This window comes from Frigoribacterium sp. CG_9.8, assembly GCF_015751965.1.
GTDB lineage: Bacteria > Actinomycetota > Actinomycetes > Actinomycetales > Microbacteriaceae > Lacisediminihabitans.
This window is the reverse complement of sequence record NZ_JADOVH010000005.1, coordinates 1-57671: the sequence shown is the minus strand read 5'-3', so window position 1 is coordinate 57671 and position 57671 is coordinate 1. Positions and strand designations below refer to the sequence as shown.

The following is a 57671-nucleotide window of genomic DNA, read 5'->3' as shown; positions in this document are numbered from 1 at the left end:
CGGAAGAGGCACGGCAATGGAAGCGACCGATCCTGTCTTCCCGATCGCGATCGCGGCTGAACTCGCGGGGATGCATCCGCAGACACTGCGTCAGTACGACCGCCTCGAGTTGGTGGTCCCCCAGCGCACCTCCGGGCTGTCCCGCCGGTATTCGATGCGGGATGTCATGCAGTTGCGCGAGATCGCGCGGCTGGGAACCGAGGGTGTGAGCCTCGAAGGCATCAAACGGATCCTGCAGCTCGAAAACCAGGTTGCTGCTCTCGCCGATCGCGTGCGGGAACTCGAGCACGTGCTCGCCGATGAGCTGCTGTCGCGCCCGGGCAACCGGGTCTTCGCCGGCGGAGGAACCGGCGAGGTGGTTTCACTGCGAGCCGGAACCCGTGCAAAGCGCAACACCCAACTCGTGGTCTGGCGACCACGTGACCACGACTGAGGCACCGATGAATACCGAGTATCCCCCCACAGTTATCACCGGAACACCGAGTGCAACGCGTGCCTGACATCGATCTGGATCGCCTGCGCCGCTGGCCCGACGTGGAGGCGCCCAACCTGTTTGCGGTGGATGCCAGCGATCGCCTCATTCTCGATGAGGCATCCGACACCGTCGCCTCAGCCCCGCCGGGCTCTGTCGTCGTGATCAACGACCATTACGGTGCGCTCGCGATCGGAGCTGCGGCACACCTCGGCGCGACCGCAGTGCGAGTGTTCCAGGATGCTCTCGTGGGAGAGGCCGCGCTGTCGGCGAATGCCCGCGGCGTCACGACCGAGGTCCGCAACTTACCGCTCGGCCGCGAGTTGCTCCTCGGCGCGACCGTCGTGCTGCTGCAGGTGCCGCGCTCGTTGGCCGAGCTCGACGAGATCGCGGGTGAGATCGTGCGCTGGGCCGATCCTGGCGTTGTCGTCTTCGCCGGTGGACGCATCAAGCACCTCTCCCTGACGATGAATGCTGTGCTGACGAAACACTTCGGCAGGCTGGATGTCTCGCTCGCGCGCCAGAAGTCCCGCGTGCTGATCGTCCGGGAGCCGCTCGCCGCAACCAGCGAGTCCTCGGTGCTCCAGTTCCCCGTTCGTGAATATCACGATGAGCTCGGGCTCTGGGTCTGCGCCCACGGCGCCGTTTTCGCAGGCGCAAAGCTCGATCTCGGTACCCGGCTACTGGTCTCCGTGCTCGATGGTGTGCGTGCCGATGCGGTGACAGCCATCGATCTCGGCAGCGGCACGGGCATCCTCGCGGCAACCCTTGCGCGGTCCCGGCCCACCCTCGCGGTAATTGCCACCGACCAGTCGGCCGCGGCAGTGGCATCCTCCCTCGCCACCATGCAGGCGAACGGCCTCTCCGACCGGGTCACCGTGGTGCGGGATGACGGCCTCAGGTCGCAGCCCGACGCGAGTGCAGACCTCATCGTGCTCAACCCGCCATTCCACGTGGGAGCGACAGTGCACACCGGACTCGCCGATCGCTTGTTCCGGGATGCGGCGCGCGTACTGCGTCCCGGGGGAGAGCTCTGGACCGTTTATAACTCGCACCTCGCCTATCGGCCGACCCTCGAGTCGGTGATCGGCTCTACCCGTGAGGTGGTGCGGAACACCAAGTTCACGGTCACGTCGTCCAGGAGACGCGTGCCCGCAGCACTACCGACGAGCGCGAGCGATCCCGACTCGCGTGGGGAAAGGTAACCCGAATGGCCAATCTGCAAGGCGCTTCCGCCGCTGATCAAGACCGGCAGACCGCTCTCGAGAAGTACGGTGTCGACCTCACCGCAATCGCGCGCACCGGCAAGCTCGACCCGGTGATCGGTCGGGATGCGGAGATTCGTCGGGTGAGCCAGGTGCTCACCCGACGCACCAAGAACAATCCCGTGCTGATCGGCGCGCCGGGCGTCGGAAAGACCGCGGTGGTCGAGGGGCTCGCCCAGCGCATCGTGGCCGGAGATGTGGCCGACTCTCTCAAGGGCAAGCGTCTGGTGTCACTCGACGTCGCATCCCTGGTCGCCGGTGCCAAGTACCGTGGCGAGTTCGAGGAGCGTCTCACGGCGGTACTCAAGGAGATCAACGACGCCGAAGGTGAGATCATCACCTTCGTCGACGAGCTTCACACGCTCATGGGTGCGGGCGGCGGTGAGGGCTCGGTTGCGGCATCCAACATGCTGAAGCCGATGCTCGCGCGTGGCGAGCTGCGTCTCATCGGCGCGACCACGCTGGATGAATACCGCCAATACATCGAGAAGGATGCTGCCCTCGAGCGGCGATTCCAGCAAGTGTTTGTTGGCGAGCCATCGGTCGAAGACACCATTGCCATCCTGCGCGGGCTCAAGGGCCGGTATGAGGCACACCATAAAGTGGCCATCGCGGACTCTGCGCTCGTGGCTGCCGCATCCCTCAGCAACCGCTATATCAGTGGACGTCAGCTCCCTGACAAAGCAATTGACCTCGTCGACGAGGCGGCAAGTCGACTCAAGATGGAGATCGATTCCTCTCCGGTGGAGATAGACCAGCTCAAGCGCGCGATCGACCGGATGAAGCTGACCGAGCTCGCCCTCAAGAAAGAGAAGGATGCCGCCTCGAAGGCGCGCCTCGAGAAGCTGCGCACCGAGATGGCCGAGAGGCAAGACAAGCTGGACGGCCTCAACGAGCGGTGGGCCGCAGAGAAGGCGTCACTGCAGGGCGTCGGAGACCTGCGGATGCGCCTCAACGACGCTCGGATCGGGCTTGATCGCGCCATGCGCGAGGGTCGCTACGAAGATGCCTCTCGCCTCGACTACGAGGTAATCAAGAAGATCGAGCGCGATATCGCCGCCGCCGAATCGGTGGAGACAACCGAACCGCGCATGGTGAACGAGCAGGTGACCGAGGAAGATATTGCGGCCGTCGTCGCGGCCTGGACCGGTATTCCGGTCGGTCGCCTCCTGCAGGGTGAGACCGAGAAGCTGCTCAATCTCGAGAATGAGCTCGGCAAGCGCCTCGTCGGTCAAAAGCCGGCGGTTCGTGCGGTGGCGGATGCGGTGCGCCGATCGCGCGCGGGGATCGCCGACATCGATCGGCCGACCGGATCGTTCCTGTTCCTCGGACCCACCGGCGTCGGTAAGACCGAGCTCGCTAAAGCCCTCGCCGAATTTCTTTTCGATGACGAGAAGGCGATGGTGCGCATCGACATGAGCGAGTACGGTGAGCGGCATTCGGTCGCACGGCTGCTCGGTGCCCCTCCCGGCTACATCGGCTATGAGCAGGGTGGCCAGCTCACCGAGGCGGTGCGTCGACGCCCCTATTCCGTCGTTCTCCTCGATGAGGTTGAAAAGGCGCACAGTGGCGTCTTCGACGTGTTGCTGCAGGTGCTCGACGACGGGCGGCTCACCGATGGCCAGGGTCGCACCGTGGACTTCCGCAACGTGATCCTCATCCTCACCTCTAATCTCGGTAGCCAGTACCTGGTCGACCAGACGCTGAGCGCGGAGGCGAAGGAGGATGCCGTCAACGCGATGGTGCGACAGGCCTTCAAGCCGGAGTTCCTCAACCGCCTCGACGACATCGTGATCTTCAGCGCCCTCTCCCGGGATGACCTCGCCCAGATCGTTGAGCTCTACATCGACCGGCTCACCCGGCGCCTGCAGGACCGCCGGCTCGACCTTGCGGTGACTCCGGATGCTCGCAGCTGGCTCGCCGAACGCGGCTACGACCCCAGCTACGGAGCGCGCCCGCTTCGCCGGCTGATGCAGCACGAGATCGACGACACCCTCGCAACGGCGCTGCTCAGCGGCGAGATCCGCGACGGGGACATCGTGGTGGTCGACCTCGACTCGGAGACCGACGCGCTCAGCATCCGCAGGGGGGATGCGCCGCCGATCGAATAGCGGCGCGCCCGTGTCTGTCTCACCCACGCGGTGTTCGCCTACACCCGATGTCCGTGTGCACTCGACCGGTGAATTACGCTGGATAGATGCGCGCAACAGTTATTCATGGCGAGGGTGACATCCGCCTCGAAGAGGTTCCAGACCCCCAGCTTTCCACCGGCGGAGACGCCATCGTCAAGGTCGTCGCGGCCTGTGTCTGCGGTTCGGACCTCTGGCCCTATCGGGGGGTGACCCCGACGAAGCATCCGCACCGCATCGGGCACGAGTTCGTGGGGGTCGTCACCCAAGTCGGGGCGGATGTCTCGAAGATCCGTGTCGGTGACTTTGTGATCGCGCCGTTCTACGACTGCGACATGACCTGCGTGAACTGCCTCAACGGCGTGAGCACCTCCTGCCTCGACGGCGGCTGGTGGGGCGCGGATGACCGCCTCGGCGGGTTCGCCGACGGTGCCCAGGGGGAGTTCGTGCGTGTGCCGCACGCTGACGGCACGCTTGTCGCCACTGCTATGCAGCCAACGCCGGACCAGATTCCCGGCCTTCTCACTCTTGCCGACGTGATGGGTACAGGACATCACGCGGCCCTCTCGGCGGGGGTAACCCATGGCGACTCCGTCGTAGTGGTGGGGGACGGCGCGGTCGGTCTCTGCGCGATCATCGCGGCGAAGAGGCTTGGCGCCACGCGCATCATCGCCATGTCCCGTCATGCCGACCGGCAGGCGCTGGCGACGGAGTTCGGAGCCACTGACATCGTCGAGGAACGCGGTGATGATGGTGTCGCCCGCGTCAAAGAGCTGCTCGGCGGCGTGGGAGCCGATCGTGTTCTGGAGTGCGTCGGAACCAAGGAATCGATGGACCAGGCGATCCGCTCTGCCCGTCCCGGAGGTCGGGTGGGTTATGTCGGTGTGCCCAATGGTGGGTCCGAGTTGCCGATTCGCACCCTCTTCGGCGCCAATATCGGTGTCGGCGGCGGTGTTGCGCCCGTGCGCAATTACATCGAGGAACTGCTGCCGGAGGTGCTCTCCGGAGCTATCAACCCCGGGCGGGTATTCGACCTCGAATTGCCGCTGGATGAGGTTGAGCAAGCCTATGCCGCAATGGACGATCGTCGCGCGGTGAAGGTGCTCCTGCGGCCATAGTCTCTCGCCGCGGGCCTGGTCGCTCGCCGTGGGCCTGGTTGACCATCTCCCGTTTTTACTACCACCCCCCTGTCGAAACAGGGTGGTGGTCGTAAAAATGGTAGGTGGTGGGGCGGATGCGGAGCAGGGTGGGGCGGATGCGGCGCGGCTACGCCCCCATTTCCTCCACGATTGCGGCGACGAATGCGTCCACGTCTGCTTCTGTGGTGTCGAACGCGGTCATCCAGCGCACTTCGTTTGCTGCCCGGTCCCAGTCGTAGAAGCGGAACTTCTCCTTCAACCGGTCTGACGACTCGTGGGGAAGCACGGCGAACACCGCGTTGGCGGTCGTCTTCTGGCTGAACGTGAGATTGTGGATGCGTCCTTGCGCAATTGCGTCGTCGAGAGTGCGACGTAAGTGGCCGGCCATTGCGTTGGCGTGGCTGGCTGAACGACGGTAGAGGTCGTCGGTCAGCAGTGCCACAAGCTGTGCAGAGACGAAGCGCATCTTCGATGACAGCTGCATGTTGAGCTTGCGCAGGAACATGAGGCCTTCGGTGATCTGCGGGTTCAGCACCACGATGGCCTCGCCGTAGAGAAGCCCGTTCTTGGTGCCGCCGAAGCTCAGGATGTCTACGCCAGCATCCGTTGTGAAGTCGCGAAAGGGCACCCCGAGCGCCGCGGCAGCGTTCGAGACGCGCGCGCCATCCATGTGCAGCACCATCCCCTTCGAGTGCACGTGCTCTGCAATGGCCCGCACCTCATCGACCGAGTACAGCGTGCCGAGCTCTGTCGTCTGTGTGATACTCACCGCGAGCGGTTGTGCGCGGTGCTCGTCACCCCAGCCCCAGGCCTCGCGGTCGATCAGCTCGACAGTGAGCTTGCCGTCGGGGGCCGGGACGGTGAGCAGTTTGAGGCCGCTGATGCGTTCGGGGGCGCCATTCTCGTCCGTGTGGATGTGCGCGGTCGCGGTGGCGATGACGGCACCCCACCGAGGCAAAACAGACGTCAGTGCCGTGACATTAGCGCCGGTCCCGTTGAAGACGGGGAAGGCCTCGGCCTGCTCGCCGAAGTGCTCCCTGATGACCTCCTGCAGGCGGGCCGTATAGACATCCTCACCGTAGGCGATCTGGTGGCCGCCATTGGCGTCTGCGATCGCGGCGATCACTTCGGGGTGGGCTCCCGCGTAGTTATCTGAGGCGAAGCCGCGGTAGTTCGTGTCATGAAGCGTGGTCATTACCCCAGTCTGCCACCCGCATGGTGTCCGTCCCCGCTGCTCAGCGGGCCAGCGCCTCGCGCAGCTTCACCCGGCCGCCCATCCGGAGCACCGCGTTCTCATAGATGCGTGCGCCGATCACAATGACGAATGCCGTCGAGACCAGGAGGATCGCCAGGGACAGCAGCGGCTCCCACCACTGGGCGGTACCGAGGAAGATGCGCATCGGCATGCCAACCGGAGCAGAAAACGGCACATATGACATGATGCCGAGCACAATCGGATTGTCGTTGAAGAGGATCACGAGCAGGTAGGGCACCATCACGAGCGTCGTGACCGGGGAGGTGACCGAGGCCATATCCTCCTGCCGGGAGACCAGGGACGCGGCGGCGGCGAACAGAGCAGCGAGCAGCACGAACCCGAAGGCGAAGAACACGATGAACCAGCTGATCGACGGGCCGAGGGCGCCGAGCAGTGCGGACTGCCCGGTGACTAACAACCCAACGCCGGAGAGGATCGCAATGAGCGCGATCTGGCCAAAGGCAAGGATGCTGTTGCCGAGAACCTTGCCCGCGAGCAGGGTGCGCACCGGGATTGCCGACATGAGGATCTCGACCACGCGTGTGGCCTTCTCCTCCACGACACTCTGCGCGATGGTGGACCCGAAGGTGACAGCCGACAAAAAGAACACGATCCCGAAGCCGAGCGAGACGATGTAGATCAGCAACGGATTCTGCTTGGAGGGCTCGAGCACGACGACATCGGGCGTCACGCTTACGGCGGCGACCACCGCAGCGGGAGGCGAGTCGCGAGCGATGACGGTGATGCCGAGCTTGGAGACCGAGGAGTTCGACACGATGGCCGCTTCGACGGCTCCCGAGCGCACCAGCTTCTCCGCTTCAGCGCGAGTGTCGACATCCGTTCTCGCAAACTGCGGCAGGTCGGGCAGCGCGTTGATCACCGAGCGCTGCACGGCGATCTTCGCCGGCTCCGCATTGGCGCTCACGATGCTGCCAATCACGATCGACGCCAGAACGGCAAGGAGCAGGATGCCCGTCGAAATGAGGAACGCCTTACTGCGAAGCCGCACCGTGATCTCGCGATTAGACACGAGAAGCGTGCTCTGCAGGAAAGTGGGGGCGGTGGTGCTCACTGGATGACCTCCCGGAAGATCTGGGCGAGGGATGGATGTCGCGGACCGAACCGCTGTACCGCACCGTCCGCGACGGCGCGTTTCAGAACGGACTGGGCGACGGCGGCATCCGCCGTCTCGAACAGCGCGTGGCCGCCGTCGAAGTCGATGACGGTGACACCGGGCGCCTCGCGGAGCCAGCCGAGATCTCCGTCGACGTCGAGTTCGTAGCGGTCGCGGCCGTATTCTTGCTGCAGCTGTCCGCGGGAGCCACTCGCGCGGATCTCGCCATTGGCGATGATCACGAGGTCATCGCAGAGGCGTTCGACGAGATCGAGCTGATGACTCGAAAACAGCACGGGGGCGCCGTCGGATGCGGCATCCCGCAGCACCGTGAGCACGGAATCCACTCCGAGGGGATCGAGTCCGGAGAACGGCTCGTCGAGTACAAGCACCTCGGGCTTGTGCACAAGGGCGGCGGCGATTTGCGCGCGCTGCTGGTTGCCGAGGGAGAGACTGTCGACGGTATCGTTTGACCGGGCGGCAAGGTCGAGACGCTCGAGCAGACTGGCCGTGCTCGCCGAGGCGTCACGCGCGGTCATGCCGTGAAGCCGACCAAAATAGCTGATCTGCTCGCCGACCTTCATCTTGGGATAGAGACCACGCTCTTCGGGCATATAGCCGAAAATGCGCCGGTCACTGGCGGTGAGCGCCGACCCACCAAGGCTGACCATTCCGGAGTCGGCGGACAACACCCCGAGAATAATGCGCATCGCCGTGGTCTTGCCCGCGCCGTTCGCACCGACGAAGCCGGTGATGCGGCCCTCCCCAACGCCAAAGCTCACCTCGCTCAGCGCGGTACGGCCGCCGTACGTCTTGGTTACCCTGTCGACCTGCAGCATCCTGATCCCGTCTCCTGTTACTTCAACCGTACGAGATGGCACCGCACCCGGCATCCCCCGCGAGAAGGGATTTCACACTCCACTGTGCAGAGGAGGCGCAGGCAGAGGAGGCGCAGGCGGAGAAGGTGCAGGCGGAGGAGGTGCGCTCAGCCGCGCACCACGATGCCGTGCTCGTAGGCGAAGACCACGGCGTGCACCCGATCGCGCAGCGTGAGCTTCTGCAGCACCTTGGAGACATGCGACTTGACCGTAGCCTCGCCAACGTAGAGCGCGATTGCGATCTCCGCATTGCTCATGCCCAGCGCGAGCAGCCCGAATACCTCGCGTTCCCGCCCGCTCAGGTCATCGAGTGCGGCGCTCGGCGTCGGCACCTCCGGTGCGCGGTCGGTGCACCGCTCGATCACTCGGCGGGTGACATCCGGAGCAAGCAGCGCGTCGCCCCGGCCGATGATCTGCACCGCTTCGATGAGTTTTTCCGGTGTCGAATTCTTGAGCAGAAAGCCGCTGGCCCCTGCCGTCAATGCATCGAAGAGGTAGTCGTCGCGATCAAAGGTGGTGAGGATGAGAACGCCGGTTCCGGGTGCCTGCACCGAGATGCGACGTGCGGCCTCGAGCCCGTCCATTACGGGCATCTGCACATCCATGCAGACGACATCGGGGCGGAGTTCGAGCACTCGATCCACGGCTTCTTCGCCGTTCCTGGCCTCACCGACGACAGTGATACCCGGTTCGCTCTGCAGAATCACGGAGAAGCCCGCGCGCACGAGGTCCTGGTCGTCAACGATGAGTACGCGCAACCCGCCTATCAATCCAGCTCACCGGTGGGGATGCGGGCGCGCACGAGGTACCCACCACGAGCGCGCGGGCCGATGTGGATGGTGCCGCCGACGGCATCCACTCGCTCGCGCATTCCCCGCTGGCCGAGCCCGGCACCACCGGCGTACGAAATGTTTGCGGAGCCGCTGTCGCCGATCTCGAGCTCGACCGCGTCGTCGAGGTAACGCAACCGGAGATCGATCTCGGCGCCAGGGCCCGCGTGTTTGAGAGTGTTCGTGATGGATTCCTGCGCGATCCGGTACAGGGTTACTTCGACGGTCGGTGGCACCGTGCGCTGAACGCCGACCGTGCGCGAACGCAGCGGTACGCCTGCCGCTCGGGCGTCCGCGGCCAGGCTTGAGATCTGGTCGATCCCGCGCGTGGTCGCACTATCGATGCCCGGGTGTTCGTCGTCACGCAGGATCGTGAGCATCCGATGGAGTTCGGCTACCGCGGTGCGGGCACTCGACTCGATCGAGCGCAGGGAGTGGGTGGCTCCCGCAGGATCCGTTTCCATGACCAGCCGGGCCGCACCCGCCTGTACGCCCATCACGGAGACGTGGTGCGCGACGATGTCATGCAGATCCCTGGCGATGCGCACGCGCTCGAGGGTGAGCGCCCGGTGCGCGTTGAGCTCACGCTCTGCGCTGCGTTCGGCCGTTCGATCGACGAGAGCCCGACGCTCGCGGGCAGCGGCCCAGGCTCGGTCGCCAAAGTAAAACGCGCTCCCGAAATAGAGCAGTGTGGTCACGATCTGCAGCAGGCCGATGGCGACGATCGGCGAGATGGCGCTGCTTCGGGTGAGGTTCGCGAGTGAGGTCGGGTCGGCCGCACTGGCGACGAGGGCGGTGAAGAGCCAGATGAACATTCCGATGACGATCACCACACGCACGATGGTGGCTCGCATCCGGTGACGTCCCCAGGCTCCGACCGTGTACATCGCAATGAACAGCGAGATGTTGGCGAAGAGCGCTTCCGGTACCGCAAAAATATGACCGAGTGCGAAGGCGCTGGAAACGACAATCGCGACCGCTTGCGGCCAGCGTCGACGCACGGCCAACGGCGCCGCGCAGATGACCACAAACAGGGAGCTGACCCAGATCGGAGCCGGATTTTTGACGTAGCCAGCGCTCTGCGTCAGCAGCACACTCACGGCGGTCGCCCCTAGCATGACTGCGGCGAGAACAACATCATGTCTGTGCTCTCGACGCGTAGGCGCCGGTCTACTCCAGGTGTGCTCCCCCGCGGTGCCACCTACCGGCTTCAGATCTGCCGGGCTCGGGGATTGCCGCGGTTGGCGCACGGTGGTTGGCTCGGTCACCCTGCCAACGCTAGTCCGTGCCGCCATCCGGGCAATCACTCGGGCAACCGCTCGGGCCACCGCCGTAGCCTCAGTCGCGCCCGGTTAACCCCGCCGTCGACTCGATCACATCAGCCATCTTCTTCGAGAGGGCCTCGTAGAACATCGACAGCGGAAACTCGTCGGGCAGCACCGCATCCGTGAATCCCTTGGGCGGGCCATCCAGCGGCAGGTCGCGGGTCGCCCAGAGCGAAGCGGGGTGCGGCGTGAGCGTTTTCGACACCAGCTCATAGGCCGCGAGCCAGTGGGCGGTCTTTGGCCGGTCGGTCGAACGCCAGTAGAGATCCTCGATCTCTCTCCCCAGTGCAATCACCGCCTGCGGAACATCCGCCCAATCGATGGTCAGTCGGGTATCCGTCCAGTGCAGCACGTGGTGCTGGTGCAGCCACGCAAATAGTAGCTGGCCGCCGACGCCGTCGTAATTGCGCACTCGGGAGCCGGTGATCGCGAAGCGGAAGATCCGGTCGAAGAGCACCGCGTACTGCACGAGCTTTGCGTGGTCGCGCGTCACGCCGTCGGTGTCTTCCGCAAGTTCCAGCCGAACCGCCTCGCGGTATGCCGTCAGATCGCAGCGCAGTTCCTCAAGTGAGTAAAGGAAATACGGCATCCGCTGCTTGATCATGAACGGATCGAACGGCAGGTCACCTCGCATATGGGTGCGGTCGTGAATGAGGTCCCACATCACGAAGGTCTCTTCGGCCAGGTGCTGGTCATCGAGCAATCGGGTCGCATCTGCGGGCAGATCGAGCTTCGTGATGGCGGATGCCTCCCGCACGACCCGCCGGAACCGTGCCGCTTCCCGGTCGGCGAAGATCGCGCCCCAGGTGAAGGTCGGCACGGCGCGCATGGCGATCGTCTCGGGGAACAGCACCGCCGAGTTCGTATCGTATCCGTCGGTGAAATCCACGAAACGAATAGGAACAAACATCGCGTTGGAATAGTCGCCGGCCTCCAGGGCTGCGACGAACTCCGGCCAGATCACCTCGACGAGCACGGCTTCGATCAGTCGATCGGTGCTGCCGTTCTGGGTGTACATCGGGAACACGACCAGGTGGCGCCGCCTATCCACGCGATCGCGCTGCGGCTGGAAAGCTGCGAGCGAGTCGAAGAAGTCGGGAATGAGGAATCCGTGATCCGCCCAGCGTTCGAAGTCGACCGCTGCAGCAGTGAGGTAGGCCGCATCGTGGGGGAACACCGGCGCGAACGCATGTAGGCCTTCAACGATCGTGGTGACCAGGGCACGGGCATCCGAATGATCTGTGCTGTTCGGGATGCTGCCGTCGTGCACCTGAAGCGGTCGCAGCGCCGAGACGGCGGCCTTGAGCCCGAGCCAGGGCTCCCGAGATTCGATGGGGGTGCCAGCGCCGTCTTCGAGAACCTCAGGCTCCCCGACTATCGCGCTGCGAATTGCTGATGCGGCGTGTGACATGGTTCGACCTCCGACCCCGACAGAATAAAGAAAAGGACGCTGGATGCGTCCTCTTCGAGATTAGCTGCACAATCGCGCCGTTTGGTTGTCCCGGGCGCGGAAAAGTTGCACATGAGCGGGGGTTCCACGCACGTCTCTTGCGGGCACTGCCCTACCGGAAAAAGACATCAGCGGACCGGTCATTCGGGCGACCGGTCCGCTGGATCGCCTGGGTAAGGGGCGAAATGACGTGAGATTCGCCGTCATCACTCGATTCGGGGAAATCAAGGGGGTAATCCGAGCGACGAAACCGCATCCGTACTTTCATACATGAGACAAAGTACCAGTATATTGGTCCTCCAAAAGGGGGACAGCTCCCCCCAGTTCGGGGCTTAATCGATATACCGTTTACTGGCTATCCGCGGCGGCCTCCAGCGCGGCAGTGGGTACGGAGATGAGGCCGAGCATCCGCAGCGCTCCCTGCGCCGCGGAGCGGTCGTGGTCGCAGGCCGCATCGATCAGTCGCTGTTGGGACTCGCTCAGAGCACGGAAGTCGATGAATTCCGGCAGGTATAGGCTGCCGAGCTGAACGAGGTGTACCACCGAGGTGATCCCGCGCACGAGCGCCGGATTAGCAGACAGGGTCACCAGGTGATGAAAAAATTTTGCATTGGCCATGGCGATCTTCTGCGGAAGCAACTCCGCAGTGTGCTGCTCTGTCAGCCCAGCATTTTGCTCCAGATCGGCTTGTGTACTCCGATCGAGCAGCCGGTTTGCGTATCCGAGGAAGAGCGCGTGATCGTCGCGCATCTCACTCAGCAGCTCCGGGGTGACGAGCGGCATCACCTCGTTGACCAGTGCGCTGTACAGGGCGACCCAGACGATCATTGCATCCGCCGTCTGTTTCGGGCTCACCAGGGCGACGCGGGTGAAGCGGCTCGCGGATGCCTCGACAATACCGATCTCGCGCAGGCGTTGAAGCGCTTCGCGCACCGGTGTGCGGGACACGCCGAGTTGCCCAGCGAGCTCCGAGTCGCTGATGCGCTGGCCGGGAAGTAAGCGCCCCTCGTGGACCGCGGACAGCACGCGATCAAACACGAGGTTCACCACCGCGCTCGTTGCGAAAGACGAGGCGTCTTCGTCGTCGGCTTCGATCATCGGAGGGTCACTCACCGTCTCGACCCTAGAGGAGCCAGCATGAGATCTACAGGGTACTTTTCTCCCGCGCCGCTCGCCCGCGCTGTTCGGCCGTGCCAGGAGGGCATCCCTAAAAAATCATGGGTCGATCGTCGTCGTCTTCCACGTCGAGACCGAGGTCGACGACCACGGGCACATGGTCGCTCGGCCCATCACCCTTGCGTTCGTTGCGGTGGATGCTCGCCGCTGTTACCAGTTGGGCGAAGGCGGACGATCCGAGTATGAAGTCGATGCGCATCCCCTCGTTGCGAGGGAAGCGGAGCTGCTGGTAGTCCCAGAAAGTGAATCCATCCGGCACACGGGGACGCACGACATCCGCCAGCCCGATCGTCTCGAACTGCGCGAAAGCCGCGCGTTCTCGGGCAGAGGTGTGGGTGCTGTGTGCGAAGTCCCACGCGGGCCAGACATCGGTATCGAGGGGGGCGACGTTCCAGTCGCCCATCAGCGCGAGCGGGGTGTCGGGATTCTCGGCAAGCCAGGTTGTCGTGTCGCCGGCGAGTTGCGATAGCCACTCCAGCTTGTAGTCGAGGTGCGGATCGTCGAGGCTGCGTCCGTTCGGCACGTAGAGACTCCACAGGCGCACGCCTTCCACCGTGACGGCCATTGCCCGGGCCTCGAGCGGTGGCCCACCCTCAACTTCGGTCTTGCTGAATCCGGGGGCGGAAGGGAATCCGAGCTGTACGTCGTCCATCGGCAGCCGACTGGCGAAGGCGACGCCGTTCCACTGGTTGAGCCCGTGCAGCTGTACCTCATAGCCCGCCTCTTCGAAGAGCTCGAACGGAAACTGATTCTCCCTGCACTTGATCTCCTGCATGCCGAGAACGTCGATGTCTTCCCGCCCGAGCCAGTCGACCACGCGGGCGGCCCGCGTTCGGATGGAGTTCACATTCCAGGTAGCAACACGCATGGGACCACTTTAATCGCTCGCCTCGGCCAGCAGGTTCGGCCAGCAGACTGTGCCTCCCGGAATCGGTTCAACAAAATCCGCCAAGTAAGATCGGGGCCGTGAACGACGCCAGGCAGCAGCTCATCGACTACATCTGTGAGGGAGCCGTGTTTCACGGCGACTTCACTCTCACGAGTGGCAAGAAAGCCACGTATTACGTGGACTTGCGCAAGGTGAGCCTCGATCACCGGGTCGCCCCACTCATCGGCCGGGTGATGCTCGACCTGATTGCGGATGTCGCGGATGTCGCCGCCGTCGGAGGAATGACCATGGGGGCTGACCCGATTGCGGCCGCCGTGCTGCACCAGGGCGCCGCCCGAGGGCTGTCTTACGACGCCTTTGTCGTGCGCAAGGAGCCGAAGGATCACGGCCGCGGTCGCCAGGTCGAGGGTCCGGATCTCACCGGCAAGCGCGTGATCGTGCTCGAAGACACCTCGACGACCGGGGGATCCCCACTCGCCGCAATCGAGGCGCTCAAGAAGGTGGGGGCAGAGATCGCCGCCGTTGCTGTCGTCGTCGACCGTGACACGGGAGCACGCGAGGTGATCGAGGCTGCAGGCTATCCGTATTTCGCTGCTATCGGTCTCTCTGACCTCGGCCTCTCGAAGTAGCACATCACCTCATGGCGGCGGGTAACGACACGGGACCTCACCCACTCACTTCACCCTTCGACTGGGGTCTTGGCAGTGCGGATATGCCGGATGCTGCCCCGCTCGTGCCCGCCATCCCCACCACGACTCCAGCGGTGTATCGCCCGGAGCCCTACTTCACCTCGGACTCGGACGGCCACTCAGACGACGACCCTGATGCCGACTCGGATGCCGACCCTGCGGCGTCCACCGACTCCTTCGCCGCCTCGTCGACTGCCCTGCCCATCGATTCACACACTGCCTCACCCATCGATTCACTCTTCGGCGAAACGCAGTTCAAGGACTACGAGGGCGAACCACTGGTAGGTCCGCCACCGCCGGGGCTCAATCCGTTTGCCGGAATTTTTGCGGGTGCGCCAGATGGCGCTGCGCTGTCGGCATCCACTGATTCCCCGGTCATTGACGAGCGCACCACCTCGACCGCATTACCGCGGCGCAGGCGACGTGCTGCGTTCTCGAAGAATGAGGGGCTGTTGTTCTGGCTTGCGGGTGGAGCGATCGCACTGCTTGTGCTGGTGGTGCTGTTTGTCATCGGCACGAAGATTGCCGAGGTGCCGACGACTGTCGGGGCCTCGACGAGCGCGACGCCGAACCTCTCGCCGTCAGTATCACCATCGGCAGCCTCGACCTCGGGCACAACCGGCCCGGTTGCTGTGGGAATCCACCTGTGGAGTGACTTGCGCGGGGGCGAATGTGTCGATCCGTACTCGAGTGCATTCGATCTCAGATTCACCGTGGTGGCCTGTGGCGCACCGCATCCGGCCCAGATGGTGTTCCGCGGCACCTTTCCCGGCGAGCAGAACGCGACATACCCCGGGCTCGAATCGCTTCAGTCCCAAATCAACCTGCTGTGCTCGGCACCCGGGGTGATCGACCTTCAGACTGCGGGTGCGTACAGCGATATTCAGTTTCAGGCGTCGTATGCCGCGACGTCTGACGAGTGGACCGCGGGTCAGCACGACTACTTCTGCTTCGTAAAACGCGCCGGCGGTGAGGCTATTACCGGCAGTGTGGCCGGCACACCGGTCAAGTAGTGTCGCTGGCCGCTGGCCGCGGTTGGACTGATCGCGCCGGGGGTGGATCGCGCGCGGGGGTCGGCGTACAGTCGGTTCAGATTTCGTCGGACTCGATCGGCTCTTGCTCGAGCAGGTCTGCGACGCTGTTGAGAATTTCATCCGGGCGAAATGGATATTTGTCGATCTCCGCCTGGTTGCTGATGCCGGTAAGCACGAGAATCGTGTGCAGCCCGGCCTCGATCCCGGCAATGATGTCGGTGTCCATGCGATCGCCGATCATGCCGGTGTTCTCCGAATGGGCGCCGATCTTATTCATGGCCGAGCGAAACATCATCGGGTTCGGCTTGCCAACAACGTAGGGCTCCCTGCCGGTGGCCTTCGTGATGAGAGCGGCGACGGCCCCGGTCGCCGGCAATGGTCCGTCGGCACTTGGGCCCGTGGCATCCGGATTCGTCACGATGAAGCGCGACCCGGCGACGATGAGTCGGATGGCCTTGGTGATCGCCTCAAAGGAGTAGTTGCGGGTCTCGCCGATCACCACGTAGTCGGGCGCGGTCTCGGTCATGATGAAACCGGCTTCGTGAAGCGCGGTCGTGATGCCAGCCTCGCCGATCACGAACGCCGAGCCGCCGGGCGCCTGCGAGGCGAGAAAATCGGCGGTGGCCAAGGCTGAGGTCCAAATGCGGTCCTCTGGCACGTCGAGCCCGGATGCCTTCAGTCGCGCGCTCAGGTCGCGCGGTGTGAAGATCGAGTTGTTGGTGAGCACGAGGTATGGCTTACCCTGGTCGCGCCACTGCTTGAGTAGATCCGATGCCCCGGGCACGGGATGATTCTCATGGACGAGAACGCCGTCCATGTCGGTGAGCCAGCATTCGATTTCACTGCGGTCCGTCATGGGGCAATAGTACCGAGCGCGAGTAGCCTCCTCATGAACGGCCTCCCAATGCTGAGGCTCGCAATGCTGAGCCTCCCGCTGCTGAGCCTCCCGCTGCTGAGCCGCGCAATGCTGAGGCTCCCGCTGCTGAGCCGAATAGGGTTTGGTGCTTTTGCCGCGCCGTGCTGGTGGCTGTGCCTACTCACCGCCGCGCTGCTGGGGTAGCGGCAGTCTCGATACGGCCGCTGTCGCCAGGCGTTAGCTGTGGGGCCCGATCAGTGCAGCGGCTACCCTGAAAGGCGTGCCAACAGAACCGCCAGCAGACCCGCCAGCAGACCCGCCAGCCCCGAGCGTCGAACTCACCACTTATGGCGTCGGCCCATGGAAAGGCCCGATGCCGACCGAGCCGTTCTACGATCCGGCGCTGCTCGAGAAGGGGGACTCGCGCAACGTCGTCGATCGTTACCGCTATTGGACGATGGAGGCGATCGTCGCGGATCTCGATCTCACGCGACATCCGTTCCATGTGGCGATCGAGAACTGGCAGCACGACATGAACATCGGATCGATCGTGCGCAGCGCCAACGCATTCGGCGCCGATACGGTGCACATCATCGGCCGCAAGCGCTGGAATAAGCGCGGCGCTATGGTCACCGACCGCTATCAGCATGTGATGTATCACCCGGATGTCTCGAGTTTCGCGCTCTGGGCGGCGGATGCTTCGCTGCCGGTGATTGCGGTCGACAATGTGCCCGGATCGGTGATCATCGAGACCTTCGAGTTTGCGCCAGCCTGCATCCTGCTGTTCGGGCAGGAGGGTCCGGGACTCAGCGAAGAGGCCATCACCTGCGCGACATCCATCGTCGAAATCAGCCAGTTCGGCTCCACCCGCAGCCTCAATGCATCCGCTGCTGCGGCAGTGGCCATGCACTCCTGGGTTGTGCAGCACGCGACATTCGGCTGAGGCTCCGGGCACGGGCAGCTTGACGCGAACTGGCTCGGGCTCGGGCACTGGCTCGGGCAGGTACTTGCGCAGACGCACGCGCATGCGCTTGCGCTCGGGCAGGCGCACGCGCTGATGAATGCACGTACTCACGGGATGCCCCGGCTTCGTGCGCCGGGGTGCCCGCCGCAGTGGTGCCCTCCATAGTGGTGCCCTCCACAATCGTGCATTCCGTAATCGTGCATTCCGTAATCGACGTGGTAATCGTTGCGACTTTGGCGCCTTAGAACCCGCAACGTCTACCAAGTCGATTTGTTGAGGAGTGCGGCGCGAGAGTACGCGGGTGGCCACGCGGGTGGGTGACCGGCCACACGCATCCGCTCGCCGTTACGCCCCGATCGGTGACGGACGCAGCTCCCGCAGGATGCGGAATCGGCCCTGACGCATCGCGCCGAGCACCGAGACCGCGAGTGAGCCCATCATCCAGAGCAGCAGTGGCAGGATCGATGACCAGACGCTCGCGCTCAGTCCGCCGTACATAAGCTGGCGGATCCCATCCACGGCATGACTCATCGGCAGCGCCTGGTGCAGAGCGGCGAGCGGACCGGGAAGGGTCTGCCACGGGAAAGTGCCGCCCGCGGTAACCAGCTGCACCACCATGAAGACGAGCGCGAGAAACTGCCCGACGCTGCCGAGCAGCACGTTGAGCGCCAATACGATGGCCGCGAAAGTCATCGCGACGAAGGCCATGAAGGCGACAAGCCCGATCGGGTTGGCCACCGGCAAGTGGAGGGCGAGCGTCACCAGGGCGAAGAGCGCGACCATCTGCACGATTCCGAGCAGCGCAGGGGTGAGCCATCCCGCCAGGGTGGTGCGGATGGGACGGCGCACGGCGGTCAGCGCCCGACGGGATAGCGGACGCACCAGCAGAAAAAGAGCATAGATGCCGATCCACGATGCCAGGGCAAGGAAGAAGGGAGCGAGCCCGGCGCCATAGTTGGCCGCCTGCGTGATGGCGCTGTGCTTCACGGAGACCGGGTTGGCGATGAGGTGCGCCGTGGCTTGTCTGCCGGCCAGGGTGGTTACCGGCACCTTCGTCACAGCGTCGAAGAGGGACGCCTCGAGGGTCGCGGATCCGCTCGCCAGCTCCGCAGCGCCAGTATTGAGAGCGGATGCCCCGCTCGAGAGCATGCCTGCCCCGCTCGACAGTTGCGCCGCCCCGGCCGCGGCGGAGTGCACCGCGGAGGCGAGAACCGGTGCAGATGAACTGAGCGCTGCCGTGCCGCTGGCAAGCTTGGCCGACCCTGCCGCAGCCGCCGTGAGGCGTGGCACCAGTTGCGTGCCGATGCCTGCGGAGACCTGCTCGGTGGCTGTGGCGAGCCCGGCGAGCTGGGCGGTGACCTGCGCGATCTCCGCCGGAGTCGCTCCCGCGAGCGTGAGAGCACCGATGATCCGTTGCTGCTCAGCGGACTGGGGCGCCAGGCTCGCCGCGACGGCCGCGCCCGACTTCAGCGCGCTGGCCGCTTGGGCTCCGGCCGCCAACCCACTCGCAAGCGATGCTGCTCCGCTGCTCAGCTGAGCGGCAGCGGATGGCAGGCCCGAAGCTGTAGCGTCGAGCTGCGCAAGACCGCTCGACAGTGACGCTGCCCCACCCGCGAGCGAGGAGCTACCCGAGCTCAGCGCTGCTGCACCGCTCGCGGCCGTGGCCGCGCCATCCGCCAGACTGCCCGCACCTTTGTCGGCTCTCACCAGACCGTCACGGATAGTGCCGCCCGCGCCAAGCAGTGAAACGGATGCTGCCGCCCCGACCTGCTTCGCGATCTCGACCCGCACGGCCTCAGCCGCCTGCTTCGCAATTGTGGTGGAGAGGTAGCTGTTGGTGTCGTCGGTGGTGAGCTGCAGTCGCGCTGACCGGGGAGTGTCGCCCGATGCTGAAGCGAGGCGGCTGGAGAAGTCAGAGGGGAAAGTGATGCCGAAGTCATAGGTGCCGTCCTTCACACCGGCGGTCGCCTGTGCCGCGGTCACCGTGATCCAGCCGAACCGTTTATCGCTCAGCAGGGACTTCGCAGCGGTCTCGCCATAGTTGATGGCGGTGCCGTCGACAGTGGTGCCGGTGTCTTCAACAACGAGTGCGGCTGGCACCTTGTCGAGGCTCGAATAGGGATCCTGGTTGCCCCAGAGGTAGAGGCCGCCGTAGACGAGAGGCACGGTCATGAGCGCGATGAGCGAGGCGATGCCCATTCGGCTCGAGGTGAGGCGTGCGAATTCGGCGCGGACGAGAGGGTAGATCTTCACGACGGAGCGCTTTCAGGAGAGAACGAGAGGGAGGGTTGGGCGGTTTCCGGTGCCGGTTCCGGCACTGGCTCCGGCACTGGTTCCGGTGCTGAGCCATCCCGGGCGCCGAGTGACACCAGAATCCCGGCCGTTGCATAGTCGGTGACGATGGCCACGGTTATGCCGCGCTCGGCGAGGGCCGCGAGCGGTCCGTACCACTGGGATGGCTCGCCGCCGTGGCGCTCCGGTGAGGTGACGATGAGGCCGTCAACTCCGTCGCGCAGCACGGCGAGCTCGCTGAGCAGGCGGATGCGATCCGCTGGCGGCAGCGCACGAACCGGCAGTGTCGCGTAGCCCGAGAGGCCATGATCGGCGAGGAAGGAACGCACTGCCCGGCCGGAGGTGGGCTGTCCGGCGAAGGAGAACTCCTCGGCCACGATCGTCTTGAGGGCGATGCCCGGTGTCGGCTCGGCAATGACCGGGGTGTCTACGAGCGCGGTGCGACGCCGCAACTGATCCGCATCATCGCGCCCATCTACGAGCACGCGCCCGGAGTCGCAGCGGAGACGTCCGGCCAGGAGCATCGACACCAGCATCGGTCGCTCATCCGTCTGCACGGCGACGACGACGGGCACCGGTCCGTCCACGATCAGGTCGAGGGCGGGAACTGCGGCACCCGGGCCGCGCCCGATGGCAGCCCGGTGCAGTTGAACGCGCATCAGCCCCGGCCCCGGGAAGTATCTTCGATGCTGGCGTTGCCCCCTGCGGCCTCCGGGTCAGCTGGCCAGTTCAGCTCCGAATGCCCATCGATGAATTCGCCGGCATCACGCCAGCCGAGGCCGATAGTCGCGAGTGTCATCAGCATGACAAGCCGCCCTCCCTCGCGGGTATCGAGCGGATGCGCCGTTGAGTCCTCGAGCACGACGAGAGCGGTGTGCTCGACCAGCCGGGCGAGTCGCTCGACCGGCAGATCACCGCGCATCGAGCCATCCGTCTGTCCCTCGATGATTGCGGTCCGAACGTTGGCGCGGATTGATCCGAGCGCTGCGGCGGTATGGAGCGCGAGCGGACCGCGCACAGCGACGACGGCCATCACGCGCACGCTCTCCACCTCGCGCCAGAGAGTCGATGCGATCAGGGCAAGACGCACCAGTGGATCGGGATGGGTCACCGACTCCACGGCGGATGCCACGCGGCGCGCACCCGCGGTCACGAGTTCGAGCTGCAACTCTTCCCGATTGGCGAAGTGCCCGTACACCGAGCGACGACTGAGGCCGGCCTCCGCTGCCACTGCTTCGAGGGACGCACCCGGGTCGAGATTGAACACGATCCGGGCGGCGGCGAGTAGCGATACGCGATTCGCTGCGGCATCGCGACGCGGAAGGCGTTTCGCAGGGGAACTCATTGCTTCAGTGTAATAATTTGCACAGGCGTGTGCAAGTTATGGCATGCGGTCCCGCAGAGCGATGCAGGCCAGAGTTCGCGCACGCGTGGACCCTGCGAAATCTCAGGAATTGGTAGGATTGGGGCTCATCCCCGTTAGACGTAAGGATTCGCCATGCCCGCGATTGTCTTGATCGGCGCCCAGTGGGGCGATGAGGGCAAGGGTAAGGCCACCGACCTTCTCGGTCCCCGCGTCGACTACGTCGTCAAGTTCAATGGCGGCAATAACGCCGGGCACACTGTCGTTGTCGGCACAGAGAAGTACGCCCTGCACCTTCTGCCGTCGGGGATCCTGAGTCCCGGTGTCATCCCGGTCATCGCCAACGGTGTTGTGGTCGACATTGCAGTGCTGTTCGAGGAGCTCGATGCCCTGAGCAGCCGCGGAGTGGATGTCTCGCGACTGCTGGTCAGCGCGAATGCCCACATCATCACGCAGTATCACCGCACCCTCGACAAGGTGACCGAACGCTTTCTCGGTAAGCGGCAGATCGGAACCACAGGCCGGGGAATCGGGCCGGCATACGCGGACAAGATCAATCGCGTCGGCATCCGCATCCAGGATCTGTTCGACGAGAACATTCTTCGCCAGAAGGTCGAAGGCGCCCTCGATGCCAAGAATCACCTGCTGGTGAAGATTTACAACCGTCGGGCGATCAGCGTCGATGAGATCGTCGATGATCTGCTGCAGTGCGCAGAGCGTCTTCGCCCAATGGTCGCCGATACCGGCCTGATCCTCAGCCAGGCTCTCGATGCCGGCAAGACGGTTCTATTCGAGGGCGGCCAGGCGACGATGCTGGATGTCGACCACGGAACGTACCCGTTCGTGACGTCGTCGAACTCGACCAGTGGCGGTGCGGCGACCGGATCGGGTGTCGCGGCCAACCGGATGCAGCGGGTCATCGCCGTCGTCAAGGCGTACACGACCCGAGTTGGGTCAGGACCGTTCCCCACCGAGCTGCACGAGGAACCGGGAGAATTCCTCCGAACGAATGGTGCCGAGTTCGGGACAACAACCGGGCGCCCGCGTCGTTGTGGCTGGTATGACGCCCCAGTCGCCCGCTACTCGGCACGCATCAACGGTGTCACCGACTTCGTGCTCACAAAGCTCGACGTGCTCACCGGGCTCGAAACGATCCCGGTCTGTGTTGCCTACGACATCGACGGTGTTCGCGTCGAGCAAGTGCCGGTGTCGCAGTCGGACTTCCACCACGCCGTCCCGATCTACGAGGAGTTCCCCGGCTGGACCGAAGACATCACGGGCGTGCGAATATTTGCGGACCTGCCGAAAAACGCGCAGGACTATGTGCTCGCGCTCGAAGCGATGAGTGGTGCGCGAATTTCCGCGATCGGGGTAGGTCCAGACCGCGAAGCCATAGTGGTGCGCCACGACCTCCTGACCTCCTGACCCCACATCCCCGTCCCCACGTCACCCCCACAGGTCAACTGTCAAAGAATGTCGTCCGGCACGCGATTAGGCGGCCTTCTTTGACAGCTGATCTGGGGTATTCCGGGGTCACACGACGCTGAAGCCCTCGGGCATTGGGCGGCGTCCCGTGAGCGCGAGCAGGACATCCTCACCCGATCCTCGACGAGAGGCCACTGCCGCGGCGAGAGTGACGGCATCCTCCACTGCAGAGTCGGGAAGGGAATGGGCGAGTCCGGTTGCCCGCGAGAGATCGATGGTGTGAACCACCAGCTCGAAGACCCGGGTTCGCAGATACTCGGGGAGCCGGATGCCCATTCCTCCGATTGACACGATGCGGTCTGACGGCTGCGACTCTATGACGTCAGTGGCCCGTTCAAGCGCCGACGAGACCTGTGCCACCGGATGCTCACCCAGCCACTCGCCGGCCTCAACACCGCGGGCGGCGACTGCCGAATCATCCGTGAACGCGAGGTAGGCGGTCGAGTAATAGGCCTCCGCTGTCGCGATCGTCACGTCTCCCGGCTCATCCTGCAGCAGGTAATTCTCCACGGTGAGGATGGCACGGGCGGTGTGTCCGGCGAGGCTACGCACCGTCCACGCCCCAAGTCCGGGCGCCGACCACTGATCATCGCTGATCTCGCCGAGCAGGTGCACGAACGCGCCGGCGGAGCTCAGGAATAGTGTGGTCTTGGTCACGCCTGCAATTATTCACCACTGATGGCCTTTCGAAATCGCACCTTTGCCCTGTCAGACTGGAGCGCATGACCGCGACCCGTCCCGAGGCCACCGATGTTTCCGGCCGATTCGTGCGCCTCGAGCGTTTGCGTCGCGAGCACCTCCCCGCGCTCGGAGCGGCGATCGGGCATCCCGTTGTCTTTGCCGGGGGTTTCGGTGGTGGGTCTGCCGCCTACCGTGATTCTCCAGCGGGCTTCATTGAGTGGGCCGAGAGCTTCTTCCGGTGGGACGACTGCAACCCCTATGCGATTTTCCTGGTGGGCGGGCCACACGATCGTGAGCTCGTGGGCACGACGACACTTGCGGACTTCGACCTGGCGCGCGAGGCCGCCCATCTTGGCTGGACCGCCTACGATCCGCGAGTCTGGGGTACCGCTGTGAACGCCGAGGTCAAGCTTCTGTTGCTCGGGATCGCCTTCGACTGCGGATTCGGCCGAGTAAAAATCCAAGCGGATGCCCTCAACGAGCGTTCGTGCGCGGCCATCGCTGGCCTCGGTGCAACCTTCGAGGGCATTGTGCGCCGGGATCTCCTTCGCGCCGACGGCAGCTGGCGCAACAGCGCGGTCTACTCCATAATCCGTGATGACTGGCCGCGGGTGCGAACCGGGCTCGAGCAGCGACTTGAGCGTCACGGGGATCGCCCGGTGCTCTTCCGCACGCGCTCGATGACGTAGCTCTCTTGTGCGCCGAGCCCATCCGCACGTGCTCGATGACGTAGGGCGGTGCTCGGATAACGCCCAGAATTAGATGGTCGGCTGAAGCCATGGAAATTTCATATACCGCAATCGCCCACGCTACCGGGGGTGGCCGCGACGGTCATGTTCGTTCGGAAGATGACCGGCTCGACTTCGACACCCGGCCACCGAAGGAACTCGGTGGCAGCGGTGAGGGCACGAATCCCGAACAACTCTTTGCTGCCGGATTCTCCGCCTGCTTCCTCAGCGCCATCCATGTCGTCGGGCGGTCGTTGCAGCTTGACACCAACGATTCGGCCGTCTCGGCAAGTGTAAGTATCGGCAATGACGGCTATGAGGGATTCGGTCTGGCCGTCGAGCTCGACATCTACACGCCCCGTGTACCGGCTGAGCGTCGCCAGGAAATCGCGGATGCCGCCCACCGGGTCTGCCCCTACTCCAACGCCACCCGGGGCAACATCGACGTTACGCTCACGTTGGTCGACTGAGCACGAGGCGCTGGCGGGTAGTCGCGGTCTCTGGCGGGTACCCTCGAATCATGCCTGACTCTCTCGATCCCGCCGCCCAGCTCTTGAGCCTTCGCCAGAGCATCGACAACGTAGACGCCGCTCTCGTGCATCTCCTCGCCGAGCGATTCAAGTTCACCCAGCAGGTGGGGCGGCTCAAGGCATCCAGTGGACTGCCGGCGGCGGACCCGGGGCGCGAACTCGAGCAGATCACCAAGCTCAAGGCGTTGGCATCCGAGTCGCATCTCGATCCCGCCTTCGGTGAAAAATTTCTCAACTTCATCATCGCCGAGGTCATCCACCAGCACGAGCAGATCGCCAGCACCGGAGCAATAGCCACTCAGGCCTGAGCCCAATCCCGCTCGATCCTCAGCTCAACTGTCAAAGAATGTCGCCTAACTGGTCGCCAGGCGACATTCTTTGACAGTTGAACTTGCAAGTTTGGAGTGGGACGGGGGTCAGCCGCGCCAGCCGGCCGCCGTCAGGGCCGTGTGCACTTTGCCTAGCAGGGTCGCGCGCGCCGCCATCAGCTGCTTGTCGACGCGGATGACCCGCCATCGCTCCTCCATCAGCCCGTCAAGACGCGCGATATCCACATGAAATTGATGTTCCTGGCGGTGCACAGCGCCGTCATACTCGAGCAGTACCCGGTATTCCGGGAAGGCGAGATCGCCATGTGCGATCAACGCCCCGAACCGGTTGTAGATTTTGTGGTTCACGACCGGCTCCGGAAAACCGGCTCGAATGACGATGAGTCGAAGCATCGTCTCGCGCGCCGAATCGGTGCGGGCCCGCAGGTGCAGCAGAGCTTCACGCAAATTGGTCACGCCGGGGCGGTGGCCCCAGGCGTCAATCGTCGACACTAATTCGGCCCTGGATGCGAGAGGATGCTCCCGCTGCAGGAGCCCGTCGCCCATCACGATCAACTCGTCCAGCTGGAGAACGGCCGCAAGCTGGCACCATGTGTCGACGGCGGAGCTCACCCGCAGACCGTCCGGTAACGTCTCGATCCGCGCACTCGGCATCAGCTGGTGACCACGGATGCCGCGGAGCCGGGGAAGACGTGCGGGCGCGAGCACCGCGACATCCAGAATTAATGGCAGATGACGCTCGGGCAGGCGAAGGCCGAGCAGGGTCGCGGCGGTCAGATGGCTGAAGAACTGGTCGGATGCTAGCCTGACGGCAAACGCATGGGCAAGGGTGCTGATGCTCGGAGTCACTGCCGTCGCCGCGGCCACCCGCACCGCGAAGAATGGCGCCGCGAGGTCCGATCCGCGCAGCCGTCGCTTTGTCACGCCAGCACTTACCGCCTCGGGCACTGTGAACACACGCTCAGACAGGCTCGGGGGAATAGCTCGGTGGCGCGACATCCCCCCACTGTGCCCGCTCCCGCAAAAATGCCGCCAAAACTATCCCCAGCCCTGCCGATCAACGGTCAAAGAGTGTCGCCTAACGCACTGTCAGGCGACACTCTTTGACCGTTGATCGGCAGGGTTTTGGGACTAGTGGCCTACTACTGGGCCGAAGTGCTCAGCTAGCGTGCCGCGGTGGGTGGCGCGCAACTCGTCGAGAGTGATGACGAAGTGGTCTTGCACGTCGAGAGTCGCGCCCGCAGGTGCGCCGCGTTCCGCATCCGTAGACGTAGATACAGACGTAGACGTAGACGCATCCGTAGACGTAGACGCAGACGTAGACGCATCCGTAGACGTAGATACAGACGTAGACGTAGACGCATCCGTAGACGCAGACGTAGACGTAGACGCAGACGTAGACGCATCCGCAGCCGCATCCGCAGACGCGCCGAAGCCGCCGCCATCCGTCACGCCGACGCGCAGGGCTGGCACACCGCGCCCCTCGCACAGCCCGATGAAGCGCACGTCGTCTTCGCGCGGCACCGAGACGATCGCTCGCGCACCCGACTCGCTGAACAGGGCGGCCGTCGCATCCACTCCGTCGCGCTCCATGAGCTCCGTGATCCACAGCCGGGCGCCTACACCGAAGCGCAGAATCGACTCGGAGACGGCCTGGATGAGCCCACCGTCTGAGAGGTCGTGCGCGGAGGCGATGATGTTCTGCTTCGAGCCCGACTTGATGAGCCCGGCGAGTGCCTGTTCGGCGGCGAAGTCCACGAGGGGCGGACGACCGCCGAGATGGGAGTGGATGACTCCCGCCCAGGCGGATCCGTCGAGCTCGTCGCGCGTGGTGCCGAGCAGGTAGATGTTGTTGCCCTCGTCCTGCCAGCCGCTCGGGATGCGGTCCGCGACATCGTTGATCACTCCGAGCACAGCCACGACCGGGGTCGGATGGATCGGCACGTCACCGGTCTGGTTGTAGAACGACACGTTGCCGCCGGTGACGGGAATCTCGAGCTCGAGGCATCCGTCCGCCAGCCCTTCGACGGCCTGCGAGAACTGCCACATCACCTCGGGGTTCTCCGGCGAGCCGAAGTTGAGGCAGTCGGAGACGGCGACCGGGGTTGCTCCGGTGACGGCCACATTGCGGAAGGCCTCAGCGAGGGCGAGTTGGGCCCCACGGTAGGGGTCGAGGTAGGCGTAACGGCCGTTGGCATCGGTGGCAACGGCGAATCCGAGGCCGCTGCCTTCGTCGATGCGCACCATGCCGCCGTCATCCGGGAACGAGAGCGCGGTGTTGCCCATGACATAGCGGTCGTACTGGTTGGTGATCCACTCTTTCGAGGCGAGGTTGCCGCTGCCGAGAAGAGCGATCGCCTGCTCCCTCAAGAGGGTGGATGTCGCGGCGCGGGCCAGCGACGATGACGAGTCTGCCTGCAGGGCATCCTGCCAGGTCGGGTAGGCGACTTCTCGCTCGTACACCGGGCCGTCGACCGCGACGGTGCGTGGCAGCACATTGACGATCTCTTCGCCGTGCCAGTGGATGATGAGGCGGCCGGTGTCGGTCACCTCGCCGAGTACGGAGGTCTCGACATCCCACTTCTCGACCACAGCGAGGAAACCGGCAAGCTTCTCGGGCGTCACGATCGCCATCATGCGCTCCTGGCTCTCGGACATCAGAATCCCTTCTGCCGTGAGGGTGGGGTCGCGAAGCAGCACCTTCTCGAGTTCGATGAACATTCCGCCGTCGCCGTTGGAGGCGAGCTCCGACGTGGCGCAGCTGATGCCGGCGGCCCCCAGATCCTGGATGCCCTCGACCAGCTCCTGCTGGAACAGCTCGAGGCAGCACTCGATGAGCACCTTTTCGGCGAAGGGGTCACCCACCTGCACGGCGGGTCGCTTGGTCGGGCCGCCCGCAGAGAAGGAGTCAGAGGCGAGGATGGATGCTCCGCCGATGCCATCTCCGCCGGTGCGGGCTCCGAACAGCACGACTTTGTTGCCCACGCCGCGGGCATTCGCGAGGTGCAGATCTTCATGGCGTAGCACTCCGACGGCAAGCGCGTTGACGAGCGGATTCGCCTGATAGACGGAGTCGAACCAGGTCTCCCCGCCGATATTCGGCAGGCCGAGGCAGTTGCCGTAAAACGAGATTCCGGCGACGACACCGTGCACGACACGGGCTGTGTCGGGGTCATCGATCGCGCCGAAGCGCAGCGCATCCATCACCGCGACCGGGCGCGCGCCCATCGAGATGATGTCGCGCACGATTCCCCCGACGCCGGTCGCGGCACCCTGGAATGGCTCGATGTAGGACGGATGGTTGTGGCTCTCGATCTTGAAGGTCACGGCCCAACCCTGGCCCACATCCACGACGCCCGCATTCTCGCCCATGCCCACCATGAGGTTGGTGCGCATCTTCTCGGTGGTCTTGTCGCCGAACTGCCGCAGATAGATTTTTGACGACTTGTAGGAGCAGTGCTCGCTCCACATCACCGAGTACATCGCGAGTTCACCGCTCGTTGGCCGCCGCCCGAGAATCTCGCGGATCGACAGGTACTCTGCCTCCTTGAGCCCGAGGGCCGCGTAGGGCTGCTCCCTGTGGGGAGTCACCTCGGCATTCGACACGGTGTCGGCGACGCTGGTCGAGCCAGCAGTGGCAGAAGTGGCGGCAGGAATTGCTGGGGTAGTCACGGGCGAAAGTGCTCCTGGGTCGAGGGAGTGCCGGATGTGACAATTCTACCGGGCGAGCGCTTTGGCGCGGCCCGTGCGGCATCCGCGAGACAGCAGCAGCAACAGAAAAAGTAACAGCAGCAACAGCAGCGGCACATGCACCCGCCACGCAGCCGCAGCCTCCCGGGAACCTAAACTGGGCAGGTGACCTCGATCGGCACGTCCACCGAATCCCCGGTGCGGCGCGCCGTCAGCTGGGGGCTGATCCCGGCCGTCATCCTGTGCTCGTCTGCCCTCTTTCTCTTCTCGCTGCGGATGCCGCTGATCGGTTACCCGATGGTCGCGATCGGGCTCGGCCTCGCCTGGCTTTTCGACCGGCGCGGTCTCACCGTCGGCATGGCGAAGGATTTTCTGCTCATCGCAATCGGCCTGGTGATCGTGAGTTCGATGTCGGTCAAGGCCGATATCGGCTGGGTCAACTTCTTCCTGCTCGGCTTCGTGCTGGCGTCTGCGGTTGCGGTGCCATACCTCATCTCGCGCTATGTTTTCCGGCAGCACATCATCCGGTTTCCGTGGAAGGGCATGTGGCCCTGGACGCCGCTGCAGTGGAGCTACCTTGTGCTCGTGCTCGCCCTCGGCTGGCTGATTCTGCCGTTCTACTTCATCACCTCAGGCGCCTACCTCAACTGGCCGGTCGTTACGGCACCGGATGAGATCGGCCGCCTGTTCGTCGGCGTCAACTTCGTGGGCACCTGGGACGAACTCTTCTTCATCTGCACGGTGTTCGTGCTGCTGAAACGCCACTTTCCCATGTGGCAGGCCAACCTGCTGCAGGCAATCGTCTTCGTGTCATTCCTGTGGGAGCTTGGCTACCAGTCGTGGGGGCCGCTGCTCACCATCCCGTTTGCGCTGCTGCAGGGCTACACCTTCACCATCACCCGATCGCTCACCTACGTGCTCGCCGTGCACCTGCTGTTCGACCTCGTGGTGTTTCTGGTGATCGTGCACGCGAGAAACCCCGGAATGATCCCGTTCTTCCTGGTCTGAACCGGCCTGGTCTGAACCAGCCTGGTCTGAACCGGCCTGGTCTGAACCGGCCTGGTCTGAACCAGCCTGGTCTGAACCGGCCTGGTCTGAACCGGCTCAGAGAAGCGCTCAGTGCGAACCGGGCGGCCCGACGATCAGCAGCACACTGAACACGACGACGACACCGCAGCCGACGATAGCGCCCAGGGCGAGCGGATGCCGCAGCAGCATCCGCAGGGCGCGATCGGGCAGGCGATGGTCGCGTGCGTCATCCGTCGCAGCCAGGCGGAACGCCCCCGCCAGTCGCCCGCTGCGCGTCAACCACAGCTCGACCGGGATCGTGGCGTAGGGAATCACTGCACTACCGATCGCCGTCGCGGCCACCTTCAGCGACCAGCGCTGGTTCAAGCCGACGATGAGGGCCGTTGCCGCATAGGCAAGAAAGACGAAGCCGTGAACGCCGCCGCCGACGCTCACCGCGATGTCGAGTTCGAGGGTCGCTCGAAGCACAAGGCCGGTGATCAGCAGCGTCCAGGTGATCGCCTCCGCGATCGCTAGTCCACGGAAGAGACTGAGCGGGGTGACGGTGGGCTGCGCGTGCGCGGGGGAGGTCACGACCAGCGTCAGGCGGCAGCAACCAGGGACGCGATTGCGCTCGCGAAGACGGCGAGCCCATCAGTGCCATTGCGCATGGCAAGGGCGGTGTCCGGGCCGAAACCCTCTTCGGTCGCGTGCTCCGGATGCGGCATCAAGCCGACGACATTGCCGCGGGCATTCGAGATGCCGGCGATGTCGTTCAGCGATCCGTTGGGGTTGACGCCGAGATAGCGGAAGACGACACGGCCCTCGCCCTCGAGCCGCGCGATCGTCGCGGCGTCGGCGATGAAGCCGCCCTCGCCATTTTTCAGCGGGATGGTGATCTCGGCCCCGGTGGGAAACTGGTTGGTCCAGGCCGTCGAGGTGTTCTCGACGCGAAGCTTCTGGTCGCGACAGATGAACCCGCCGTGGTCGTTGCGGATGAGTCCACCCTCGAGCAGGTGTGCCTCGGTGAGCATCTGGAACCCGTTGCAGATGCCGAGCACCGGCATCCCCTTGGCTGCCGCTTCGATGACCTCGGCCATGATCGGGGAGAGCGAGGCGATGGCGCCACAGCGCAGGTAGTCGCCGTAGCTGAAGCCGCCGGGCAGCACGATCGCGTCGACGCCCTCGAGCGAGTGCGAACCGTGCCAGAGAGCCACCGGGGTTGCGCCAGCGAGGCGCACCGCACGCTGGGCATCACGGTCGTCGAGCGAGCCGGGAAAAGTGATGACACCGATGGATGTCATGCGCTGGCGGGCGCGGGGTGCACCGAAATCGACACCACGTCTTCGATCACGGAGTTGGAGAACATGTCATCCGCGAGTTTCGTGACCTCGGCGAGCACGGCATCCGTTACTTCATCCACTGTCACCTCAAACCGCTTACCGATACGGACCCCGGAGATATCGGAGATTCCGAGGCGGTGCAGAGCGCCTGCGACGGCCTTGCCCTGGGGGTCGAGAAGCTCGGGCTTCGGCATGACCTCGACGACGATTACGGGCACGAGACACTCCAAGAGTTCGTCTGCGGGTGAATTTTTCCAGCCTACCGGAGTGCGCGGATCCGACCTCCCGCACAGCTCCCGTGCCGCAGTGACAGGTGATCGGTACGCTCGATGCATGTTCACCAAGAAGAAGGCCAGCCCTCCCGCACCCAGCGCTCGCCCTCCGATGCCACTGTGGAACGACAGCTTCGGACGTCTTGCGCAGCGCTCGGGGCAGGCGCTGCTCGTGCTCTCCATTGCGGTGATCATCGTGTTTGCCGCGACCAGGGTGCAGCTCGTGGTGGTGCCGGTGCTGATCGCGCTGATCGTGGCATCCGCGTTCCGTCCGGTGGTTCGCCTGCTGGAGAAGCGGATGCCGCGGGTCGCCGCCGCGATCATCTCGCTGCTTGCCGGGGTGCTCGCGTTTGGCGGAGTGATCACGATCGCGGTATTCCAGGTGCAGTCGCAATTCACCACGCTGCAAAAGTCGGTGAGCTCCGGCATCACCACCATCGCCGACTTCGTGCAGAACGGTCCGATCAGTTTCGATGCGAAGCAGATCAGTGCGGTGCAGAAGACCCTTGTCGACTTCGTCACGAGCGCGCAGTTCGGATCCGGCGCGCTGGCCGGGGTATCCACAGCGGCCGAGCTCGTCACGGGGGCGGTGCTCACGGTGATCGTTCTCTTTTACTTCATGAAGGACGGTCCGATGATCTGGGCATTCCTGATCACTCCGTTTCGGTCGGTCGTGCACGCCAAGCTCCGCCGTGCGGGAAACAGTGCAGTCGAGACCCTCGGAGGCTACGTGCGGGGAACGGCGATCATCGCGCTTGTCGACGCGGTCTTTATCGGGGTGGCCATGCTGATTCTTCAGGTGCCGCTGGCAATCCCGCTGGCGATTCTCGTGTTCATCGGTGCGTTCATCCCCCTCATCGGTGCGACGGTCACTGGAATCATTGCCGCACTGGTGACGCTGGTGACGAACGACCTGACCGCGGCGATCATCGTCGTGATCGTCGTGATCGCCGTCCAACAGCTCGAGGGCAACTTCCTGTCGCCGTACGTGATGGGCAAGTCGCTCAAACTGCACGGTCTCGTCGTGCTGCTGGCCCTCACCGCCGGCACGATTCTCGGCGGAATCTTCGGCACCCTCATCTCGGTACCCGCCGCGGCGGTCGCCTGGGTGATCATCAAACATTGGAATGACCGGATGGTGCCGGAACCCGGTACCGACACCGACACTGATCCCGCTACCGCCACCGCTAAGCGGGCGTCAGCCGCGGCGTGAGTACTGGCGGCGCAGCGGTGCAAGCAGGCTGAGCGGCACGGAGTCGAGCACAAACTCCGCCCATTCCCGGTATCCGGCCGGCCCGGGGTGGAACAGATCGGGAGACCAGAACGTCGGTGTGTATGGCGGGGGTTTTGGCAGGGCAAACACCTTATCCAGGCCACGCACGGCAGCGCGGGCGGCGTCGTCGAGGCTGGCGGCGTGCAGTGCGAGATTCCAGCGCAGTGGGCCTTTCAGGCTGCGGAAGCGGTCGAACCGGGGCATCAGCGAAACCAGGAGCAGGGCATCCGGGTTCGCGGAACGCAGGCGGTGAACGATCTCGCGAACGTCCCGCGCGAAGGCGCGACGGGAGCGCAACTCGAGTGCATCATTGGCGCCGATCGTGAGAAACACCACGTCGTAGCGGTTCGTCGTTGCTTCGTCGATGAACCGCGTGAGGATATCGCGTGCGGTCGCGCCGTTCTCACCAATGGCCTGCCAGGTCGTCCCGCGGTCGAACCGATCTCCGAACTCGCGAGCGAAGCTTCCCGGGAGCGCCTCGCTCTGGCTGTCGGCCCCGACCCCGGCTGCGGTCGAATCCCCGAGCACGAGCAGGCGGATCAGGTCGGCGCCCGGCAGCGATCCAGTCCAGGGAAGTTCGGCGTCCGGCAGGCGCGGGATGCTCGCGCGCGCCATTCGCGCCTGAACCAGCAAAACGGGGGCGAGCGGTATCGCGGCAGCCCGGCTCAGGAGGTTCGGGCGAAAATTCTTCACTCCACCGATGTTAGGCCGCTCATGCCAGACGGCCTGACAGTGTGGGATGCGGCGGCTCAGGAGGGTGCTGCGGTCACGCGGATCCCATTCGCCCAGGGGTCGTCAAAGCTGAGGGTCGGCCCGTCGTGACGGGTCGGGATGCCGTGGTGTGACATCCGCTCGCCGAGAGATCCGAGGTCGTCAGCTCCGGGTACGACGATATCGACCTGGCCGAGTCCGAGCGTGCGGCCGCGGCGACCGGCCCCTACGCTGTTCCAGATGTTCATCGCCATGTGGTGGTGGTAGCCGCCCGCGCTCACAAACAGGGCGGAGTCGCCGTACATGAGGGTCTGCTCGAAGCCGAGACGGTTTACGTAGAATTCCCGGGCTGAAGCGATATCGCCCACTGCGAGGTGCACGTGACCGACGACGGCCCCGCCGAAGTTCGGAGCGGTGACGGCGGCCTCGGTGAGGTGCTCTTGCAAGAAGACATTCGGGTCGAGAAACAGCGTGGACATCTCGACCTGGCCGTACACCCAGCCCCATTCTGCACGATCGCGGTCCCAGTAGAGCTCCACCCCGTTGCCCTCGGGGTCGGTGAAGTAGAAGGCCTTGCTCACGAGGTGGTCGGAGCTGCTGGTGAAAGTGCCGGGGGCTTTCGTCGCAACCGAATAGACGGATGCCGCGAGCGCGGCCTCCGAGTCGAACAGGATCGCCGTATGGAATAGCCCGGCATCGCGCGGACTCGCCTGAACGAGCTCGGGGGCCGCCCACAGGATGATCAACGGGGTCGTGCCGCGGCCGAGGGTCACGGTGTCGGCGGTGGAGGCCAGCACGTTGAGCGCCACCGCGTCACGGTAGTAGGCGGTCATCCCGTCGAGGTCGGCGACGAGCAGGGTCACGGACCCCATCGAGGTGTCGGCGGCGAGGAGGTCAGTTGCGGTCACTCCACCGATGTTAGGCCGCCCGCACTCGGCTAATTGCCAGAAAAAAGTCGCGGTCTGCTGCATCCGTTTGCCGGTGGAGGGGGGAAGTACTAGATAAGAGCATGATCACCATGCTTCGGAACTGGAGTAGAAAAATGAAAACTCGAATCATGGCCGGCGGAGTCGCCGGTGCCTTCATACTCGCCGCGCTCGCGGTGCCGATGTCCGCTTCTGCAGCCACCAACGCACAGCTGTCGGTACTGCACGGCATTCCCGGAGTCACCGTGGATGTCTGGGTGAATGGCAAACTCACCATCGACGACTTCAAGACCGGCACCCTCGCTGGCCCGCTCAGCCTGGCGCCGGCCACCTACTCGGTAGCAATCACGGCCTCCGATGCCACTTCTGCGACGGACAAGGTCGTCATCGGCCCGGTTGACCTTCCGCTCGCGGACGGGGGCAACTACACCGCAGTCGCGCATCTCACGACCGACAACAAGCCAACGGCGACGCTGTTCACCAACGACATCTCGAAGACGGCCGCTGGTGAAGGACGACTGACAGTGCGCCACGTAGCAGCGGCTCCAGCCGTTGACGTGCTTGCTGGCAGCACCCCGGTTATCGAGGGCCTCACCAACCCGAAGGAGCAGATCCTCAACCTCGCACCGGCCACCATTTCGGCCTCTGTCGTCGCTGCGGGAACCACCACACCTGCACTCATCGGGCCGGCTGACGTGCCCGTTGTCGAAGGCCAGAACACCATCGTCTACGCCTACGGAAGCCTCGAGGGAGAGAACCTCGCCGTGGCAGTACAGACTATCACCGGACTGCATACCCCGCCGACCGGCATCCCCGCCGGACAGACCGGTGAGGCAGCACGCGCCGAGTCCACACAGCAGACCCAGTCCGCAGTTGGCATCGGAGCACTCGGATTGCTTCTCGCCGCTGCCGCTGCTGCCGTCGTGGTAGTCGCTCGCCGAAACGCCGGGTCACGCGCCTAACGGCGTTTGATCGACACAGAATCACAGAGTGAAAATGACGGGAAGAGCCAGGCTCGGCGCCACACTTGCGGTGTGCCTGGCCCTCCCCGTGCTCGCTGGCTGCACAGCGGTCACGGGCACAGGGGTCGCGGGCACAGCGGCCCCACGCTCCACGGCATCGGCGACACCGCCACCCGCGGCATCCGTTCCCCGCATCCCGACAGCAGACGCCTCACTCACGGCCAATGCGGCGGCTGTGGTCGTGGCACCGGTGCGCATCCAGCTAGACCGGCTGGGAATCGACATGAAAGTAACCTCTGAAGGGCTCGATGCGGATGGCGCGATGGCCCTTCCACCCAACGCTGCCGACGCGGGATGGTACCGCTACAGTCCCGGGGTCAACTCTCGAGCGGGCGCCACTGTCATCGCGGCTCACATCGATTCCCGGGACGACGGGATCGGGCCGTTCAGCAGGCTCAGGAATGCAACCGCCGGAGACAGGCTCACACTCACCGGAGCGGATGGCTCGACGGTCGCCTACACGGTGACCGAACTGCGGCAGGTCGGCAAGATCGACGCCCCCATGGCCGAAGTCTTCGACACCGCGGGAGCTCCGCGACTCTCACTGGTGACCTGCGGCGGGAGCTACAACTCGAAGACGGGGCACTACGTCGACAACGTCATTGTCACGGCGACCCCGGTCGCAGCGGCAGCCTCTGGCAACTGATCTTTCGCGACCCGAGTGGCAAACGACTATCGTGGGTGGGAACAGGGTCTCCTCTCCGGGTGACCACACCCGATCGGCCGCCGGCAGGATTTTCGTGTCTGACCTGCTTCACAATCACGACGAGTCGTCTCTCGTCACCAGCTTCCAGGCGGGTGATGAACGCGCCTTGGCCACCGTGTACGAGCGTTGGGCACGACTGGTTTACGGCATGTCTCTGCGATCGCTCGGCAACTCTGCCGATGCCGAGGACGTGACCCAGAAGGTTTTCGTGGCCGTCTGGCTGGGTCGGGCGACTTTCGATCCGACCCGGTCCCGAATCTCGGCCTGGCTGGTGGGAATCACCAAGAACATGATTGCGGACGCTCACGAGCGGCGGGCGCGTGATCGTCGTGACCGGGAGGCACTCATCCAGAGTCTCGACCGTGAGGTGACCGACTGGCCTGACGATATGGCCGAACGGCTTGTGGTGGCGGATGCCCTTGCCGACCTCCCAGAGACACCACTGCGCATCATGAGACTTGCGTTCTACGATCGGCTTACGCACACGCAAATAGCCACGCGACTCGATCTGCCACTCGGCACGGTAAAGAGTCACATCCGCCGAAGTCTCGACCGGCTACGAACCAGATTGGAGGTGAGCGATAATGACTGACCAACCCGAACACAGTGACCCAGAGGTCCTGGCCATGATGGCGATGGGCGAGCCCGATATCTCGCTCACCGACGAGTTGCACGTACAGGGCTGCTCCGGATGCCTCGACGAACTCACCAGCCTGATGCGGGTGGCAACTCTCGCCCGCTCCGGTTCGCCCCTCGATCTTCCCCTCGATGTTCCGGGGCCGGCAGTCTGGGGATCCATCAGCCGCACCCTCGGCCTCTCACCCGATGTCATTCCGGCACCGTTCGAGGCCGCGGCAGCGCAGGCCATTGAGGAGAACACCGATGCGCCACTGGCGCCTCGTGCCGAATCATCCGCCGGGTCATCGACGCTGACCCACCATGTCGGCCGGCGCCGCCGTCGGTTGATTGCGCCGATTCTCGCCGGTGCACTCGCGGTCGTGGTGGCAACCGGGGCGATCCTGGTCGCGACCAACGTGCTCGCTCCACCGGTCGTCACCCCGAAGCCGACCATCTTGGCCCAAGCGCGCCTGAGCGCACTCCCCGATTGGACCGGCTCCTCTGGCGAAGCGATTCTCGAGAGCACGAGCTCAGGGCGACAGGTCGTCGTCACTCTTTCGGAGTCGCGGGATGCCCCGGGCTATCGCGAGGTCTGGTTGATCTCGAGCGACCTCACCAAGCTGATCAGCGTCGGCGTGCTCGTGGGCACTCGAGGCGTATTCACAATTCCTGCCGACGTGAATATCGCGGACTATCCCATCGTGGATATCTCGAACGAAAAACCCGACGGCAACCCAGCCCACTCGAGTGATTCGATCGTGCGCGGCACGCTGTAGCGGTCTGCGACCGCGCTGCCGCGTGTCAGCCATGCTCCACAACATTCGGGCGCGCGGCCGACGACCGAGGGCGCGGATTCGTCTCGCTTACCCGATCACGAACGGGTGAGCCTCTCGATCAACTCCCGGTAGCGGGCGGCGGTCTGCTCCACGATCTGTGGCGGGAGGGCCGGTGGCTCGCCAGTGGCATCCCAGTTCGCACTCAACCAGTCGCGCACTATCTGCTTATCGAAGCTCGCGAGCCGGTTCTCGCCACCGGCGGAATAGGCCTCGAAATCCCAGTACCGGGAACTGTCGCTCGTCAGCACCTCGTCCGCGAGGGTCATGACACCGGTGTCGCGGTTGGCACCGAATTCAAATTTGGTGTCGGCGAGGATCACGCCGCGATCGTCGGCGATGGCGGATGCCTGCGAAAACACCTCGAGGCTGAGATCACGCAGCGCCGTGGCGATTTTCGATCCCACCAGCTCGACCGTGCGCTCGAAGGGGATGTTCTCGTCATGCGCGCCGAGTGGCGCCTTCCAGGCCGGCGTGTAGATCGGCTCGGGAAGTCGATCCCCGTTGGTGAGGCCGGCCGGCAGGGCGACGCCGCAGACCGTCTGGTGCTCCCGGTATTCCAGCCAGCCGGAGCCTGCGAGGTATCCGCGCACCACGCACTCGATCGGGTACATGTCGAGGGTGCGCGCGAGCATCGCCCGGCCGGCGACGGCATCCGGAATCTTCTCGTGCACCGAATCGCCGCGCAGCTCATGGTCTGCGACGAGGTGATTGGGCACCCCGGCGAGCCGGTCGAACCACCACAGACTCAGTGTGGTGAGCAGCTCTCCCTTGCCCGGGATTCCGGGGGACAGCACGTGGTCGAAGGCGCTGACCCGGTCACTCGCGACCATCAGCACACGCTCGGCTCCGGCGAGGTCCGCGATCCCGGTCTCGATGTACAGGTCGCGCACCTTGCCGGAGTAGGCGTGAGTCCAGCCGTCTGCGGTCAGATCCGCGCTCATTCGGCGACCCGCAGCGCGATATCGGTGCGGTATTGGCCGCCCTCGAGGTCGATCGCCTCAAGCGCGCGATAGGCGCGGGATCGGGCCTGCCCAAAATCGCTGCCGGTGGCGACAACGCTGAGGACGCGTCCACCGGTCGCGACCAGGGAGCTTCCGGACAGTGCCGTCGCCGCGTGAGCCACTGTCACGCCCTGGATCGCCAGCGCGGCATCGATGCCAGTAATAGTGCGGCCGGTGACCGGGGTCTCGGGGTAGCCCTCACTCGCGAGCACCACGGTGACGGCGACATCGTCGGAGAACTGTGGGCGCGCCATCCCGCCGAGCGCTCCGGTCGCCGCGGCGAAGAGCAGTCCGCTGAGCGGCGTGATGAGCCGGGGGAGCACGACCTGCGTCTCGGGATCGCCGAAGCGGGCGTTGAACTCGATCACCCGCGTGCCTGCCTCGGTGATGATGAGTCCGCAATAGAGCAGCCCGATGAAGGGGGTCTGTTCGGCCGCAAGGGTGCGCACGGTCGGGATGGCGACGGTGTCGATCACCTCATCGACAAAACCGGCCGGGAGCCAGGGCAGGGGAGAATACGCGCCCATACCGCCGGTGTTCGGACCCTCGTCGTTGTCAGAGAGGCGCTTGTAATCCTGGGCGGGCTCGAGCGGGAGCACGTTATGGCCGTCGCTGAGCAGGAACAGGGAGACCTCCTGCCCGTCGAGGAACTCCTCGACGAGCACGCTGCCCTGCCCGATCCAAAATTCGGCGTGAGCGACTGCGGCATCCCGATCGGCAGTGACAAGTACGCCCTTACCCGCGGCAAGGCCGTCTGCTTTCACGACATAGGGGGCTCCGAACGCATCGATGGCTGCAATCGCCTGATCGAGGCTGCCGACCCGGGTCGCGCGGCCGGTCGGCACCCCTGCGACATCCATGATCCGCTTCGCGAAGGTCTTGCTGCCCTCGAGTTGGGCGGCGGCCTTACCCGGCCCAAAGACCGCGATGCCGCGCTGACGCAGGCGATCGGCGACGCCGGCAACGAGCGGTGCCTCCGGACCGATGATCACCAGCTCGATGTCATTCTCGAGCGCGAAGTCGGTGACCACGGCAGGATTCGCGGGGTCGAGAGCAATGACCTGCACTTCTGCGGCGATGCCCGCATTGCCGGGAGCCGCGATGATGTCGTGGTCGACATCCTCACGCAGCAGTGCGGTGATGATGGCATGCTCACGAGCACCGGAACCGAGGACGAGGATTCTCACGTGGCAAGCGTACCCACCCACCGCGGCGGCCGGAGGACTCGCATCCGGTGGCCTTCGCCACGCTTCGCCACGCTTCGCCACGCTTCGCCCGGCACACCCAGCATCACCCGGCAGACTGGGGCTATGGCCCACCGTCAGCGATCCGCCGAATCCGCCGCTCCGGTCGAGAAGCTCTGCGCCTCCTGCGGTCGCCGTATCGAGTGGCGTGCCAAGTGGGCACGCGACTGGGAGTCCGTGCGCTACTGTTCCGATGCCTGCCGACGCCGGGGTGTTACCGAGGAAGACCGGATGCTCGAAGCTGCGATCCTCGCACTGCTTGCCGCCCGCCCGGCCGGGGCAACCATCGTCGATTCGGATGCGGCCAAAGCCGTCGGCGAGGCGAACTGGGCTGAGCTCGCGGAGCCGGCCCGCCGCGCGGCACGCCGGCTTTTCGCGGCGGGGGAAATCGATATCCTGCAGTCAGGCACGGCCGTTGACGCTTCTACGGCGAAGGGCCCGCTCCACTTGAGGCGCCGCCGGCAGTAGAGCGAGGCCCGCGGTTAAGCGGGAGCGGCCGCCGTGCCAAGCTAAGCGGATGACTCCACGCCACACTCTCCTCGCGCTACTGGTCGTGGTGATCTGGGGTGTCAACTTCGTGGCCATCGATCTTGGTCTCACCGATGTGCCCCCGCTGCTCTTCCTCGCGATGCGTTTCATCCTCGTGGCCGTTCCCGCAGTCTTCTTCATCCGGCCTCCAGCGATCGGATGGCGCAATATCCTGTTGATCGGCGCCTTCCTGAGCCTTGGCCAGTTCACCCTGCTCTACCTCGCACTCGCGCTCGGCATGCCGCCCGGACTTGCTTCGCTGCTGCTGCAGACGCAGATCGTGTTCTCGGTGATCGTCTCCTCCCTGCTGCTTCGGGAGCATCCCACCAAACGTCAGGCCGTGGGAATCGTGATCGGCATGATCGGTCTGGCTGTGGTCGTCGTCGGTCACACCCGTTCTGCACCCTGGCTCCCGCTCGTGATCACCCTGCTCGCGGCACTCTCCTGGGCGATTGGCAACGTGCTGTCACGGCGGGCGCGTGCGGCATCCGGACTCGCGCTAGTGGTGTGGTCGGGACTGGTGGTTCCCATCCCCTCCTTGGCGCTTGCGCTTCTGGTAGACGGACCGCAGGCGGTGGGATTCTCGCTCGCCCACCTGTCGCTCGCCGCGATTCTCAGCACTGTGTACACGGCGGTCGCCGCATCCTTGGTGGCCTATACGATCTGGAACTCCCTGCTTGCTCGCTACCCGACCGGCGCGGTGGTGCCGTTCACCCTCCTCGTGCCGGTGATCGGCATCCTCGCTGCCTGGGTGGTGTTCGATGAGCGACCGGCTGGCAGCGAACTCATCGGCGGGGCGATCATGCTCGGCGGACTCGCAGCCGCTGTGCTCACCCGGCGTCCGCGGGCAATCAGTTTTGTGCCGGAGTGATACTGCATGAGCGATGCCGCGCGAATAACGCAGCGCGTGCGCAGTGCAGCGCGTGCGTAACGCAGCGCGTGACACCGGGATAGCGTAGAAGCATGGGCAAAGCACGCATTACGGATGCCGCTGGCCGCGACGCGGTGAAGCGCGCGCTCGCGACAGTGGCCGATCGCGACACCGAGGCTGCCGCCGCGCGCTACCTGCTGCAGGTGCTGGCGGATGGCGCCCCGGGCAACTCTGTCGAGGTGCGTGTTCCCCCCTTCGGCGCCGTGCAGTGCATCGCCGGTCCCGGCCACACACGAGGAACCCCGCCGAACGTGGTGGAGACGGATGCGCTCACCTGGCTCGCAATTGCCACCGGGGGCACTACATGGGCTGACGCCCTCGAGCACGGGCGGATCGCAGCATCCGGATCCCGTGCCGATCTCTCCGCCCACCTGCCGCTGCCCTGGGCTGGGGCGGTTACCCCGCAACCGTCTGGGACAATAGGGGCATGACCCCCGCCGCCGAGCCGCACCCCGAACCGGATACGGAGCCTGAGTCGGCGCAGCCTGGACCTGAGCAGCCTGGACCTGAGCAGCCTGAGTCGGCGCAGCCTGACCAGCTCGAACCCGCGGAAACCACTGTTGAGACCGAGGTCACCGTTCGTCGGATTCCCCGGTACTCGCGGTTTCTCATCATCGGGGCCGGGGTTGGGGCCATTGCCACCTTCATCCTCACCGCGTCATTTCCGTCGGATCCGTCGGTCGGGTTTGGCGCACTTTTCGGCTACTTTCTCCTCTTCGGAATGCCGGCTGGGGCGCTGATCGGCGCCATCATGGCGATTCTGCTCGACACTGTGCTCACCCGTCGCGCCCGCACCGGGATGGCCGAGCGCACCACGGTGGATCCGCTGCCCTATGACGACGAACCTGCCGATAGTGAGGCGCCCGAATCGTCCGCAGAAACCGGTAACCGGTAGTTTCAGTAATTGACTCAGATGCCTTGCTGCCCGAAACTGTCGGAGCGGGCACCGAACACTGCTCTGGCTCGCGCCCGTCATGGTCGCACGTCATGGTCGCCCTCGCCATCCGGTCCGGCCTCATCATCGCGGTGCTCACGGTTCGGGCAACTCGAAGATCCGCTGATGCCCACCTCGCTGAAGACCCAGCACCCTACAGACTCAGCGACCTGCAAGCCCAGCAGCTCGGCCCCACCTCAGCTGAGCTGCGTGTGCTCGACCCAGGCGAGGTATTCCGGGGACACAGTGCCGGTCACATAATCACCGGTGAAGCAGCTCATCTCGAGGGCCTTCACATTCGAGCCCTCGAGGATAGCCGCCTGCATATCTGCGACCTCCTGATAGATCAGGTAATCGGATCCCATCTCCAGCTTGATCTCGGGGATCTTGCGATTGTGGGCGATCAGCTCATGCCGGCTCGGCATGTTGATGCCGTAGACGTGGGGATACCGCACGGGAGGCGCAGCCGAAGTGAAGGTGACCTTGTTGGCGCCCGCCTCGCGGGCCATCTGCACGATCTCCTTCGAGGTCGTCCCGCGCACGATGGAGTCGTCGACGATCAGGATATTCTTGCCGCGAAACTCGGAACCCATGGCGTTGAGTTTCTGCTTCACCGACTTCTTCCGCTCGGCCTGGCCGGGCATGATGAACGTGCGGCCGATGTAGCGGTTCTTGTAGAAACCCTCGCGGTATTCGATCCCGAGCTTGCGGGCGACCTGCATCGCGGCCGGCCGGGAGGAGTCCGGAATGGGCATGACCACGTCGATGTCGCCGCGTGGCGTGTATTCGGCGATTGTGTCGGCGAGGCGGTTGCCGAGGCGAAGCCGCGCGTCGTATACCGAGATGCCGTTCATGATCGAGTCGGGGCGGGCGAGATAGACGTACTCGAATGAGCACGGCACAAGGGTGGGGTTCGTGGCACATTGGCGCGACGTCATCTCGCCGTCTAACGCGATGAAGACTGCCTCGCCCGGCGCGATGTCACGCACGAGCTCGTAGCCGCCACTCTCGAGTACGAGGGACTCGGATGCCACGATCCAGTCACTTCCGACGAATCCGCGTGCCCGCTTTCCGAGCACGAGAGGGCGGATACCGAAAGGATCCCGGAATGCGAGGAGACCGTATCCGGGAATCATCGCAATAGTGGCGTAGGAGCCCTCGACGCGCTCGTGTACCCGCTCGACGGCCGCGAAGATCTGATCGGGATCGAGGTCTGGCCCGGTCACCTGCTCCTGCAGTTCGTGCGCGAGCACATTGACCAGCAGCTCGGTGTCGGAATCGGTATTGAGGTGCCGACGGTCAACATGGAACAGCTCTTCGGTGAGCTCGCGCGTGTTGGTGAGGTTGCCGTTGTGCACGAGCACGATTCCGTAGGGGGCGTTCACGTAGAACGGCTGGGCCTCCTGCTCGTTGAAGGCGTTGCCTTTCGTGGCATAACGCACGTGCCCAAGCCCCATATTGCCTGGCAGGCTGCGCATGTCTCGGGTGCGAAACGCCTCGCGAACCTGGCCACGCGCCTTCACCATGTGGAAAGTACGCCCCTCAGCGGTGGCGATGCCGGTCGAGTCTTGGCCCCGGTGCTGCAAGAGCAGGAGGCTGTCATAGACCTGTTGGTTGGCGGGTTCCGAAGAAACGATGCCGACAATGCCGCACATTCTCGGTGAGTCTCCAGACCGTAGAGTTGGGGGTGATTTATCCCAGTCTTCCACGCTTTACGAACGGACGATGAATGGCTGACAAGTACGCGGAGGCAGGCGTCGATACGGCGGCCGGAGACCTCGCCGTCGAACTGATGAAGTCGGCGGTCTCGGCCACCCACGGATCACGCGTCGTCGGCGGCGTGGGAGGGTTCGCCGGACTCTTCGACGTGTCGTTCCTCACCTCTTTTCAGCGACCGCTGCTCGCGACATCCACCGACGGTGTCGGCACAAAGGTCGCGATCGCCCAGGCCATCGATAAGCACGACACGATCGGGATCGACCTGGTGGGCATGGTCGTCGACGACATCATCGTGGTCGGAGCAACGCCACTGTTCATGACCGACTACATTGCTTGCGGCAAGGTCGTGCCGTCTCGCATCGCGGACATCGTCGCCGGCATCGCGCGCGGCTGCAGCGAGACCGCGACCGCTCTGGTCGGCGGCGAGACCGCGGAGCATCCCGGACTTCTCGCACCGGATGACTACGACGTCGCCGGAGCCGCGACGGGCGCGGTCGAAGCTGGCGCGCAACTCGGTGCCCATCTCGTAGTGGATGGTGACGTAGTCATCGCCCTCGAATCATCCGGTCTGCACTCCAATGGCTTCTCGCTCGTGCGCCACATCGTGCGGCAGGCACAGGTCTCCTACCTCGATCGCTCCGCTGAGCTTGGCGGCCTCGTCGGTGAGGTGCTGCTCGAGCCCACCCGTCTGTATACGGTGCCACTGCTCGGTCTGCTTGCGGATGTCCCGGGCGTGGTGCATGCGCTCAGCCATGTGACCGGGGGTGGCATCGCCGCGAACCTCGCCCGCGTGCTGCCGGTCGGCAGCTGGGTCGAACTGGAGCGAAGCACCTGGTCGCCAGCGCCGGTGTTCCGGGTACTTACCGACTGGGGATCCCTCAGCCTGGAAGAGGCCGAGGGCACCTGGAACCTTGGCGTCGGCATGATTGCCGTGGTCGAGGCAGCGAGCGCTGGCACCGTCATCGCGCAGCTAGCCGCCAGCGGCATCCCCGCCTGGACTCTTGGTGTCGTGTCCACCGCGCCGCGGGACATCGCTGGCTTCGATGCCTCGCCGGTGCGGCCGGCAGATTCCTCGGCCCGCTCGGGACCGGCGGATTGGGTGCAGGGGGCTAAGGGCGTCGATGGCGGGGCCGTGCGCTTGGTGGGCCGTTACCGCGACTAACCCGGCGGGGCCCGTCCCTCCCCTCCCGCTTCTCGCCGTAATACCACCCCTGCCTTTTACGACCACCGTCGTGTCTGAACACGGCGGTGGTGAGAAAAAGGGGAGGTGGTCGGCGACCGGGGCCCTACGCGGTCTTGTTTTGGTCGGGCTCGTACTCGTCGTCAGTGATTTCTGACGTACCGGGGGAGTACGAACTCGCGCTGAACTCCGGCCACTTCTCGAGATCTTCCTCGAGTTTGGGGTCGACCGGGGCTCCCGTGACGGGATGGGTGAGCTCACGTTCGAGCGCGTTGTAGTTGGTGTCCGGGCTGAAGTACTTCAGCTCACGAGCCACCTTGGTGTGCTTTGCTTTTTGACGGCCGCGCCCCATGGCTTGACCCCCTCACGATTCTGATCCCGAACAAGCGGTGCCTTGACTGGCGAGCAGCTGCCCGGAATTGACCAAATAGGGAACTAAAATCTAAAGGCCAACTTTAGCATGCACGCGATGCCCGGCTGCCTCCGTTATGCGGCATCTCAGCGGCGGCTAACGTAGACGCGTGACATCTTCGCCTGGTTCTCCCTCAGTCGTCGTAATCGGCGCGGGACAAGCCGGACTATCCGTCTCCTTCTACCTCACCCGACTCGGGCTCGAACCGGGTTCTGATTTTGTTGTTCTCGACCGCGGTCCGGTCACCGGCGGCGCTTGGCAGCATCGCTGGGAGGCGCTTCGCATCGGCTCGGCACACCACATCAACGACCTGCCCGGCATGGATGAGTTGGGCATCAGTTTCGATTCCGCCGACCGCACCCAGCCGGCGAAGCATGTCGTGGCCGACTACTACGCCCGGTACGAAGCGCACTATGGACTCCAGGTGCGGCGACCGGTCGACGTGAAGCGGGTGTTCAATCGCGGTACCGACCTGGTGGTCGGATTCGAGATGAACGGCGGTATCGGAGCACTCGAAACAGACGTCGTCGTCAATGCGACCGGCACGTGGGGCTCGCCATTCGTACCCTGGTATCCGGGCCTCAACGATTTCGCCGGACGACACGTTCACACCACGCAGTACAGCTCGGCCGCCGACTTTGCGGGCCATAACGTCGTCGTCGTCGGCGGGGGAACCTCGGCAATCGGCTTCCTCCTCGAGTTGGAGGGTAACACCGAAAGCCTCACCTGGGTCTCGCGCCGACCGATTGAGTTTCTCGATGAGGGAGAGCTCAACATGGAGGACGGTGCACGAGCGGTCGCGGCCCAGGACGAAGCAGCGCGCAGCGGTCGAGCTCTGCCGAGCGTCGTGAGCGGCACCGGGGTGCCCCGAACTCGCCGTATCCAGGCTGGTATCGATCGGGGCACGCTGGTCGCCAAACCGATGTTCGCGTCGATCGAGCCGGATGGGGTGCGCTGGGCCGACGGGACATTCCAGCTCGCGGATGCGATTGTCTGGTCCACTGGGTTCCGTCCGGAGCTACGACACCTCGCTCCCCTCAAGCTGAGGGAGAAGGAGGGCGGAGTCAGCGTCGGCGGGGGATCGTCCTGGAAGGACGGTCGTATATTCTTCGCCGGGTATGGACCCCAGGCGAGCACGATCGGAGCGAACCGAGCCGGCCGGCAGATCGCTCGCCAGGTCGTCGCGCTGCTGTCGAACCTCTGACCTGCCCGCGCGAGGCTGACCCCTTCGCCACCAGTACCGCTACGGCTGGTACTGATTCAGCAGCAGAAACCAGTACACGATGAAGTAGGCCGCCATTGCAGCGCCGAGACCAAGCACGAGGTTGATGACGACGTTCGCAACCGCGGCGCGCCAGCGTCCCGAGAGGGCAAATTGCAGGGTCTCGACCGAGAAGGTGCTGAAGGTCGTGAGGCCGCCTGCAATACCGGTGAGGAGGATGAGGTGGAGGCCGCTATCGATGATGCCCCCGTCAGAAAGCGCCAGCACCCCGCCGCCGAGCAGGCACCCTGCCACGTTGACCACGAGCACTGCCCGGGGAAACCGAGTGGCGCGGATGAACGCGAGCGAGATGCCGTACCGGGCGAGGGCCCCGAGTGCACCGGAGGCGAGCACCGCGATCACCAGTGCCGGACTCACTCGTCCACCATGTCAATCTCCAGCGGTGCCTGCCTCGGCCGCCGTCCGAGGCTGAGCCCGAGGAGCGCGGCACCGAGGCCGAGCACGAGGGAGAGCGCGAGATACAGCACCGCGAGCATCCACGCGCCACGCTGCGCTTCGGACAACAGCGAGACGATGAGCGCTGAGAACGTAGTAAAGGAACCGATCAGGCCGGAGCCGAGGCCGACCTTGAGCCAGTTGGGAGTGTTCGACCGCCGCCAGAGCGTTGCGACCAGGGCACCGAGAGCGAACGATCCCACAACGTTGATGAGCAGGGTGCTGAGTGGAAAATCAGCGTCCCCGTGGGGGATCACGGTGTCGAGGGTGAGCCGGAGTCCGGTGCCGACCACCCCACCGGCGACCACAGCCACTGCCTCACGCCAGCCAGGCATGCGGACTACTTCTGGGTCGAGGAGGAGTTCCTCGCCGCGGACTTCTTCGCAGCTGACTCCCGGGCGAGGCGTGCGGCACGGTCCACCTGGCTCTCGGCACGTCCTCCGCCGAAGAGGACGCCCGCTTTCGGGGCCGCAGGCGCGGCTGGCGGAAGGGGCTTGCGCAGCAGGGGACGCCGGGGTTCGCCACGCCGGGATTCGCCGGGATACGGGCGATACGAGCGGGTATACAGGTTGCGTGATGAGTCGAGTAGCCACGGCACCAGCGCGATCGTGACACCGTGCACGAGCATCAGCTTCTGGCGGATGCGGCGGGCCTTGTGGTTATGCAGCAGGTTCTCCCACCAGTGGCCCACGATGTACTGCGGCGTGTAGACCGTGATGACCTCGGAGCCGACTTCGATCCGACGCGCCTTGATATATGCAGTCAGGGGCATGCTGATATCGCGGTAGGGAGAGGGCACGATGCGCAACGGCACCTGGATGTTCATCTCGTCCCACTGCTTCGACAGCTGCTCAGAGGCCCGGTCGTCGATGTTGATATGCACCGCTTCGATGCTCTCGTGACGCGCGGCGATGGCGTAGTCGAGCGCCTTGAGGGTCGGCTTCTGCATCGTGCCGACGAGCACGACCGCGTGGTCACCGGTGGCGCCGAACGTGGTGGTGGAGTCCACTTCGATATCTTTGGCCACCTTGGCGTAGTACCGATTGATCCGAAGCATCAATATGAAAAGAACAGGCATGATTGCGAACACCAGCCAGGCGCCGTGGGTGAACTTGGTGATCGTGACCACGATCAGCACGATGCCGGTGAAAGTCGCACCGGTGGCGTTGATCGCCCGGCTGCGCCAGACCTGGCGGCGTTCGCTCTGTGACAGCGTCGCGGTGCCGTCGCGCAGCATCCGGGTCCAGTGCACCACCATGCCGATCTGGCCGAGGGTGAAGGAGACGAAGACGCCAATGATGTAGAGCTGGATGAGCTGAGTGAGGTTGGCACGATAGACGACCAGAAGGAATATCGCCGCGCCGCTGAGCACGAGTACCCCATTGGAGTAGACGAGGCGGTCACCTCGGGTCTGGAGTGATTTGGGCGCGTAGGAATCCCGAGCGAGTACCGAGCCGAGCAGGGGGAACCCATTGAAGGCGGTGTTGGCGGCAAGCAGCAGCACCAGTGCAGTTGTGCCCTGGATCACGTAGAACATGAAGTATCCAGCCCCGGGGAAGGTGGCAGCCGCGATCTGTGAGATCACACTGGTCTGGGGCGCGGTCGTGCAGTTTTCAAAACCGATGAGGTCACACGCCGACTCTGCGTAGTGCACCTTACTGATCAGCGCGAGAGTCGTGATCCCAATGAAGAGCACGATCGCGATGGAGCCCATCAGCACGAGAGTGCGCTGCGCGTTTTTGACCTTCGGGCGGCGGAACGCTGGCACGCCATTGGCGACAGCCTCGACACCGGTGAGGGCGGAACATCCGCTGGCAAAAGCCCGCAGCAGCAGCAGGATGAAGGCGATCTGGGTGAGGCTCGCCGGATCCTTGACGGTGAACTCCGAAGATGCCGCGATCGGGGCGTCGCCGAGCGCTGCGCGGGTGAGCCCGACCCCGATCATCAGGGCAGTGCTTCCGACGAAGAGGTAGGTCGGCAGTGCGAATGCCCGGCTCGATTCTGCGACTCCGCGCAGGTTGATCGCGGCGAGTAGCACCACGAATCCGACCGCTAGTTCGACCCGATAGGCGTTGAGCGCAGGGAATGCGGAGATGATGTTGTCGACCCCGGAGGCGACGGACACCGTGACGGTGAGGATGTAGTCAACCAGCAGTGCGGATGCGACGACCAGCCCGGCCTTCTCACCGAGGTTCTTGTGTGCGACCTCGTAGTCACCGCCGCCGGAGGGATAGGCCTTGATCAACTGGCGGTAGGAGGTGACAACCACGATGAGTAGCAGCACGACAGCGGCGGCAACCCAGGGTGCGAAACTGAGGAAGGCGAGGCCGCCAAGGGTGAGGATCAGCAGCAGTTCCTGCGGCGCGTAGGCCACTGATGACAGCGCGTCGCTCGCGAAAATGGGCAGCGCGAGCCGCTTCGGGAGCAGCTGGCCCTCCAGTTTCTCGGAGGCCAGCGGTTCACCGATCAGCCAACGCTTCGGCGACCGAACTTCGGTATTCACGATGTGCGACACTACACCGGAACCGCGCGCCCGTCGAAAACTGTTTCCGTCACATCCGCCGCACCATCTCGCGTTTTTACGACCGCCGTCGTGTGTTGACAGGGGGGTGGTCGTGAAAACGGGAGGTGGATGTTCGCGTCGGCACGGTCAGCAGCGGGATCGTCAGGTTCACCATCGGACCGATGAGCAGCGCGAACAGCAGCGTGCCGATACCGACGTTTCCACCGAGCAACCAGCCAATGGCCAGTACCGTCAGCTCGATCGACGTACGCACGATCCACAGGCGCCAGCCCCAGCGGCGGTGGATTCCCGTCATAAGACCATCGCGAGGGCCGGGTCCGAATCGCGCACCAATATAGAGGCCTGTCGCGACGGCGAGCAGTGCAAGTCCGCCGGCGAAGAACACCACCTGCTCCCACAGCTGCTGTGCCACCGGTAGTAGCCAGAGGCCGAACTGGGCACTTGGCCCGATCAGCAGCACGTTGAGCAGTGTGCCGAGGCCGGGTTTTTGGCGGATGGGGATCCAGAGCAGCAGCACAAGAAGTCCAACGATATTCGTGATGAGACCGAACGGTAGCCCGGTCTGCCGCGCGATGCCCTGCGTGAGGACATCCCAGGGCGAGACACCGATGCCGGCCTGCACCATCAGCGCGATCGCGACCCCGTATAGGAATAAACCTATGAGCAGCTGCGGCACACGGCGGATCATCATGGGTCAATCCTCGCTGAAGTGGTGTGGCTGAAAGAATGGACGTTACTCCCTCGAGAGTATGCAGACCCCCAGAGAGCCCTGAGACAATTCGAGGGAGCACATGGTCGTGCGCTTTTTCCTGCCACCGCTCCTGAGAGACTTCCCCGTGCATCTGTTTTCAGTTTTCAGCCTGCGCAACCGCGCCCTCATCGCGCTGGTCACCATCGTGATCGGAATCTTCGGTGGTCTGGCCCTCACCTCGTTCAAGCAGGAGCTGATCCCCTCCCTCTCGCTGCCCTCGGTGTTCATCGTCACCTCCTACCCCGGCGCATCCCCCGACGTGGTGAACACCGACATCAGCACTCCGATCGAGAGCGCGCTTCAGGGCATCGAAAATCTCGATTCGACCACGGCAACATCCAATACCTCGGCATCGACCGTCACCGCGTCATTCGCATACGGCACCGACATAGCCACCTCGGAGCAGAAGGTGCAGCTCGCCCTCGACCGAATTAAGACGCGATTGCCCTCGAGCGTCACGCCGCAGGTCATCACCTTCAGCCTGAGCGATTTACCGGTCATCCAACTCGCGGTAACCAGCGACATGGACGCCAACACCCTCGCCTCCAAACTCTCCACCCTCACCGTGACGAACCTGAAGCAGCTGAAGGGGGTCAGCGACGTGAGCCTGCTCGGGGCGGCATCCCAGCGGGTGACGATCACTCCGGATGCTGCCAAACTGACGGCCGGTGGCCTCAGCATCCAGTCGATCAAGACTGCGCTCACGGCCAATGGCACGCTGCTGGCGAGCGGATCGATCACCGAAGACAGCAAGACACTCACGGTTCAGTCCGGTTCCCGCATCGCCACCACCGATGAGATCGCGGCCCTCCCACTGCTCGGTTCCCGGGCGCTCACCGCCCCGACGATTGCGGATGTCGCCACCGTTGCCGTCGTCAACGATCCGACCAGCGGCTACTCGAGCGTCAATAGCAAACCTGCCGTCACCCTCAACATCACGAAGTCCGCCATCGGCAACACGGTGACGGTGTCTCAGATTGTGCGCGACGATATCCCGAATCTCGAGAGGCAGCTCGGGTCTAACACGAAGTTCACCGTCGTCGCCGATCAGGCGCCCTCGATCACCCAGTCGATCGACAGCCTTGCGCAAGAGGGACTGCTCGGCCTCATCTTCGCCGTGATCATCATTCTGGTCTTCCTGTTTTCCGTGCGCTCGACCCTCGTGACGGCGATCTCGATCCCGGTCTCGGTGCTGATCACCTTCATCGGAATGCAGGCCGCGGGCTACACCCTCAACGTCATCACCCTCGCGGCGCTGACGATCGCGATTGGTCGAGTCGTGGACGACTCCATCGTCGTGATCGAGAACATCAAACGGCACATCGGTCTCGGCGAGGAGAAGCTGCCAGCCATCCTGACCGCCGTGCGCGAGGTCTCCACAGCCGTGACCGCCTCCACGATCACCACGGTCGCAGTGTTTCTGCCGATCGCGCTCGTCGGTGGGCTCACCGGAGAGCTGTTCCGCCCCTTCGCCCTCACGGTGACGATGGCGCTGCTCGCGTCGCTGTTCGTGTCCCTCACGATCGTGCCGGTGCTCGCCTACTGGTTCCTTGGGAGCAAGAAGGTCGCGCACAAACATTCCGGGGATGTCGCTGTCGAGCAGGTCACGCAGGTCACGCGGGTCGAGCAGGTCGAGCAGGTCACGCGTCTGCAGAAGGTCTACCTTCCGGTCATCCGCTGGACCCTCAAATCCCCTGCGATCGTGCTCGTCGCCGCGCTCGTGCTCCTGGCGGGTAGCGGGCTGCTTGCGACAAGCCTCAAGACCAATTTCATCGGCAATACCGGGCAGAACACGCTCACGGTGACCCAGACACTTCCCCTGGGTACCAGCCTGGAGACCCAGGATGCCGCGTCGAAGGAGGTCGAGGCCACCCTGAGCAAGATCACGGGTGTCGACACCGTACTGCTCACCATCGGATCCGGCGGTAGCGCGCTTCGAGCGGCATTCTCCGGTTCGGGATCGAGCATCTTTTCCGTCACCACCGACCCGGCCGCCGACCAGGCAAAGCTGCAGGCGACCGTCGCATCCGAGCTGAAGACGATCACCGGCAAGGGTGAGCTCGCGGTCGCTTCCGCCCAGGGCGGTTTCACCTCGTCTGACATCCAGGTCAACATCACTGCTGGCAGCGATGCGGATCTGCGCGCGGCATCCGACGCCATTCTCGCCACGGTGAAAGACCTCGCCGTCGTTTCGCGCGCATCGAGCAACCTGTCGGCCTCACTGCCATACATCGCGGTGCAGATCGACCGGGCGAAGGCGGCAGCGGCCGGGCTGAGCGAGGTGCAGGTCGGTGGCATCGTCACCCAGGCGATGAACCCGAGCGCCACCGGAAACGTGGTCATCGACGGCAAGACCCTGTCTATCTACGTGAACAACACGAACGCTCCGACAACCACGGACGAGTTGAAAGCATTCTCGATTCCCACGGTGGCCGGCATCGTGCCGCTCAGTGATCTCGCCACAGTCTCCACGGTGAACGGACCCTCGAGCATCACCACTATCAAGGGGCTGCGCAGCGCTACCATCACCGTCACGCCAGCGACGGATAACACGGGGAGTGCCTCAGCAATCGTGACGGCCGCTGTGGCCAAGGCGAGCATGCCGGCGAGTGCCACCGCGACGCTCGGCGGAGTGACCACCCAGCAAAGCGACTCGTTCAGACAGCTCGGACTCGCACTGCTCGCCGCAATCCTGGTCGTCTATGTCGTAATGGTGGCCACGTTCAAGAGCCTCAGGCAGCCACTGCTGCTGCTCGCATCCATTCCGTTCGCAGCGACCGGCGCAATCGTGCTCCAGGTGGTCTCCGGGGTGCCGCTCGGTGTCGCATCGCTGATCGGGGTGCTCATGCTGATCGGAATCGTCGTGACGAACGCCATCGTGCTCGTGGATCTGATCAACCAGTACCGCACACGCGGAATGAGGGTGACCGAGGCGATCATCAACGGTGCCTCCCGCCGTCTCCGGCCGATCCTCATGACCGCCCTCGCGACGATCTTCGCTCTGTTGCCCCTCGGTATCGGGCTCACCGGCAAGGGTGGGTTCATCTCGCAGCCGCTCGCGATCGTCGTGATCGGTGGGCTCGTGTCATCCACTCTCCTCACGCTGATCGTGCTGCCGGTGCTCTATTACCTGGTCGAGGGTGCGAAGGAACGCCGCACGGATCGTCGCGCGGCGAAGGCGGCACTGCCGGCGGTGGCTGGCACGCAAAGCTAGGCTCGTCGGATGGCCACCCCCGATTTCGTGCTCGCTCTGCGCGAGAAGATCGGGCACGATGAGCTCTGGCTGCCGGGTGTGACTGCCGTCGTGTTGCGTGGTGTCGGGGGTTCGGGAGGTGCTGAGGGTCCTGAGGTGCTGTTGGTGCGGCGCGCTGACAGCGGCGCCTGGACGCCAGTAACCGGCATCGTGGACCCCGGTGAGGAACCCGCCGTCGCTGCTGAGCGCGAGGTGCTTGAGGAGGCGGATGTTGTCGCGCACGCTGAGTCGCTGTCTTGGGTCAAGGTGATCGATCCCGTGACCTATCCCAATGGTGACCGGTCGCGATATCTCGACTTGGTCTTCCGCTGCAGTTGGGTATCGGGGGAGCCGTTTCCGGCCGATGGCGAGAACACCGAGGCCGCGTGGTTTTCGCTGGACGCCCTGCCGGAGCTGTCCGATGACATGGGCGCACGCATCCGGAGTGCAGTTGATGGTGCCGAGGCTGCTCGTTTCGAGCGTTGACGCTCCTCGTGCACACATTGGTACCAAATTGATGCGCTTTCGGCGGGCATCCTGTAACATGGCCGGGTCGGCTCTTGACATCGCGAGATAAACGCGAATGGGTTTGTAAGTCTTTTGGGCCGGTTTCCCTCAGTTCTCGCCATAAGAGAATGCCTCCAGCTACTCCCTGGAATACGTGGGAACAATCACGTATGTGAAACGGTCCTGGCCAAAGACTGCCCGGGTTCCAGCAGAAGCACTGCTTGTTGGCAGTGCACTGCCATGCAATTAAACACAACCCGGAAATACCACCATGCCTTTCGATAAAAAAGCGGCCTCAGGCCGACCTGTCAAGAAGTACAACTCCGCCGGGCCCGCCAAAAACGGGAGCCGAAGCGAGGGCCACCGCGGGTTTCATAACGACGCCCCGGTGAAGAAGCGCTGGAATGCTGATGAGCGCGCCTCGCGCACCGGTGACCGCCCGGCCGGCGCTGAGCGTCCGGCATCCACAGATCGCCGTCCGAACTGGACCCCGACCACCGAGCGTCCGGCTCGGCCCTCTTACGGCGACCGCCCGCAGCGTACCGAGCGCCCGTCCTACGGCGAGCGCACTGAGCGTCCCTCCTATAACGATCGTCCGGCTCGCCCGTCGTACAACACCACCGACCGCCCGGCCCGTCCGGCCTATAACGACCGTCCGGCTCGCACGGAGCGTCCGGCCTATAACGACCGACCGGCTCGCACCGACCGCCCGGCACAATCTGATCGCTCGTATAACGACCGACCGGCTCGCACCGAGCGTCCGGTCTATAACGATCGGCCGGCTCGCACGGAGCGTCCGGCCTATAACGACCGACCGGCCCGCACGGATCGTCCGGCGCAGTCTGATCGCTCGTATAACGACCGTCCGGCTCGCACCGACCGCCCGGTCTATAACGACCGTCCGGCTCGCACCGATCGTCCGGCACAGTCTGATCGCTCGTATGGTGACCGTCCGGCTCGCACGGAGCGTCCGGCCTACAACGACCGTCCGGCTCGCTCCTATGACGACCGCGCACCCCGCCGAGACAGCGACTATTACCCGGCCAAGAACGACGCGAAGTCGATGGCTTTTGCTGCTCACGAAGATGTCGTGCTCGAGCGTCTCGAGGCCCAAGTCATTACCGCGGGCGACGCGGCCGGTGTCACCTGGAAAGACCTCGGCATCGGCGACAACATGTCGCGCCAGCTCGTGCTGATGGGTGCAGAGACACCGTTCCCGATCCAAGCCGCCACCATCCCCGATGTCCTCGCTGGCAAGGATGTTCTCGGCCGCGGTAAGACCGGATCCGGCAAGACGATCGCTTTCGGCGCTCCTCTCGTCGAGCGCCTCATGGAGAACATGGGTGGCGCCGGACGTAAGCCGGGCCGCAAGCCCCGCGCGCTAATCCTGGCCCCGACTCGTGAGCTCGCCATGCAGATCGACCGCACGGTGCAGCCGATCGCCCGCAGCGTCGGACTGTTCACCACGACAATTGTCGGTGGCGTTCCGCAGTACAAGCAGGTCTCCACCCTCCAGCGCGGAGTTGACATCGTCATCGCCACCCCCGGTCGCGTCGAGGACTTGATCGAACAGGGTCGTCTCGACCTGAGCGAGGTCTTCGTCACGGTGCTCGACGAGGCCGATCACATGTGCGACCTCGGCTTCCTCGAGCCGGTTCAGCGCATCCTGGAATCCACGAAGAAGGGCGGCCAAAAGCTGCTGTTCTCCGCAACGCTCGACAAGGGTGTCGCTACCCTCGTCAAGCAGTTCCTCAAGGAACCGGCCGTGCACGAGGTCGCAGGTGAAGACCAGGCCTCCTCCACGATTGACCACCGCGTTCTGCTCATTGAGCAGCGCGACAAGACCCGCATCATCGAGGAGCTCTCTGCTGGTGAGGGCAAGACACTGATTTTTGCCCGCACCCGCGCGTTCGCCGAGCAGTTGGCCGACCAGCTCGAGGATGCCGGCATCCCGGCCACCTCGCTACATGGTGACCTGAACCAGTCCCGTCGCACGCGCAACCTCCAACTGTTGACCAGCGGTCGGGTCAATGTGCTTGTGGCGACGGATGTCGCGGCCCGCGGCATCCACGTCGATGACATCTCCCTCGTGATCCAGGCCGACGCGCCCGACGAATACAAGACCTACCTGCACCGCTCCGGCCGAACTGGCCGTGCGGGCAAGGCCGGAACCGTCGTGACACTGATCTCGAAGGCGCGTCGCCGTCGAATGGACGAGTTGCTCGGCCGCGCCGAGATCACGGCATCGATGGTGAACGCCGCTCCCGGTGATCGCGTGATCGAGGAGCTTGCCGCGCTGTAGCAATCCGCTCTGACGGAGGGCGTCCATCCGGATCGGCTGGGCGCCCTACGTCGTAAATATCGCACACGGCGGTGAGCACGTCGGCGAAGATTGCCGCATGCCGTTCTTCCATTTCTTTGCATCTCGATCTGCCGCCTCACTGCGTGCGGTGACGGCTGCAACGGCGCTCGCAACAGTCCTTATCGTGGTTTTTACCTGGCTCCCGCCCGATCAGCCACCTGCTGCAGCGGTGCCGGTGCCGGTGCTTGATTTGCCTGTCGCGACGGGCGCGGTTTTCGATCCCGGCTACATCCTTTCCGACGAGGTTCTCTCCGATTCGCGATCGATGACCGAACTGCAAGTGCAGGCCTTCATCGCCGAACGGGCACCTGGCTGCGCATTCACCAGCGCCACCATCTGCCTTCGTGCGTATAGCTCCGAATTGCCCGCCCGACCAGCCTCAGATGGCGGCCAGTGTGCGGCTATCGAGGGTGAATCCCGCGTGCTCGCCAGTCGGATCGTGTTTCGGGTGGCCCGGGCGTGCCAGATTAACCCGCAGGTGCTGTTGGTGATGCTTCAGAAGGAGCAGGGGCTCATCACCACGGTGTCACCGACTGACCGTGCCTACCGGGTCGCAATGGGATACGGATGCCCCGATTCTGCGGCGTGCGACACGGAGTTCTACGGCTTCGCCTCCCAGGTCTATCGAGCGGCACAACAGCTGCGTAACTATCTGCTGGATCCCGGATACTGGCGCTACCGGGTTGGACCGGTCGCGGTTCAGTTCAGCCCGCGCTCCACGTGTGGGGCGGCAGTAGTGAATATCCGCAACCCTGCGACGGCAGCCCTCTACAACTACACGCCGTACCAGCCAAATGCTGCTGCTCTCGCGAATCCGCGCGGGCAGGGCGACGCGTGCTCGTCATATGGCAACCGCAACTTCTGGGTCTTCTTCACCGAGTGGTTCGGCTCGCCCACCACAAGCTGAGTAATTTCGCGACTCTCCTGCGCGCCAGGCCGCGTCTTCGCCCCGGTGTGTCGCGAAACACGATGGACCTGGAGCACCCCTAGTGAGAGGGGGTACCTCTTCTAGTCCTGAGGGTGTCAGTAAAAAAAATGGGGGTCAGTTGACCGGGCGGTCCTCATCCTGGATTCGGCCTGTTCTGGCCTAATTTTACGATGGGAAGACCGCTCCAATCTGCATTTTCTGAATGGCCGCTCGCTCGAAATGGGGGGTACGGACTGCTTTCTCGGTGAAACCCACTACGAACGAGTGGGGGAAAAAAAGACTGATCACGCCAACGTTGGGTGCTAGCTTCATCAGACATGAGGCGCTCCTTAGGTGTTCTTCCCACGGAGGTTGTGTGCGTGGCGTGAGTTGAAAAGGTGAGGACCTCCGGTATCGATATGGGTTACGACACTCATTCGATCA

At 64.5% G+C, this 57671-nt stretch carries 56 protein-coding genes; 28 read left to right on the top strand and 28 right to left on the bottom strand.

The window, feature by feature from the left end:
- Nucleotides 1–16: 16 nt before the first annotated feature.
- The 4 genes from IWX88_RS10985 (at nt 17) to IWX88_RS10970 (ending at nt 4984) form a co-directional block, all read left to right on the top strand.
- Complete coding sequence (locus IWX88_RS10985; protein ID WP_196830277.1) at nt 17–433, top strand: heat shock protein transcriptional repressor HspR; 417 nt, start codon at nt 17–19, stop codon at nt 431–433.
- Nucleotides 434–492: 59 nt separating this feature from the next.
- A complete protein-coding gene (locus tag IWX88_RS10980; protein WP_370568322.1) occupies nt 493–1677 on the top strand; it encodes a class I SAM-dependent methyltransferase in 1185 nt (394 codons plus the stop codon).
- 5 nt (nt 1678–1682) lie between these two features.
- On the top strand, nt 1683–3848 hold the full coding sequence (locus IWX88_RS10975) for an ATP-dependent Clp protease ATP-binding subunit (protein ID WP_196830275.1): 2166 nt from the start codon (nt 1683–1685) through the stop codon (nt 3846–3848).
- 86 nt (nt 3849–3934) lie between these two features.
- Complete coding sequence (locus tag IWX88_RS10970; protein WP_196830274.1) at nt 3935–4984, top strand: zinc-dependent alcohol dehydrogenase family protein; 1050 nt, start codon at nt 3935–3937, stop codon at nt 4982–4984.
- Between the two features lie 148 nt (nt 4985–5132).
- On the opposite strand, the gene IWX88_RS10965 is transcribed toward IWX88_RS10970, so the two are convergent.
- From IWX88_RS10965 to IWX88_RS10930, 8 genes are all read right to left on the bottom strand, one after another.
- Complete coding sequence (locus tag IWX88_RS10965) at nt 5133–6200, bottom strand: low specificity L-threonine aldolase (RefSeq protein ID WP_196830273.1); 1068 nt, start codon at nt 6198–6200, stop codon at nt 5133–5135.
- Between the two features lie 40 nt (nt 6201–6240).
- Entirely contained in the window at nt 6241–7332 is a 1092-nt protein-coding gene (locus IWX88_RS10960) for an ABC transporter permease (protein ID WP_196830272.1), read from the bottom strand.
- Entirely contained in the window at nt 7329–8213 is an 885-nt protein-coding gene (locus IWX88_RS10955) for an ABC transporter ATP-binding protein (RefSeq protein ID WP_196830271.1), read from the bottom strand. Before IWX88_RS10955 ends, IWX88_RS10960 begins: the two co-directional genes overlap by 4 nt.
- A gap of 146 nt (nt 8214–8359) precedes the next feature.
- Entirely contained in the window at nt 8360–9019 is a 660-nt protein-coding gene (locus IWX88_RS10950; RefSeq protein ID WP_370568343.1) for a response regulator, read from the bottom strand.
- Complete coding sequence (locus IWX88_RS10945) at nt 9019–10182, bottom strand: sensor histidine kinase (protein WP_196830266.1); 1164 nt, start codon at nt 10180–10182, stop codon at nt 9019–9021. Before IWX88_RS10945 ends, IWX88_RS10950 begins: the two co-directional genes overlap by 1 nt.
- A gap of 238 nt (nt 10183–10420) precedes the next feature.
- Nucleotides 10421–11818, bottom strand: coding sequence for a DUF6421 family protein (locus IWX88_RS10940; RefSeq protein WP_196830263.1), 1398 nt, complete (start codon nt 11816–11818; stop codon nt 10421–10423).
- 387 nt (nt 11819–12205) lie between these two features.
- A complete protein-coding gene (locus tag IWX88_RS10935) occupies nt 12206–12970 on the bottom strand; it encodes a GntR family transcriptional regulator (protein WP_196830261.1) in 765 nt (254 codons plus the stop codon).
- Between the two features lie 94 nt (nt 12971–13064).
- Nucleotides 13065–13901 carry an exodeoxyribonuclease III gene (locus IWX88_RS10930; protein WP_196830258.1) on the bottom strand — a complete coding sequence of 279 codons (837 nt, stop codon included), beginning with the start codon at nt 13899–13901 and terminating at the stop codon, nt 13065–13067.
- Between the two features lie 98 nt (nt 13902–13999).
- Here IWX88_RS10930 and pyrE point away from each other — a divergent pair, with 98 nt between their 5' ends.
- A complete protein-coding gene (gene pyrE, locus IWX88_RS10925) occupies nt 14000–14551 on the top strand; it encodes an orotate phosphoribosyltransferase (RefSeq protein ID WP_196830256.1) in 552 nt (183 codons plus the stop codon).
- 11 nt (nt 14552–14562) lie between these two features.
- A complete protein-coding gene (locus IWX88_RS10920; protein ID WP_196830254.1) occupies nt 14563–15624 on the top strand; it encodes a hypothetical protein in 1062 nt (353 codons plus the stop codon).
- 76 nt (nt 15625–15700) lie between these two features.
- On the opposite strand, the gene IWX88_RS10915 is transcribed toward IWX88_RS10920, so the two are convergent.
- Entirely contained in the window at nt 15701–16501 is an 801-nt protein-coding gene (locus IWX88_RS10915; RefSeq protein ID WP_196830252.1) for an HAD-IIA family hydrolase, read from the bottom strand.
- Between the two features lie 33 nt (nt 16502–16534).
- Between IWX88_RS10915 and IWX88_RS10910 the strand changes: the two genes are divergently transcribed.
- Nucleotides 16535–16705, top strand: coding sequence for a hypothetical protein (locus IWX88_RS10910; protein ID WP_196830250.1), 171 nt, complete (start codon nt 16535–16537; stop codon nt 16703–16705).
- 76 nt (nt 16706–16781) lie between these two features.
- Entirely contained in the window at nt 16782–17444 is a 663-nt protein-coding gene (locus IWX88_RS10905) for a TrmH family RNA methyltransferase (protein ID WP_370568321.1), read from the top strand.
- Between the two features lie 366 nt (nt 17445–17810).
- On the opposite strand, the gene IWX88_RS14280 is transcribed toward IWX88_RS10905, so the two are convergent.
- Genes IWX88_RS14280 through IWX88_RS10890 form a run of 3 tightly spaced genes read right to left on the bottom strand, consistent with a single transcriptional unit; the run spans nt 17811 to nt 21102 of the window.
- Entirely contained in the window at nt 17811–19718 is a 1908-nt protein-coding gene (locus IWX88_RS14280) for a YhgE/Pip family protein (protein ID WP_196830247.1), read from the bottom strand.
- Entirely contained in the window at nt 19715–20416 is a 702-nt protein-coding gene (locus IWX88_RS10895; RefSeq protein WP_196830245.1) for a hypothetical protein, read from the bottom strand. Before IWX88_RS10895 ends, IWX88_RS14280 begins: the two co-directional genes overlap by 4 nt.
- The gene (locus IWX88_RS10890) at nt 20416–21102 is read right to left on the bottom strand and encodes a TetR/AcrR family transcriptional regulator (RefSeq protein ID WP_196830243.1); all 687 of its coding nucleotides are present in this window, start codon (nt 21100–21102) and stop codon (nt 20416–20418) included. Before IWX88_RS10890 ends, IWX88_RS10895 begins: the two co-directional genes overlap by 1 nt.
- Nucleotides 21103–21255: 153 nt before the next feature.
- Between IWX88_RS10890 and IWX88_RS10885 the strand changes: the two genes are divergently transcribed.
- A complete protein-coding gene (locus IWX88_RS10885; protein WP_196830241.1) occupies nt 21256–22545 on the top strand; it encodes an adenylosuccinate synthase in 1290 nt (429 codons plus the stop codon).
- 108 nt (nt 22546–22653) lie between these two features.
- Here IWX88_RS10885 and IWX88_RS10880 read toward each other — a convergent pair whose 3' ends face one another.
- Complete coding sequence (locus tag IWX88_RS10880) at nt 22654–23262, bottom strand: maleylpyruvate isomerase family mycothiol-dependent enzyme (protein WP_196830239.1); 609 nt, start codon at nt 23260–23262, stop codon at nt 22654–22656.
- A 65-nt stretch (nt 23263–23327) separates the two neighbouring features.
- Between IWX88_RS10880 and IWX88_RS10875 the strand changes: the two genes are divergently transcribed.
- The 3 genes from IWX88_RS10875 to IWX88_RS10865 all read left to right on the top strand — a co-directional run bounded on the left by IWX88_RS10875 (nt 23328) and on the right by IWX88_RS10865 (nt 24852).
- Complete coding sequence (locus tag IWX88_RS10875) at nt 23328–23975, top strand: GNAT family N-acetyltransferase (protein ID WP_196830237.1); 648 nt, start codon at nt 23328–23330, stop codon at nt 23973–23975.
- Between the two features lie 89 nt (nt 23976–24064).
- Nucleotides 24065–24484, top strand: a complete 420-nt coding sequence (locus tag IWX88_RS10870) for an organic hydroperoxide resistance protein (protein WP_196830235.1) — start codon at nt 24065–24067, stop codon at nt 24482–24484.
- Between the two features lie 50 nt (nt 24485–24534).
- Nucleotides 24535–24852 (top strand): chorismate mutase, encoded by a 318-nt coding sequence (locus IWX88_RS10865; RefSeq protein WP_196830233.1) that lies wholly within the window; start codon nt 24535–24537, stop codon nt 24850–24852.
- Nucleotides 24853–24960: 108 nt separating this feature from the next.
- Here the strand turns inward: IWX88_RS10865 and IWX88_RS10860 are convergent, their stop codons facing one another.
- Entirely contained in the window at nt 24961–25872 is a 912-nt protein-coding gene (locus IWX88_RS10860) for a hypothetical protein (RefSeq protein WP_196830230.1), read from the bottom strand.
- Between the two features lie 132 nt (nt 25873–26004).
- On the bottom strand, nt 26005–28545 hold the full coding sequence (gene purL, locus IWX88_RS10855) for a phosphoribosylformylglycinamidine synthase subunit PurL (RefSeq protein ID WP_370568320.1): 2541 nt from the start codon (nt 28543–28545) through the stop codon (nt 26005–26007).
- A 183-nt stretch (nt 28546–28728) separates the two neighbouring features.
- Between purL and IWX88_RS10850 the strand changes: the two genes are divergently transcribed.
- Complete coding sequence (locus IWX88_RS10850; protein WP_370568319.1) at nt 28729–29571, top strand: type II CAAX prenyl endopeptidase Rce1 family protein; 843 nt, start codon at nt 28729–28731, stop codon at nt 29569–29571.
- 108 nt (nt 29572–29679) lie between these two features.
- On the opposite strand, the gene IWX88_RS10845 is transcribed toward IWX88_RS10850, so the two are convergent.
- The 3 genes from IWX88_RS10845 to purS are packed head-to-tail and all read right to left on the bottom strand — an operon-like array spanning nt 29680 to nt 31132.
- Nucleotides 29680–30165, bottom strand: coding sequence for a DUF3817 domain-containing protein (locus IWX88_RS10845; RefSeq protein ID WP_196830228.1), 486 nt, complete (start codon nt 30163–30165; stop codon nt 29680–29682).
- Nucleotides 30166–30173: 8 nt separating this feature from the next.
- Nucleotides 30174–30875, bottom strand: coding sequence for a phosphoribosylformylglycinamidine synthase subunit PurQ (gene purQ, locus IWX88_RS10840; RefSeq protein ID WP_196830226.1), 702 nt, complete (start codon nt 30873–30875; stop codon nt 30174–30176).
- Nucleotides 30872–31132 (bottom strand): phosphoribosylformylglycinamidine synthase subunit PurS, encoded by a 261-nt coding sequence (gene purS / locus IWX88_RS10835; protein WP_196830224.1) that lies wholly within the window; start codon nt 31130–31132, stop codon nt 30872–30874. The genes purQ and purS overlap by 4 nt, the downstream gene beginning before the upstream one ends.
- 115 nt (nt 31133–31247) lie before the next feature.
- Between purS and IWX88_RS10830 the strand changes: the two genes are divergently transcribed.
- A complete protein-coding gene (locus IWX88_RS10830) occupies nt 31248–32399 on the top strand; it encodes an AI-2E family transporter (protein ID WP_196830222.1) in 1152 nt (383 codons plus the stop codon).
- Here IWX88_RS10830 and IWX88_RS10825 read toward each other — a convergent pair.
- Both IWX88_RS10825 and IWX88_RS10820 read right to left on the bottom strand, forming a co-directional pair.
- A complete protein-coding gene (locus IWX88_RS10825) occupies nt 32385–33152 on the bottom strand; it encodes an SGNH/GDSL hydrolase family protein (RefSeq protein WP_196830220.1) in 768 nt (255 codons plus the stop codon). The genes IWX88_RS10830 and IWX88_RS10825 overlap by 15 nt on opposite strands.
- A 56-nt stretch (nt 33153–33208) precedes the next feature.
- Nucleotides 33209–34042 (bottom strand): VOC family protein, encoded by an 834-nt coding sequence (locus IWX88_RS10820; protein ID WP_196830597.1) that lies wholly within the window; start codon nt 34040–34042, stop codon nt 33209–33211.
- A 170-nt stretch (nt 34043–34212) separates the two neighbouring features.
- Here IWX88_RS10820 and IWX88_RS10815 point away from each other — a divergent pair, with 170 nt between their 5' ends.
- From IWX88_RS10815 to IWX88_RS10800, 4 genes are all read left to right on the top strand, one after another.
- The gene (locus IWX88_RS10815; RefSeq protein ID WP_196830218.1) at nt 34213–35058 is read left to right on the top strand and encodes a DUF4397 domain-containing protein; all 846 of its coding nucleotides are present in this window, start codon (nt 34213–34215) and stop codon (nt 35056–35058) included.
- A 34-nt stretch (nt 35059–35092) separates the two neighbouring features.
- Nucleotides 35093–35764, top strand: coding sequence for a class F sortase (locus IWX88_RS10810; RefSeq protein ID WP_231369217.1), 672 nt, complete (start codon nt 35093–35095; stop codon nt 35762–35764).
- 94 nt (nt 35765–35858) lie between these two features.
- Nucleotides 35859–36416, top strand: a complete 558-nt coding sequence (locus IWX88_RS10805) for a sigma-70 family RNA polymerase sigma factor (protein ID WP_370568317.1) — start codon at nt 35859–35861, stop codon at nt 36414–36416.
- The gene (locus IWX88_RS10800; RefSeq protein ID WP_196830214.1) at nt 36409–37218 is read left to right on the top strand and encodes an anti-sigma factor domain-containing protein; all 810 of its coding nucleotides are present in this window, start codon (nt 36409–36411) and stop codon (nt 37216–37218) included. Before IWX88_RS10805 ends, IWX88_RS10800 begins: the two co-directional genes overlap by 8 nt.
- Nucleotides 37219–37313: 95 nt before the next feature.
- On the opposite strand, the gene IWX88_RS10795 is transcribed toward IWX88_RS10800, so the two are convergent.
- Nucleotides 37314–38219, bottom strand: coding sequence for a phosphoribosylaminoimidazolesuccinocarboxamide synthase (locus tag IWX88_RS10795; protein WP_196830212.1), 906 nt, complete (start codon nt 38217–38219; stop codon nt 37314–37316).
- Nucleotides 38216–39466 carry a phosphoribosylamine--glycine ligase gene (gene purD / locus IWX88_RS10790; protein WP_196830210.1) on the bottom strand — a complete coding sequence of 417 codons (1251 nt, stop codon included), beginning with the start codon at nt 39464–39466 and terminating at the stop codon, nt 38216–38218. Before purD ends, IWX88_RS10795 begins: the two co-directional genes overlap by 4 nt.
- A 123-nt stretch (nt 39467–39589) precedes the next feature.
- Here purD and IWX88_RS10785 point away from each other — a divergent pair, with 123 nt between their 5' ends.
- The 4 genes from IWX88_RS10785 to IWX88_RS10770 all read left to right on the top strand — a co-directional run bounded on the left by IWX88_RS10785 (nt 39590) and on the right by IWX88_RS10770 (nt 41877).
- Entirely contained in the window at nt 39590–39991 is a 402-nt protein-coding gene (locus IWX88_RS10785) for a DUF2256 and DUF3253 domain-containing protein (protein ID WP_196830208.1), read from the top strand.
- A gap of 49 nt (nt 39992–40040) precedes the next feature.
- A complete protein-coding gene (locus IWX88_RS10780) occupies nt 40041–40922 on the top strand; it encodes an EamA family transporter (RefSeq protein WP_196830206.1) in 882 nt (293 codons plus the stop codon).
- A 92-nt stretch (nt 40923–41014) separates the two neighbouring features.
- Nucleotides 41015–41413 (top strand): sterol carrier family protein, encoded by a 399-nt coding sequence (locus IWX88_RS10775; protein ID WP_196830204.1) that lies wholly within the window; start codon nt 41015–41017, stop codon nt 41411–41413.
- Nucleotides 41410–41877 (top strand): GlsB/YeaQ/YmgE family stress response membrane protein, encoded by a 468-nt coding sequence (locus IWX88_RS10770; protein ID WP_196830202.1) that lies wholly within the window; start codon nt 41410–41412, stop codon nt 41875–41877. Before IWX88_RS10775 ends, IWX88_RS10770 begins: the two co-directional genes overlap by 4 nt.
- Before the next feature lie 236 nt (nt 41878–42113).
- Here IWX88_RS10770 and purF read toward each other — a convergent pair whose 3' ends face one another.
- The gene (gene purF, locus IWX88_RS10765) at nt 42114–43571 is read right to left on the bottom strand and encodes an amidophosphoribosyltransferase (protein ID WP_196830200.1); all 1458 of its coding nucleotides are present in this window, start codon (nt 43569–43571) and stop codon (nt 42114–42116) included.
- 74 nt (nt 43572–43645) lie between these two features.
- Here purF and purM point away from each other — a divergent pair, with 74 nt between their 5' ends.
- Nucleotides 43646–44797, top strand: a complete 1152-nt coding sequence (gene purM / locus IWX88_RS10760) for a phosphoribosylformylglycinamidine cyclo-ligase (RefSeq protein ID WP_196830197.1) — start codon at nt 43646–43648, stop codon at nt 44795–44797.
- Between the two features lie 124 nt (nt 44798–44921).
- Here the strand turns inward: purM and IWX88_RS10755 are convergent, their stop codons facing one another.
- Nucleotides 44922–45167 (bottom strand): DUF3073 domain-containing protein, encoded by a 246-nt coding sequence (locus IWX88_RS10755; RefSeq protein WP_196830195.1) that lies wholly within the window; start codon nt 45165–45167, stop codon nt 44922–44924.
- 169 nt (nt 45168–45336) lie between these two features.
- On the opposite strand from IWX88_RS10755, the gene IWX88_RS10750 reads away from it, so the two are divergent.
- Nucleotides 45337–46431, top strand: coding sequence for an NAD(P)-binding domain-containing protein (locus IWX88_RS10750; RefSeq protein ID WP_196830193.1), 1095 nt, complete (start codon nt 45337–45339; stop codon nt 46429–46431).
- A gap of 39 nt (nt 46432–46470) precedes the next feature.
- On the opposite strand, the gene IWX88_RS10745 is transcribed toward IWX88_RS10750, so the two are convergent.
- The 4 genes from IWX88_RS10745 to IWX88_RS10730 all read right to left on the bottom strand — a co-directional run bounded on the left by IWX88_RS10745 (nt 46471) and on the right by IWX88_RS10730 (nt 50159).
- Nucleotides 46471–46866 (bottom strand): CrcB family protein, encoded by a 396-nt coding sequence (locus IWX88_RS10745; RefSeq protein WP_196830191.1) that lies wholly within the window; start codon nt 46864–46866, stop codon nt 46471–46473.
- Nucleotides 46863–47279 (bottom strand): CrcB family protein, encoded by a 417-nt coding sequence (locus IWX88_RS10740; protein WP_196830189.1) that lies wholly within the window; start codon nt 47277–47279, stop codon nt 46863–46865. The genes IWX88_RS10745 and IWX88_RS10740 overlap by 4 nt, the downstream gene beginning before the upstream one ends.
- 5 nt (nt 47280–47284) lie before the next feature.
- Nucleotides 47285–49447, bottom strand: coding sequence for an APC family permease (locus tag IWX88_RS10735; protein WP_370568316.1), 2163 nt, complete (start codon nt 49445–49447; stop codon nt 47285–47287).
- 76 nt (nt 49448–49523) lie between these two features.
- Nucleotides 49524–50159, bottom strand: coding sequence for a YitT family protein (locus IWX88_RS10730; protein ID WP_231369201.1), 636 nt, complete (start codon nt 50157–50159; stop codon nt 49524–49526).
- 100 nt (nt 50160–50259) lie between these two features.
- Between IWX88_RS10730 and IWX88_RS10725 the strand changes: the two genes are divergently transcribed.
- The 4 genes from IWX88_RS10725 to IWX88_RS10710 all read left to right on the top strand — a co-directional run bounded on the left by IWX88_RS10725 (nt 50260) and on the right by IWX88_RS10710 (nt 57227).
- On the top strand, nt 50260–53433 hold the full coding sequence (locus IWX88_RS10725; RefSeq protein ID WP_231369200.1) for an efflux RND transporter permease subunit: 3174 nt from the start codon (nt 50260–50262) through the stop codon (nt 53431–53433).
- 9 nt (nt 53434–53442) lie between these two features.
- A complete protein-coding gene (locus IWX88_RS10720) occupies nt 53443–53937 on the top strand; it encodes an NUDIX domain-containing protein (RefSeq protein ID WP_196830187.1) in 495 nt (164 codons plus the stop codon).
- Nucleotides 53938–54229: 292 nt separating this feature from the next.
- Nucleotides 54230–56260 carry a DEAD/DEAH box helicase gene (locus IWX88_RS10715; protein ID WP_196830185.1) on the top strand — a complete coding sequence of 677 codons (2031 nt, stop codon included), beginning with the start codon at nt 54230–54232 and terminating at the stop codon, nt 56258–56260.
- Nucleotides 56261–56357: 97 nt separating this feature from the next.
- Entirely contained in the window at nt 56358–57227 is an 870-nt protein-coding gene (locus IWX88_RS10710) for a hypothetical protein (RefSeq protein ID WP_196830183.1), read from the top strand.
- Nucleotides 57228–57671: the final 444 nt, after the last annotated feature.

Coding starts and splice junctions, on each gene's coding strand:
- IWX88_RS10985 (WP_196830277.1), top strand. CDS start 17: ATGGAAGCGACCGATCCTGTCTTCCCGATCGCGATCGCGGCTGAACTC.
- IWX88_RS10975 (WP_196830275.1), top strand. CDS start 1,683: ATGGCCAATCTGCAAGGCGCTTCCGCCGCTGATCAAGACCGGCAGACC.
- IWX88_RS10970 (WP_196830274.1), top strand. CDS start 3,935: ATGCGCGCAACAGTTATTCATGGCGAGGGTGACATCCGCCTCGAAGAG.
- IWX88_RS10965 (WP_196830273.1), bottom strand. CDS start 6,200: ATGACCACGCTTCATGACACGAACTACCGCGGCTTCGCCTCAGATAAC.
- IWX88_RS10955 (WP_196830271.1), bottom strand. CDS start 8,213: ATGCTGCAGGTCGACAGGGTAACCAAGACGTACGGCGGCCGTACCGCG.
- IWX88_RS10940 (WP_196830263.1), bottom strand. CDS start 11,818: ATGTCACACGCCGCATCAGCAATTCGCAGCGCGATAGTCGGGGAGCCT.
- IWX88_RS10930 (WP_196830258.1), bottom strand. CDS start 13,901: ATGCGTGTTGCTACCTGGAATGTGAACTCCATCCGAACGCGGGCCGCC.
- IWX88_RS10920 (WP_196830254.1), top strand. CDS start 14,563: ATGGCGGCGGGTAACGACACGGGACCTCACCCACTCACTTCACCCTTC.
- IWX88_RS10915 (WP_196830252.1), bottom strand. CDS start 16,501: ATGACGGACCGCAGTGAAATCGAATGCTGGCTCACCGACATGGACGGC.
- IWX88_RS10910 (WP_196830250.1), top strand. CDS start 16,535: ATGAACGGCCTCCCAATGCTGAGGCTCGCAATGCTGAGCCTCCCGCTG.
- IWX88_RS10895 (WP_196830245.1), bottom strand. CDS start 20,416: ATGCGCGTTCAACTGCACCGGGCTGCCATCGGGCGCGGCCCGGGTGCC.
- IWX88_RS10890 (WP_196830243.1), bottom strand. CDS start 21,102: ATGAGTTCCCCTGCGAAACGCCTTCCGCGTCGCGATGCCGCAGCGAAT.
- IWX88_RS10885 (WP_196830241.1), top strand. CDS start 21,256: ATGCCCGCGATTGTCTTGATCGGCGCCCAGTGGGGCGATGAGGGCAAG.
- IWX88_RS10875 (WP_196830237.1), top strand. CDS start 23,328: ATGACCGCGACCCGTCCCGAGGCCACCGATGTTTCCGGCCGATTCGTG.
- IWX88_RS10870 (WP_196830235.1), top strand. CDS start 24,065: ATGGAAATTTCATATACCGCAATCGCCCACGCTACCGGGGGTGGCCGC.
- IWX88_RS10865 (WP_196830233.1), top strand. CDS start 24,535: ATGCCTGACTCTCTCGATCCCGCCGCCCAGCTCTTGAGCCTTCGCCAG.
- IWX88_RS10860 (WP_196830230.1), bottom strand. CDS start 25,872: ATGTCGCGCCACCGAGCTATTCCCCCGAGCCTGTCTGAGCGTGTGTTC.
- purQ (WP_196830226.1), bottom strand. CDS start 30,875: ATGACATCCATCGGTGTCATCACTTTTCCCGGCTCGCTCGACGACCGT.
- IWX88_RS10830 (WP_196830222.1), top strand. CDS start 31,248: ATGTTCACCAAGAAGAAGGCCAGCCCTCCCGCACCCAGCGCTCGCCCT.
- IWX88_RS10820 (WP_196830597.1), bottom strand. CDS start 34,042: ATGGGGTCCGTGACCCTGCTCGTCGCCGACCTCGACGGGATGACCGCC.
- IWX88_RS10815 (WP_196830218.1), top strand. CDS start 34,213: ATGAAAACTCGAATCATGGCCGGCGGAGTCGCCGGTGCCTTCATACTC.
- IWX88_RS10810 (WP_231369217.1), top strand. CDS start 35,093: ATGACGGGAAGAGCCAGGCTCGGCGCCACACTTGCGGTGTGCCTGGCC.
- IWX88_RS10800 (WP_196830214.1), top strand. CDS start 36,409: ATGACTGACCAACCCGAACACAGTGACCCAGAGGTCCTGGCCATGATG.
- IWX88_RS10795 (WP_196830212.1), bottom strand. CDS start 38,219: ATGAGCGCGGATCTGACCGCAGACGGCTGGACTCACGCCTACTCCGGC.
- IWX88_RS10785 (WP_196830208.1), top strand. CDS start 39,590: ATGGCCCACCGTCAGCGATCCGCCGAATCCGCCGCTCCGGTCGAGAAG.
- IWX88_RS10780 (WP_196830206.1), top strand. CDS start 40,041: ATGACTCCACGCCACACTCTCCTCGCGCTACTGGTCGTGGTGATCTGG.
- IWX88_RS10775 (WP_196830204.1), top strand. CDS start 41,015: ATGGGCAAAGCACGCATTACGGATGCCGCTGGCCGCGACGCGGTGAAG.
- IWX88_RS10770 (WP_196830202.1), top strand. CDS start 41,410: ATGACCCCCGCCGCCGAGCCGCACCCCGAACCGGATACGGAGCCTGAG.
- purF (WP_196830200.1), bottom strand. CDS start 43,571: ATGTGCGGCATTGTCGGCATCGTTTCTTCGGAACCCGCCAACCAACAG.
- purM (WP_196830197.1), top strand. CDS start 43,646: ATGGCTGACAAGTACGCGGAGGCAGGCGTCGATACGGCGGCCGGAGAC.
- IWX88_RS10755 (WP_196830195.1), bottom strand. CDS start 45,167: ATGGGGCGCGGCCGTCAAAAAGCAAAGCACACCAAGGTGGCTCGTGAG.
- IWX88_RS10740 (WP_196830189.1), bottom strand. CDS start 47,279: ATGCCTGGCTGGCGTGAGGCAGTGGCTGTGGTCGCCGGTGGGGTGGTC.
- IWX88_RS10730 (WP_231369201.1), bottom strand. CDS start 50,159: ATGATGATCCGCCGTGTGCCGCAGCTGCTCATAGGTTTATTCCTATAC.
- IWX88_RS10725 (WP_231369200.1), top strand. CDS start 50,260: ATGGTCGTGCGCTTTTTCCTGCCACCGCTCCTGAGAGACTTCCCCGTG.
- IWX88_RS10720 (WP_196830187.1), top strand. CDS start 53,443: ATGGCCACCCCCGATTTCGTGCTCGCTCTGCGCGAGAAGATCGGGCAC.
- IWX88_RS10715 (WP_196830185.1), top strand. CDS start 54,230: ATGCCTTTCGATAAAAAAGCGGCCTCAGGCCGACCTGTCAAGAAGTAC.
- IWX88_RS10710 (WP_196830183.1), top strand. CDS start 56,358: ATGCCGTTCTTCCATTTCTTTGCATCTCGATCTGCCGCCTCACTGCGT.